This window comes from Robertkochia marina (assembly GCF_004799345.1).
Taxonomy (GTDB): domain Bacteria; phylum Bacteroidota; class Bacteroidia; order Flavobacteriales; family Flavobacteriaceae; genus Robertkochia; species Robertkochia marina.
The window spans coordinates 115344-173014 of record NZ_SSMC01000002.1; the positions used below are offsets into that span (position 1 = coordinate 115344).

The 57671-nt window shown below is 40.3% G+C and carries 59 protein-coding genes (2 of these 59 cut by a window edge); 5 read left to right on the plus strand and 54 right to left on the minus strand.

Annotated elements, in window-relative coordinates; genetic code table 11:
- Positions 1-845, plus strand: the 3' portion of a protein-coding gene (locus tag E7Z59_RS06985) for a TonB-dependent receptor (protein ID WP_242015667.1). 523 nt of this gene lie to the left of the window's left edge; only the last 845 of its 1368 coding nucleotides appear in the window; its start codon lies beyond the left edge, outside the window; it ends in the stop codon at positions 843-845.
- Between the two features lie 301 nt (positions 846-1146).
- Here the strand turns inward: E7Z59_RS06985 and E7Z59_RS06990 are convergent, their stop codons facing one another.
- From E7Z59_RS06990 to E7Z59_RS07035, 10 genes are all read right to left on the minus strand, one after another.
- A complete protein-coding gene (locus E7Z59_RS06990; RefSeq protein WP_136335606.1) occupies positions 1147-1434 on the minus strand; it encodes a type II toxin-antitoxin system RelE/ParE family toxin in 288 nt (95 codons plus the stop codon).
- The gene (locus E7Z59_RS06995; RefSeq protein WP_136335607.1) at positions 1427-1666 is read right to left on the minus strand and encodes a ribbon-helix-helix domain-containing protein; all 240 of its coding nucleotides are present in this window, start codon (positions 1664-1666) and stop codon (positions 1427-1429) included. The genes E7Z59_RS06990 and E7Z59_RS06995 overlap by 8 nt, the downstream gene beginning before the upstream one ends.
- A gap of 288 nt (positions 1667-1954) precedes the next feature.
- On the minus strand, positions 1955-2479 hold the full coding sequence (locus E7Z59_RS07000) for a nuclear transport factor 2 family protein (protein WP_136335608.1): 525 nt from the start codon (positions 2477-2479) through the stop codon (positions 1955-1957).
- A 312-nt stretch (positions 2480-2791) separates the two neighbouring features.
- Complete coding sequence (locus tag E7Z59_RS07005; RefSeq protein ID WP_136335609.1) at positions 2792-3352, minus strand: hypothetical protein; 561 nt, start codon at positions 3350-3352, stop codon at positions 2792-2794.
- A 258-nt stretch (positions 3353-3610) separates the two neighbouring features.
- Complete coding sequence (locus E7Z59_RS07010; protein ID WP_136335610.1) at positions 3611-3928, minus strand: type II toxin-antitoxin system RelE/ParE family toxin; 318 nt, start codon at positions 3926-3928, stop codon at positions 3611-3613.
- Positions 3919-4161, minus strand: coding sequence for a hypothetical protein (locus E7Z59_RS07015; protein ID WP_136335611.1), 243 nt, complete (start codon positions 4159-4161; stop codon positions 3919-3921). Before E7Z59_RS07015 ends, E7Z59_RS07010 begins: the two co-directional genes overlap by 10 nt.
- A gap of 862 nt (positions 4162-5023) precedes the next feature.
- Positions 5024-5620: a hypothetical protein gene (locus E7Z59_RS07020; RefSeq protein ID WP_136335612.1), complete on the minus strand. Its 597-nt coding sequence runs from the start codon at positions 5618-5620 to the stop codon at positions 5024-5026.
- Positions 5621-6165: 545 nt separating this feature from the next.
- The gene (locus tag E7Z59_RS07025; RefSeq protein ID WP_136335613.1) at positions 6166-6723 is read right to left on the minus strand and encodes a hypothetical protein; all 558 of its coding nucleotides are present in this window, start codon (positions 6721-6723) and stop codon (positions 6166-6168) included.
- A 280-nt stretch (positions 6724-7003) separates the two neighbouring features.
- Positions 7004-7711 (minus strand): hypothetical protein, encoded by a 708-nt coding sequence (locus E7Z59_RS07030; protein WP_136335614.1) that lies wholly within the window; start codon positions 7709-7711, stop codon positions 7004-7006.
- Positions 7712-7918: 207 nt separating this feature from the next.
- On the minus strand, positions 7919-8794 hold the full coding sequence (locus E7Z59_RS07035) for a carboxypeptidase-like regulatory domain-containing protein (RefSeq protein ID WP_168731253.1): 876 nt from the start codon (positions 8792-8794) through the stop codon (positions 7919-7921).
- Between the two features lie 658 nt (positions 8795-9452).
- On the opposite strand from E7Z59_RS07035, the gene E7Z59_RS07040 reads away from it, so the two are divergent.
- Positions 9453-10757, plus strand: a complete 1305-nt coding sequence (locus tag E7Z59_RS07040) for an amidohydrolase family protein (RefSeq protein WP_136335616.1) — start codon at positions 9453-9455, stop codon at positions 10755-10757.
- Between the two features lie 307 nt (positions 10758-11064).
- Here E7Z59_RS07040 and E7Z59_RS07045 read toward each other — a convergent pair whose 3' ends face one another.
- From E7Z59_RS07045 to E7Z59_RS07215, 37 genes are all read right to left on the minus strand, one after another.
- On the minus strand, positions 11065-11592 hold the full coding sequence (locus E7Z59_RS07045) for an STM3941 family protein (protein ID WP_136335617.1): 528 nt from the start codon (positions 11590-11592) through the stop codon (positions 11065-11067).
- A 262-nt stretch (positions 11593-11854) separates the two neighbouring features.
- Entirely contained in the window at positions 11855-12454 is a 600-nt protein-coding gene (locus E7Z59_RS07050) for a hypothetical protein (protein ID WP_136335618.1), read from the minus strand.
- 575 nt (positions 12455-13029) lie between these two features.
- Complete coding sequence (locus E7Z59_RS07055) at positions 13030-13419, minus strand: hypothetical protein (protein WP_136335619.1); 390 nt, start codon at positions 13417-13419, stop codon at positions 13030-13032.
- Between the two features lie 211 nt (positions 13420-13630).
- Positions 13631-13900, minus strand: a complete 270-nt coding sequence (locus E7Z59_RS07060; protein WP_136335620.1) for a hypothetical protein — start codon at positions 13898-13900, stop codon at positions 13631-13633.
- A 308-nt stretch (positions 13901-14208) separates the two neighbouring features.
- Complete coding sequence (locus E7Z59_RS07065) at positions 14209-14565, minus strand: hypothetical protein (protein ID WP_136335621.1); 357 nt, start codon at positions 14563-14565, stop codon at positions 14209-14211.
- Positions 14566-14783: 218 nt separating this feature from the next.
- Positions 14784-15146, minus strand: coding sequence for a hypothetical protein (locus tag E7Z59_RS07070; RefSeq protein ID WP_136335622.1), 363 nt, complete (start codon positions 15144-15146; stop codon positions 14784-14786).
- A gap of 105 nt (positions 15147-15251) precedes the next feature.
- Complete coding sequence (locus E7Z59_RS07075) at positions 15252-15590, minus strand: hypothetical protein (RefSeq protein WP_136335623.1); 339 nt, start codon at positions 15588-15590, stop codon at positions 15252-15254.
- 370 nt (positions 15591-15960) lie between these two features.
- A complete protein-coding gene (locus E7Z59_RS07080; RefSeq protein WP_136335624.1) occupies positions 15961-16482 on the minus strand; it encodes a hypothetical protein in 522 nt (173 codons plus the stop codon).
- Between the two features lie 549 nt (positions 16483-17031).
- Positions 17032-17190 (minus strand): hypothetical protein, encoded by a 159-nt coding sequence (locus E7Z59_RS15220; protein ID WP_168731254.1) that lies wholly within the window; start codon positions 17188-17190, stop codon positions 17032-17034.
- 602 nt (positions 17191-17792) lie between these two features.
- Positions 17793-18095, minus strand: coding sequence for a hypothetical protein (locus tag E7Z59_RS07085; protein WP_136335625.1), 303 nt, complete (start codon positions 18093-18095; stop codon positions 17793-17795).
- A gap of 1098 nt (positions 18096-19193) precedes the next feature.
- On the minus strand, positions 19194-20150 hold the full coding sequence (locus tag E7Z59_RS07090; RefSeq protein WP_136335626.1) for a Fic family protein: 957 nt from the start codon (positions 20148-20150) through the stop codon (positions 19194-19196).
- A gap of 642 nt (positions 20151-20792) precedes the next feature.
- Positions 20793-21395 (minus strand): helix-turn-helix domain-containing protein, encoded by a 603-nt coding sequence (locus E7Z59_RS07095; protein ID WP_136335627.1) that lies wholly within the window; start codon positions 21393-21395, stop codon positions 20793-20795.
- Positions 21396-21704: 309 nt separating this feature from the next.
- Positions 21705-22178 (minus strand): SRPBCC family protein, encoded by a 474-nt coding sequence (locus E7Z59_RS07100; RefSeq protein WP_136335628.1) that lies wholly within the window; start codon positions 22176-22178, stop codon positions 21705-21707.
- A 227-nt stretch (positions 22179-22405) separates the two neighbouring features.
- Entirely contained in the window at positions 22406-22942 is a 537-nt protein-coding gene (locus E7Z59_RS07105) for an RDD family protein (RefSeq protein ID WP_136335629.1), read from the minus strand.
- Positions 22943-23153: 211 nt separating this feature from the next.
- Positions 23154-23687: a carboxypeptidase-like regulatory domain-containing protein gene (locus E7Z59_RS07110; protein WP_136335630.1), complete on the minus strand. Its 534-nt coding sequence runs from the start codon at positions 23685-23687 to the stop codon at positions 23154-23156.
- A 95-nt stretch (positions 23688-23782) separates the two neighbouring features.
- A complete protein-coding gene (locus E7Z59_RS07115; RefSeq protein ID WP_242015700.1) occupies positions 23783-24478 on the minus strand; it encodes a hypothetical protein in 696 nt (231 codons plus the stop codon).
- A gap of 232 nt (positions 24479-24710) precedes the next feature.
- Complete coding sequence (locus tag E7Z59_RS07120; RefSeq protein ID WP_136335632.1) at positions 24711-25421, minus strand: hypothetical protein; 711 nt, start codon at positions 25419-25421, stop codon at positions 24711-24713.
- A 215-nt stretch (positions 25422-25636) separates the two neighbouring features.
- Positions 25637-25990, minus strand: coding sequence for a hypothetical protein (locus E7Z59_RS07125; protein ID WP_136335633.1), 354 nt, complete (start codon positions 25988-25990; stop codon positions 25637-25639).
- Positions 25991-26228: 238 nt separating this feature from the next.
- Entirely contained in the window at positions 26229-26810 is a 582-nt protein-coding gene (locus E7Z59_RS07130; RefSeq protein WP_136335634.1) for a hypothetical protein, read from the minus strand.
- Between the two features lie 258 nt (positions 26811-27068).
- On the minus strand, positions 27069-27248 hold the full coding sequence (locus E7Z59_RS07135; protein WP_136335635.1) for a hypothetical protein: 180 nt from the start codon (positions 27246-27248) through the stop codon (positions 27069-27071).
- A gap of 223 nt (positions 27249-27471) precedes the next feature.
- Positions 27472-28065: a hypothetical protein gene (locus E7Z59_RS07140; RefSeq protein ID WP_136335636.1), complete on the minus strand. Its 594-nt coding sequence runs from the start codon at positions 28063-28065 to the stop codon at positions 27472-27474.
- 223 nt (positions 28066-28288) lie between these two features.
- Entirely contained in the window at positions 28289-28867 is a 579-nt protein-coding gene (locus tag E7Z59_RS07145) for a hypothetical protein (RefSeq protein ID WP_136335637.1), read from the minus strand.
- A gap of 225 nt (positions 28868-29092) precedes the next feature.
- On the minus strand, positions 29093-29566 hold the full coding sequence (locus E7Z59_RS07150) for an SRPBCC family protein (RefSeq protein WP_136335628.1): 474 nt from the start codon (positions 29564-29566) through the stop codon (positions 29093-29095).
- A 646-nt stretch (positions 29567-30212) separates the two neighbouring features.
- A complete protein-coding gene (locus E7Z59_RS07155; RefSeq protein WP_136335638.1) occupies positions 30213-30797 on the minus strand; it encodes a hypothetical protein in 585 nt (194 codons plus the stop codon).
- Positions 30798-31034: 237 nt separating this feature from the next.
- Positions 31035-31670: a DUF6000 family protein gene (locus E7Z59_RS07160; RefSeq protein WP_136335639.1), complete on the minus strand. Its 636-nt coding sequence runs from the start codon at positions 31668-31670 to the stop codon at positions 31035-31037.
- 205 nt (positions 31671-31875) lie between these two features.
- Positions 31876-32232 carry a hypothetical protein gene (locus E7Z59_RS07165; protein WP_136335640.1) on the minus strand — a complete coding sequence of 119 codons (357 nt, stop codon included), beginning with the start codon at positions 32230-32232 and terminating at the stop codon, positions 31876-31878.
- 203 nt (positions 32233-32435) lie between these two features.
- The gene (locus tag E7Z59_RS07170; RefSeq protein ID WP_136335641.1) at positions 32436-32918 is read right to left on the minus strand and encodes a carboxypeptidase-like regulatory domain-containing protein; all 483 of its coding nucleotides are present in this window, start codon (positions 32916-32918) and stop codon (positions 32436-32438) included.
- 44 nt (positions 32919-32962) lie between these two features.
- Positions 32963-34090 carry a tyrosine-type recombinase/integrase gene (locus tag E7Z59_RS07175; RefSeq protein WP_242015642.1) on the minus strand — a complete coding sequence of 376 codons (1128 nt, stop codon included), beginning with the start codon at positions 34088-34090 and terminating at the stop codon, positions 32963-32965.
- A gap of 91 nt (positions 34091-34181) precedes the next feature.
- Positions 34182-34820, minus strand: coding sequence for an HD domain-containing protein (locus E7Z59_RS07180; RefSeq protein ID WP_136335642.1), 639 nt, complete (start codon positions 34818-34820; stop codon positions 34182-34184).
- Between the two features lie 293 nt (positions 34821-35113).
- Entirely contained in the window at positions 35114-36916 is a 1803-nt protein-coding gene (locus tag E7Z59_RS07185; protein WP_136335643.1) for an acyl-CoA dehydrogenase family protein, read from the minus strand.
- Between the two features lie 176 nt (positions 36917-37092).
- Positions 37093-38280: an acetyl-CoA C-acyltransferase gene (locus E7Z59_RS07190; protein ID WP_136335644.1), complete on the minus strand. Its 1188-nt coding sequence runs from the start codon at positions 38278-38280 to the stop codon at positions 37093-37095.
- Positions 38281-38353: 73 nt separating this feature from the next.
- Positions 38354-40759 carry a 3-hydroxyacyl-CoA dehydrogenase/enoyl-CoA hydratase family protein gene (locus E7Z59_RS07195; protein WP_136335645.1) on the minus strand — a complete coding sequence of 802 codons (2406 nt, stop codon included), beginning with the start codon at positions 40757-40759 and terminating at the stop codon, positions 38354-38356.
- A gap of 24 nt (positions 40760-40783) precedes the next feature.
- Positions 40784-41227, minus strand: a complete 444-nt coding sequence (locus tag E7Z59_RS07200) for a MarR family winged helix-turn-helix transcriptional regulator (RefSeq protein WP_136336302.1) — start codon at positions 41225-41227, stop codon at positions 40784-40786.
- A 147-nt stretch (positions 41228-41374) separates the two neighbouring features.
- On the minus strand, positions 41375-43153 hold the full coding sequence (locus E7Z59_RS07205) for an AMP-dependent synthetase/ligase (RefSeq protein WP_136335646.1): 1779 nt from the start codon (positions 43151-43153) through the stop codon (positions 41375-41377).
- Between the two features lie 116 nt (positions 43154-43269).
- Positions 43270-46935 carry a phosphoribosylformylglycinamidine synthase gene (gene purL / locus E7Z59_RS07210; protein WP_136335647.1) on the minus strand — a complete coding sequence of 1222 codons (3666 nt, stop codon included), beginning with the start codon at positions 46933-46935 and terminating at the stop codon, positions 43270-43272.
- A 260-nt stretch (positions 46936-47195) separates the two neighbouring features.
- Complete coding sequence (locus E7Z59_RS15480; RefSeq protein ID WP_262708821.1) at positions 47196-47324, minus strand: hypothetical protein; 129 nt, start codon at positions 47322-47324, stop codon at positions 47196-47198.
- A 107-nt stretch (positions 47325-47431) separates the two neighbouring features.
- Entirely contained in the window at positions 47432-48652 is a 1221-nt protein-coding gene (locus tag E7Z59_RS07215) for an RsmB/NOP family class I SAM-dependent RNA methyltransferase (protein ID WP_136335648.1), read from the minus strand.
- Positions 48653-48727: 75 nt separating this feature from the next.
- Here E7Z59_RS07215 and E7Z59_RS07220 point away from each other — a divergent pair, with 75 nt between their 5' ends.
- Positions 48728-49762, plus strand: a complete 1035-nt coding sequence (locus tag E7Z59_RS07220; RefSeq protein WP_136335649.1) for a WD40/YVTN/BNR-like repeat-containing protein — start codon at positions 48728-48730, stop codon at positions 49760-49762.
- A 10-nt stretch (positions 49763-49772) separates the two neighbouring features.
- Here E7Z59_RS07220 and E7Z59_RS07225 read toward each other — a convergent pair whose 3' ends face one another.
- The 7 genes from E7Z59_RS07225 to E7Z59_RS07255 all read right to left on the minus strand — a co-directional run bounded on the left by E7Z59_RS07225 (position 49773) and on the right by E7Z59_RS07255 (position 56541).
- Positions 49773-50219 (minus strand): hypothetical protein, encoded by a 447-nt coding sequence (locus E7Z59_RS07225; RefSeq protein ID WP_136335650.1) that lies wholly within the window; start codon positions 50217-50219, stop codon positions 49773-49775.
- A gap of 12 nt (positions 50220-50231) precedes the next feature.
- Positions 50232-50741, minus strand: a complete 510-nt coding sequence (locus tag E7Z59_RS07230) for a hypothetical protein (protein ID WP_136335651.1) — start codon at positions 50739-50741, stop codon at positions 50232-50234.
- A gap of 3 nt (positions 50742-50744) precedes the next feature.
- Positions 50745-51287, minus strand: coding sequence for an RNA polymerase sigma factor (locus E7Z59_RS07235; protein ID WP_136335652.1), 543 nt, complete (start codon positions 51285-51287; stop codon positions 50745-50747).
- An 87-nt stretch (positions 51288-51374) separates the two neighbouring features.
- Positions 51375-53198, minus strand: coding sequence for an ABC transporter ATP-binding protein (locus tag E7Z59_RS07240; protein WP_136335653.1), 1824 nt, complete (start codon positions 53196-53198; stop codon positions 51375-51377).
- 55 nt (positions 53199-53253) lie between these two features.
- Complete coding sequence (locus E7Z59_RS07245) at positions 53254-54978, minus strand: phospho-sugar mutase (protein WP_136335654.1); 1725 nt, start codon at positions 54976-54978, stop codon at positions 53254-53256.
- Between the two features lie 38 nt (positions 54979-55016).
- Complete coding sequence (locus E7Z59_RS07250; RefSeq protein ID WP_136335655.1) at positions 55017-55985, minus strand: glycosyltransferase family 2 protein; 969 nt, start codon at positions 55983-55985, stop codon at positions 55017-55019.
- 34 nt (positions 55986-56019) lie between these two features.
- Positions 56020-56541, minus strand: a complete 522-nt coding sequence (locus E7Z59_RS07255) for a DUF4199 domain-containing protein (protein WP_136335656.1) — start codon at positions 56539-56541, stop codon at positions 56020-56022.
- Positions 56542-56708: 167 nt separating this feature from the next.
- Here E7Z59_RS07255 and E7Z59_RS07260 point away from each other — a divergent pair, with 167 nt between their 5' ends.
- Both E7Z59_RS07260 and E7Z59_RS07265 read left to right on the plus strand, forming a co-directional pair.
- Complete coding sequence (locus tag E7Z59_RS07260) at positions 56709-56960, plus strand: type B 50S ribosomal protein L31 (protein WP_136335657.1); 252 nt, start codon at positions 56709-56711, stop codon at positions 56958-56960.
- 162 nt (positions 56961-57122) lie between these two features.
- Positions 57123-57671, plus strand: partial view of a GlmU family protein gene (locus E7Z59_RS07265; RefSeq protein ID WP_136335658.1) — the start only. It continues 627 nt past the right edge of the window; 549 of the gene's 1176 nt are visible here — the first part of the coding sequence; it begins with the start codon at positions 57123-57125; its stop codon lies beyond the right edge, outside the window.

Here is a 57671-nt window from a genome sequence, read left to right on the forward strand (position 1 = left end):
ATGCTAACATTGAATTAGAGGAATTAAGCAGTGAGATCAATTTTGGTGGAGATATCAATATTAACCGTATCACCGATAAATGGAAAATATCCTTATCCGGAAGAATAGATGAGAGACTTAGAAGAACGATTCAAAAAGAACCAAGAGTTGATGACAATGGCGATCCGGTTCTTGATGGAGACGGTAACCAGATCATCGATGAAGTTGTGAATAATTTTGATGTATCAGAATTTGGATTTAGTCACCAGTTGGTGAAAGCTATTTCACCCCAATGGTCTTATGGATATGATATTACAGGTCGTCAGAACACCCGCTTTAATTATAAATTTCAGGCCAGCTTCAGACCGGCTGTTGAGTACAATTTTTTTCCGGAAGCAGTGCAGAACTCCAGATTTCTGAGAGTGAACTATGGGGTTGAGGTCAGGAATAATAACTACGTAGAAGAAACGATTTACGGTGCTCTTGATGAAACCAGGGTGCTCCATAGTTTGAGAGCCAGTCTGGGGCTCAACCAACGTTGGGGAAACCTGGAGGTGGGCTATCGGTTCAGAAATTACCTGGACGATTTTAACTTTTGGTCCACAGGGTTGAATATTAGGGCAGAAGTCCGTATCACCGGGAATTTTTCGTTTTATGTAAGGGCAGAAGGCAACTATGTTAAGGACCAGATCTACCTGGCATCCGGAGATTTCACCGAACAGGATATTTTGAGCGGAAGGGTAACCCTGCCCTCGGCATATAACATCGATACCCGATTCGGATTTAATTATCGTTTTGGTTCTAACCTCAATAACTTCGTGAATCGGAGATTTTTTGGCAGGGCCAATTTTGTGGGGAATGATTAATAGATCATTCTTCCTGTTTTAGGATTACACGAACGGAAAGCCCTTACAAATAATGATTTTAGAATATTCATTCAAAGTTGTGGATCAGTTTGCCATGTAGTGCTTTTATTAACTCAATGTTCCTGTCAAAGGAAGGTATTGAGGAGTCACTAAGAATCTCTTCCGGACTAATTTATCTTTATTAATGTTTAATTGTTGCTAAAGGTCGGGTAATTCACTTTTGTGATCCCTGTTCTTGAGGATATCTCGTGGGCAGACAGGGCGGTATAGCATACAGTTAGCAAAAGTATCTTTTTATTTTTTACAAGGTTTGGTTTAGATCTTGTCTTCCTATTATTGCCATTATTTCAACACAGTCTTCATTGATTCTGTAGTAAATAGCGTCAACACCGCAAACACATCGGCGATAACCTTTTCTGATAGAATCAACGGATTCAAATGTGAACGGCTGTTCTGCTATCAATTCGAAATGTTCGAAGAGGGCGACAAAGTATTTATCAGCTTGGTTTACTCCAAATTTTTTTACGCCATATTGATGGATACGAATCAAATCTTCTTTAGCTTCATTACTTAATTTGTATTTACCCATTAAGTAAAGCCTTTGATTGTTTTAGAATATCATCTTTACTATCGGAGGTAAATCCACTTTTTTCTGCTTTCTCTAATTTGGCATTGATCCAGTCAATTTGCACTTGTTGTTTTCTTGCCTGACGAATTAAGTCGTTCACCAATTCGCTTTTACTCGAATACTCTTTTTTTTCAATTTGAGCTTTCAACCATTCATCATTTGGTTCGGTAAATGAAATGCTTTGTCTTGCCATGATGATCAATTTTGATGTAAATTTACACCAATTATGAATCAATCACAATTTTTGCAGATATTCTTGCTAACGGTCGGGTTATGCGCTGGCGTGTCCCGTCCCGAAGCGTCGGGATCGGGAGGTAGCAGCTGGCCGACATTTCTCAACCTCCGGAACTTTTGAAGGCGGTTTGGCCTTCCTGCCCCTTGAGCTCGCTTACGAGGTCATTTTAGGTGGCGCTCCTGCCATCCCTGTTCGGGTGGAAATCCTTCCGGCAAACAGGTGGGCATAGCCTCTTGTTGTAGCACGTTATTGATTTTTTTCTTCCTCCATATTCATTGGTGAAAAGTGTTCGTGTGTAATTCTCCAAACGCCTTCGTTTTTTACAAAGACCATGGTTCCTTGGCGCCATAATTGAACAATGTCTTCTCCTATTGTTGGGCGAAAATCAGCGTTGAAAGTCACAACGGCAACATCATTAAATACATCAATTTTCAAGTCTCCGAGATTATAATCAAAAGAAGAGATGTTGTTGATTAATTGTCTTTCATATTGCTCATTTTCAGATGAGCCAGTTCTATGAAGACCATCACGAAATTCTGTAAATTTATCTGAATACAAATGATAGGAAAGCAATTCATCGATGTCTTTGTTCTGAATGCTAAGAAATAAACTATCCAGTACTGCTTTTACTTCCTGTTTTTTCTCAGGAAACTCATCGTTAATGATGTCTACTTGAGTCTCTACTATTTCTATTTTTTCTTCTTGTTGTTTGCATCCTACAATGGTAATGCATAGTAAAATCAGAGATGCAGTAATCATTCTTAAGTTCATAATGAATTAGTTAATTGGTTAATAGTGGTTTATTGAATTAAATATTTTTTGCAACAGTTGGGTTTTCATAATGTGCTACAACGGTCGGGCTATGCGCTGGCGTGGTTGGCCGGCCTGGCTGACCTTTCTCAACCTCCGGAACTTGTGAAGGAGGTTTGGCCTTTGGCGTTCCTGCCTGCCGGCAGGCAGGGGAGGAGGCCAGCAACCTTAACGAGGTGCATTTATTCTTTTTTGTTCTGGAGATTAAGATAAAGAAAATAGTCTAATTCTTGTAGGATGCCGCGCTTGGGTATAGCCTCATGTTGTATCCCGTTAGTTTTTGTTTTTATACAGTTCCATAGCTCTTAGAAATTTCTTTCCTCCATTTTTTGTTTGATCATAAATGAATCCATTCAATTCCGGATGATTCTGATCAATCCAATTCAAGAGTTGATTTTTGTTAATTTCCCAGATGGAGTCATTGAAGTTTACATATTCAATTTCTACACTAGTGATTTTATTTTTATCAAACTTAATTGTCTGATTTGTTATAAATGGTTCCTTGTGAAGGAATTGAATCCTTTTATCAGATTTAGAGATTTTAGCCTTTATACCCTTTTCAATTTTCTCAATTTCAAGGATTTCATAGCTAGGGTTAAAAGTTGAATCCCATTTTAAAAATTCAATGTATTCCTCTTGAGAATAGACCTGTTCATATGCTTCTTCTTTTATTGCTAGACTATCTGAAAACCATAGATCTATTTCTGAGTAGTTGGATTTATCTAAAGCACTATAATATTCCGTTGCAATTGAAAGTTGATCAATCTTTTTCTCATCAAGATTGCAGGATGCTAAGAAGATTGAAATTAATATTAGGGTAATGATTTTATTCATCTGGGATTTTTCCTAATGGGCTACGGTCGGGCTATGCACCGGTGTGGTTGGCTGGTCTGGCTGACCTTTCTCAACCTCCGGAACTTGTGAAGGAGGTTTGGCCTTTGGCGTTCCTGCCTGCCGGCAGGCAGGGGAGGAGACCAGCAACCTTAACGAGGTGCATTTTTTCTTTTTTAGTCAGGAGATTAAGATAAAGAAAATAGTCTAATTCTTATAGGATCTAGCACTGGGGTATAGCCTCATGTTATGCACTGGCGATTATTTTTTTCTTTTCATTTTCACAGGATTTTGACGAGTATCGAAAACATCATTTATTTCAATTCTGTTTCTCGTGTGGTCAATCCTGTAAATAATTTTATAGTTTTTGTGAACTAGATATCTGAAGTTCAAATTCCGGTCTTTAAGTAGAGGTTCCTCAGGGCCAATTTCTGGTTGATCTTCTAATTTGGTAGTCTCTTCGAAAATGCCGTTCACAATTTTCCGTGCAACCTTAAGGCTTGCTTTTTCCTTATGATAGTCGAAAATTGATTTGAGTTCGTCTGTAGCGAAGGAAGTCCAATAAATTTCTAAGCCCATTTATTGATTTCAGATTTGAGTTCTTTACTTGATTTTACACGACCTTCTTTTGAGTCTTTTAAAGACTGGTCAATCCTGTTGTTGAACTCTTCGATGGACATTGGAGAAATTTCATTCTCTTCAGCTGAGTTCCTTTCTTTTTTCAAAAGTTTTTCCAGCTTAGAAATTGCTTCTTCACTTTGAAGTTTAAGGAACTCCTGAATAAATTCTAATTTTCGAGATTGAAGATCCATCAAATTGGGCTTTAGTCAAAGATAAGGAAATTATGTTTTTTGGTAAACGGGACTTTTTCTCGCTTGTGCATAACGGTCGGGCTATGCGCTGGCGTGGTTGGCTGGCCTGGGCGACCCTTTGGCCTTTGGCGTTGGAGGAGAACAGGGCAGCGAGCACATAGCTTTGGTTTTTTACTGGAGTTTAAGATAGAGAAAATAGTTAAAACTTGTAAGAAATGTAGCGCTTGCGTATAGCCTCATGTTACCATACGTTTTTATTTTTTCACACGTTTCAAATTCCGAGTTGCCCAAAATTCGTATCCGTTTATTGGTTTTATTTTCCGTTTTCTTATTCTGTAACTTATGTTCGAATTGATTTCAGTCCAATTTTTGTCCGATTTACTTTCTTTCTCCAGTTTTATATTCAGAATCAGAGTGTCATTTTTAATTTTCCATTCTCCTTTTAATTCCGAATAAATTATTTCGTGATAATGATAGAATTTAGTCCGATGAAAAGTTCCGTTTTCGTAAAGTACTAAACTGTCAGAGTCGATATAATTCCATTTTATTCCGCCGCCAATTTTTGATTTAGTTCTTTCTTTTTCGAAAACGTATTCAGAGTGAATTTCCTGTGAAATCACAAAGTTTGTCAAAAGACTAAAAAATAATATTAGAACTGTTTTTCTCAAATGTATGGTAACGGTCGGGCTATGCACCGGTGCGGTATGGGGCAGCTGGGCGACCTTTTGGCCTTTGGCGTTGGAGGAGTGCAGCAACCTTAACGAGGTGCATTCTTTTTTTTGTTCTGGAGATTAAGATAAAGAAAATAGTCTAATTCTTGTAGGATCTAGCACTGGGGTATAGCCTCTTGTTGTAGCACGTTTTATTTTTGTTCTGATGTTAGTCTTAATTCAGTCAATACTTTATTCGCTTCTTCGAACAGTTTTAGCCAATCTGAATTTTCGTTTTCAATGTTTTTCAAGGTCTCTTGAGCGTAATAGGTTCCATTATTGGTTAGAAAATAAAACCTTACGCAGCCCTTGTCAGGTAAAGGAGTAGATTTAGTTTGTTCTGATTTAGATAGAAATTCTTGTCCGAGTTGAATATAAGGGGAAACTGCTTGTCTTACATTTTCGTGTTGTCCACCTCCAATCACTCCGCCTCCTGAACTTAAATACATACTTGCATCACCTGTTTCATAGGCAGATACAGTTGCGATTCTATCCCCTAAATCCCAATCCATGACAATTCCATAAACTTTCGTTTCTCCTTCAGGTGTTTCAATTCCAAGTTGTTCAGCTGTTACGTATAGAGCCATTTCTCTAAGTCCGTCAAATGGATTTTCTTTTTGTTCCGTTTTCTCTTCAGATTGTGCAACTGTTGTATTTTCCTTTGATTCACTTTTCGGATTACAAGCAACAAAAATTCCAGAAGCGATAAGTATTGCTGCTCCAATAATTATATATGTGGTCATTTTCATTTAATTTCTTTTTAATGTGCTACAACGGCAGGGCTATGCACTGGCGCGGGTGGAGGCAGCTGGCCGAGCTTTGGGCCTTTGGCGTTGGCGGAGACCAGCAACCTTAACGAGGTGCATTTTTTCTTTTTTGTTCTGGAGATTAAGATAAAGAAAATAGTCTAATTCTTGTAGGAGTGATAGCGCTTGGGTATAGCCTCATGTTGTGCCTCGTATTTTTTTACCTCATTTTATAATTTTTCCACACCATAAATAATGTGATTCCAATTTCTGGGCTAAGGAAAGTAACTGAAATTAATAGCCAATCAATTAGTCTTTTTGATTTGATATCCACAATCATAAAAACTACCACAATTAAATTAATCAGGAACCCAACTAGGGAAGTTATTGACTGTATTAATTCAATCGTGTTCGGATTGTCAATCGGATTGTTGATTGCAGTATAGTATAACTTCAATCCATATGGTTGAATAAACCTTACTACTAACAAATAGGCTAGTAATAAAATGACGTACTTTTTAAAAAATCCTTTAAACTCCATATTAATTTCACCAAACTATAACCCATTTTTGGAGGGTCATATTAGTTTTATTTATTGTTATTCCTTTTGAAAACCCAGTTGATAATTCCTCTGGTAAATCCTTTCTTTTTTTTGAATCAGGTCGTTTCAATAAATCTGTAAATCGATAATCAACTATAATTATCTCCAAGTCTTTAATCCTTTCCCATAAATGAGTCGATTCATTTGGTTCACAAATCGCATACTGCGGCACTGGTATGGGGGCCTCGCTGTTATAATTGCCTTGAACACTATTTTCCAGTTTTCCATACGTGTTTATTACAATTAAACTACTGTCCAAAGAATGTTTTATTGATTTTGCCTCTTTGGAATATTTAGCCCTTATTAAGTTTAGTTCATCCACATTTGTAATTCTTGTTGTTATGTACATTCCAGCATAATCATCTATCCCATTGAAATAATCAAGAGAAGCATATCCTAAACTTAAATAACTGTTTGGAATTTTTTTTGGTATAAGATTTACCAATGAAGAATCAAATGAGTTGTAACAGCTGATGTATTTTGCTTGATCTTTTGGTTCATTCATATTCAAACAACCTGTTAGAATCCCCATAACAAGAGTTAGATATATGATATTTTTAATTCGCATAATTTCTTTCCGTCCAGTTTTCAATATGAGGCACAACGGTTGGGCTATGCACAGGCGTGGGTGGCTGGCCTGGGCGACCTTTTGGCCTTTGGCGTTGGAGGAGAACAGGACAGCAAGCACATAGCTTTGGTTTAGTTGTGGATTTGAAGATAATGAATATAGTCGAAACTTGTAGGAATGATAGCGCTTGGGTATAGCCTCATGTTAGCGGTAGTATTTATGAAACCCAAAGCTGGATTGTATCGGCAATCTTCCATTTTCCATTTGATTTAACGCAAAATATTAATTCTCCTGAACCACATAATCGTCCACAAGGCATAGAATAGTAAAAAATCGCCTTATCATTGTTTTTATTAATCTTAAAGTCTGAAAAGCGAATTGAGCCAATGTATCGGTAATCAGGGCTTTTCCAATATTCTGGATCTTGACTGGCAAGTATTGCTAAATCTTTAATAATATATCTTCCTTTATTCTTTAAAGCATTCAATTCTATTTTTCCTGGATTAAAATCTGTACTATCAACCATCTTGGTAAGAAGTTGATCAAATTCTTTCGAGTGTAATTCTGGCGAATAGTGAATCCGCGGAAATGATTCCTGTTTCGGATTCCAATATTCAAATGCCTGTTTTGGGTTAATGAATGAAGGTAGTATTCCTATTACCAATTTTGAACTGTCTAACTTAGGATTATCATATGCCTCATCGAATTGTTCTTTTTGAATCTTGTACCTTAAAGAATCCTGTTTATTTTCGGCATATTCTAATGGTAAGGGAGGAATAGGGAGTTCTTCATAATAATATTGGGTTCCAATTAAGTCTAAGAAAACATCATTCAGTATCTCAATTTCAGAAAATGTTTTCCGAGTATTGGATGTACAGCTACAAAGGACACTAATAATGAATATATAGAATATGACTTTTTTCATATTACCGCTAACGGTCGGGCTATGCACCGGTGTGGTATGGGGCCGCTGGGCGACCTTTTGGCCTTTGACGTTGGCGGAGACCAGCAACCTTAACGAGGTGCATTTTTTCTTTTTTGTTCTGGAGATTAAGATAAAGAAAATAGTCTAATTCTTGTAGGATCTAGCACTGGGGTATAGCCTCATGTTGTGCTGCGTTTACACTTAGAACTAATAATTTAAGTTATATCCTATTCCAAGACTTAACTCATTAAAGGAACTTAATTTATAATATTTTAGAAATATTAAGAATCGTTTGTATGCACCTTGAATTTTACCGAAGTACTCGATATTATTATTGTAAATCGAAATTTTTCCAACTACTTCTGGATAAAGTGGTCTCCCAATATTAGTGCTTAAGCCAATTAAAAATCCAGAAGAATTATTTTTTTTACCAGTATCTAAATCATTAAAATCTAAATGACTATAACCTGCAATAAAACTAATTCTTGAAAGATTAAGGTCGGTTTCAAAAGAATAGGATTTACTATTTAACTTCCGGTCATATTCGAATTCTCTATAATTAGCTCGGAAATCAAAATCAAAATCACAGGTCGATATTGGGTGTTTAAATTCTAAGCTACCTTCTTGGAAAATGTTTTCTTTAGTATTTGTCTGATAGCTGTAACTAACTTCTAATACTCCTCCGAAAAATATGTAAGGTGAGGATAATTCAATTTTGCCACCAATTGGATTATTTATTAAGCCACTCTGTCCGTAAATACTAATTTGATTCGCATCAAAGAAATCTTTGTTACAATCCCATTTTGTCTTTACTGTGATATTATTTTCTCCTTCAAGTTTATATTCTTTCGATAACATTCCTACATAAGAGAAAACTAAGGTTACGTACGGATCTGATACTTCAAATTTAAAGTGGCCCTCCAAATCCGTTTGGGTGCCATTTTTTGTTCCTTTTTCGAGAATTATTACACCTGGTATCGGAGTATTTTCGTTTTTTGATATTACTACCCCAGAAATTTGATGCTGACTCCAACTTAAAATTGGAATTAAAAGAAAGGCTAATATCAGATTGTATTTAGTCAAATTTTTCTGGTAAATGCTGCACAACGGCTAGTGTATGAACCGTTGTGGCTGGGCGTGCTCAAGCTCTTTTTGGCCTTTTGCGGCTGGGGAGCTTGAGCCGCCGAGTAGTGGCGGTTCATTTTAGTTCTGGTGTTGAATATAAGAAAATAGTCGAAACTTGTAGGAAGTAGCAATGGCTTTATACACCTAAGTTATGCGGCGTTGATTTAAGCTGGAATCCCCGGATCCTGGCAAGTACACCCCGCGAGGCGTGCAATTAGCTGTGGGCGAGGGTGGGGGCACGGCTTGCGGCTATTCTCTGGGAGGTGAGCGCGAAAAAAGTCAAAAATTTTTCGAGTCTTATCAGACTCCCCCACTTAAAAATCGACTATAAAAAAGTGCCTTCGGCACTTAGAATGACGCATAACGGTCGGGCTATGCACTGGCGCGGGTGGGGGCAGCTGGCCGAGCTTTGGGCCTTTGGCGTTGGAGGAGGCCAGCAACCAAGACGTGGTGCATTTTTTTCTTTTTGTTCTGGATTTGAAGATAGAAAAAATAGTCTAATTCTTACAGAAAAGCAGCGCTTGGGTATAGCCTCATGTTGTACAAAGTTTTCCTATCTTTATTTTTATTTATAGCGATTAATCTTACACTTTACTTCTTAATTTCAAATTTTTAAATGATTCGTATTACATCTACTTTTATTTTTCTTCTACTATTTCTGTCTCCCACAATTAAAGCCCAAGAAGCCGAAACATTTATTATAGCTGGTTTATTTTATGATAGCCAAGAAAATAAATTATTGAAAGATAGGATGATTCATATTGAAGGAAATAAAATCACCAAAGTTGGACATAGAATTAATATACCAAAGGGGTCTAAAGTTATAGACCTAAGCGATTATACAGTTCTTCCAGGATTAATTGATTCTCATACTCATGTTTTATTCGACCAGGAACCGTTGGAAGATTTTGCAGAACATAGTATTAGTACCTTGGTTTTAGAAAGCCCAGCCTTAAGAACCTTGAGAGGTGTCGAAAGAGCCAAATCATATCTTGATGTTGGAATTACTACTATAAAGGATCTGGGAAATTCTGGTGAGTTTTTAGATGTGGCATTACGAGACGCAATTAATGAAGGCTCTATAGAAGGTCCTCGTATTTTTGCTGCGGGCCAAATTATGTCTGGACAAGGTGGGCAGATCTATGGTGTTCGAAAGAAGTACCAGGAAATCGTGGAAGAGGAATACCGAATAATTAAAGGTCCCGCAGACGCTATAAACGCAGTTAGTGAGCATATTAATCAAGGTGTTGATTTGATAAAAATTTGTGCTGATAACCTTCCAAATAATACTAAACTAACTATTCCTGAAATGGAATCTATTGTAAAAACTGCGCATAGATCTGGGTTAACTGTTACAGCTCATTCAGTCACCAACCAGTCTGCTTGGGATGCAATAAAAGCAGGCGTTGACGGAATTGAGCATGGATTTTTTATTGCTGATTCCACACTCAGTCTTATGGCGGATAAAAATGTATTTTTGGTTCCAACCGAGAACAGCCTACATTATATGAGAACCTATTATGAGCTACAAGGAAAAGACCCTGATAAACTTTCCTGGTTAGATAGATATATGAAGGATATGCGAGAAAGATTGATGAAAGCGATAGATAAGAAAGTTATGATCGTTGCCGGTTCTGATAATTATACTGATATTCAGGTTCCTCGTGGAGTTTCTTCACGGGACATGTTTAAAGCCTATTATGAATCTGGAATGAAACCGCTAAATATTCTACAGTCGGCAACTTATTTGGCTGCTAAAAGTTTTAATAAAGAAAATGAAATAGGGTCTTTAAGTCCAGAATCTTATGCTGATATTATCGCCATAAATGGAGATTTGCAAAATGATTTTTTAAATTCAATTGAAGATGTTGTTTTTGTAATGAAAGATGGTAAAATCTATTTTGATAACTCAATCGAATAACATCTTAGACTCAAAATTCTGAGTCGTAAATTTTAATGAAAATTTTGTACAACGGTCGGGCTATGCACCGGTGCGGTATGGGGCAGCTGGGCGACCTTTTGGCCTTCCTGCCCCTTGAGCTCGCTTGCGAGGTCATTTGGGGTGGCGTTGGAGGAGGCCAGCAACCTGGACGTGGTGCATTTTTTTCTTTTTGTTCTGGATTTGAAGATAGAAAAAATAGTCTAATTCTTACGAAAAGCTAGGGCTTGGGTATAGCCTCATGTTGTACGCTGTTATTGCATATTAAGCTCTTATTTATTGGTTTAATTTATTTTTTCTGTTGTTCGAATCTTTTTGAAATTTCATTGAATAATTCATCATATGTGCAATTCAATATACTAGTGATCATTATATGGCTTGTTCCAAATGTTGAAATATTTATTTTGCTTGCCAGATAGTTTAATCCTGTATTTTCAATCAAATTTTGATTCTTTAAATAGATCGCTAAGTACTGATTATGGTTATGATTAATGGTATCAATTTTCTCAATTTCATTCCAATTAATCTGTTTCTTATTGGATAAGAAAAAGTCATTGTAAATACCGTGACTGTCTATTTTTACATGTCCTTTTTTAGTTAAAAGTTTAAAAAGGACCCAAATTGTAAACAGTAAAATAATTAACCCAATTATTGAGAAAGTAATTACTGAATTTTTAGTAGGCAGTAACCACCATGTATGTGAATCAGGATTTTTCAAAAATGTCCAAAGGAGATAGGTTATTACCACCAAGGAAGTAATACAGCCAAGTACGTACCATTTGTAATTAGTGTTTTTATGATAATACGTTACTTCCATTAATTTTTAGGATAATTGTTTAGCCCAATAATTGCGTACAACGGTCGGGCTATGCACCGGTGTGGTATGGGGCAGCTGGGCGACCTTTTGGCCTTCCTGCCCCTTGAGCTCGCTTGCGAGGTCATTTGGGGTGGCGTTGGAGGAGACCAGCAACCTTAACGAGGTGCATTTTTTCTTTTTTGTTCAGGAGATTAAGATAAAGAAAATAGTCTAATTCTTGTAGGATCTAGCACTGGGGTATAGCCTCATGTTACCTGCAGTATTATTTGTCATTATAAAGACCTAAGTATAAGTAATTCAAGAGATATGCCTTGTAAACCATTATATTAAATTTATTGTCAGGAATTGTATTGATAATCTTATGTTGAGTCTCAATATACTTTGATTTAATTCCTGGAGAATCTCCGTCCATAGCAAGTATAAGATTGTACCTCCATGACCCTTTTTTATATAAATCATATTTTAAATAAGCATTTGCAATGCAAACTTTCGGTATTTGGGTTCCACCGCCTTCGAATATGGGATCAGGATAAAATTTCAGTTTTTCAATAAAGTTAGTCTTGATTTCTTCCATGTTGATTTTCTGATTTTCTAAATCCTCAAATAACTTTTTGTATGAATTTTTTGAATCGTCATTTAGAACTTTTTCATTAATTAAAAAGGTTTCAAAATGAGTATGCATATTAATCAGAGAGTCAACGAAATGTTTAGGAACTTCCTCATTAAAAAGATTTACTCTTTTAAATAACTCATTTTCGAAACATAGAGTTATATATTCATCGATATAAATGTCTTCAACTTTTTGAGCTGACTTACACGATAGAAAGGCAAATGTTATTATGAAGTAAAATGTGTTTTTCAATATTGCAGGTAACGGTCAGTGTATGAACCGTTGTGGTTGGGCGGCTCAAGCCATTTTTGGCCTTTTGCGGCTGGGGAGCTTGAGGCGCCTAGTTGTGGAGGTTCATTTTAGTTCTGGTGATCAATATAAGAAAATAGTCGAAACTTGTAGGATGTAGCAATGGCTTTATACACCTAAGTTATGCGGCGTTGATTTAAGCTGGAATCCCCGGATCCTGGCAAGTACACCCCGCGAGCCGTGCAATTAGCTATGGGCGGGGGTGGGGGCACGGCTTGTGGCTATTCTCTGGGAGGTGAGCGCGAAAAAAGTCAAAAATTTTTCGAGTCTTATCAGACTCCCCCTCTTAAAAATCGACTATAAAAAAGTGCCTTCGGCACTTAGAATGACGCATAACGGTCGGGCTATGCACTGGCGTGGTTGGCTGGCCTGGCTGACCTTTGGGCCTTTTGCTTTGGAGGAGGCCAGGGCAGCGAGCACATAGCGTTTGGTTTGTTTTAAATTTGAAGATAAGTAATATAGTCGAAACTTGTAAGAATGTTAGCGCTTGTGTATAGCCGAAGTTGTGTGTAGTTTTTTTAGTCAATTAAGTCCGAGGGAGTAAAAAAGCCAAGCTTTTTCCATGGAGGTTTTCCTAGAAAATAATATCGAATACCACCTTTGAACTCGATGTAACTGGCAGAAAGAAAATTGTTTTCAATTTTTATAAGATCAGATTTAAGATGCCAAGTACTTTTTGAATTGATATAATATTTTTCTTCATCAAAGAAAATGGTCTGGATTTTTTGAATTTTGGTTACGTACTTTCCAACAAGGAACAGGGAAATAAATACTAATCCGAACAATATTGCCTGAGGATATTTTTCATCCAGAACAAAGGAGATTATCATGAAACCTAAGATCAAAATATTTATCGTGATGATAAAATATAACTTTGTTTTTCCTCCTTTTTCAGATAAATACTCCATAGGCTTTTTTTTAAAAATTACACACAACGGTGTGGCTATGGCTCGTGGCGGGCGGGTTGGTTGATGCGTCCGATGGAAACTAGTAGCCTGGTTGAGTTCATGAATATTTTTTTCTTTTTTAGAAGTAATACACTAGCCATGAGATATAGCCGATGTTGTAGCCCGTTATTTTATTATTTCAGTCAAACGACAAAATTAATTTAAAGAGGGGTCATGGGTTTTTGATAAATTTTTTATGCTCGAAAATACTATCCCAATCTGCTAAAAGTTGTTTAGGGTTATCCTTATTAATGGTAATTTCAAACTTTAACCCTTTGCATTTATTTCTTTTTTCACACCACCCTCTAAAGGATAGGGGAATTCTTGAATATGATTTGTAAACGCTGTCTTTGTATGTATATGAAAAAGTTATTCGTTTACTACCTCTTACGCCATTTTTGATTCCCGAAATTGTGGCAATTACATTTTGAGGATTATTCATTACCTGCTTTTTTGTCTTAAAGTGGTCAACTGTTACATAGACGAATATCCCAATTACAAAAAGCCAAAAAATTGTCCTTATTATATTTTCTTTCATAATGGGCTACAACGGCAGGGCTATGCACAGGCGCGGTCTGGGTTAGCTGGCCGACCTTTTGGCCTTTGGCGTTGGCGGAGGCCAGCAACCAGGATGCAAAGCCGATTTTCTTTTTTTTGGTTGTGGATATCAAGATACAGAAAATAGTCTAATTCTTACAGAAAAGCAGCGCTTGGGTATAGCCGATGTTAGGCGGAGGTCATTCTTTTTTCTTATTTGAACATGTCAAAAGATTCCCCATCACTTGTTTTGAAAAATCCTTGTTTTTCTTCAGTTAAAAATTGTACTTGTCCATTTTCAAGTTCTATTTCTAGGTTAGAAACCATTTGACCTATTTCGTAGGATAAGTTTCTTTTTTCATCAGTACTATAATCTTGAAATTTAGAATCTTTTAGTACTACCACAAGTTCCTCATTGTTAATTAATTCTAAATCGACATCTTCAGTTTCTAAATTACTTGAAATACTTTCTTTTAAAGTATCTAATAATTGAAGCTTTTCTGTGATGTTCATACAACTAAAGATGGTTGAAGCTAAAATTGTAAGAAGTAGTAGATTGATTTTTTTCATTGTATTGGTGTTTTATTGGACTTACGCCTAACGGTCGGGCTATGCACCGGTGCGGTATGGGGCGGCTGGGCGACCTTTTGGCCTTTGGCGTTGGCGGAGACCAGCAACCTTAACGAGGTGCATTTTTTCTTTTTTGTTCTGGAGATTAAGATAAAGAAAATAGTCTAATTCTTGTAGGATCTAGCACTGGGGTATAGCCTTATGTTACCCACTGTATGTTATTTTTTTATTTCAATTAAGAGTTCAATTGAGAACAGTAGAACAATAAATAATTCTGTGAGATTTAAAGTTATTTTGTTTTTAATCACTTTGGTAAGAACGAAATCTAAAACTAATCCAATTATTCCAATTGAAATTAAACCAATCATTCCAACCATACCCCAGCCTTCTTCTTTTACTAGATTTGAGTAATTAAGAATTGTGAAGATGATACAACCTATTAGATATAATGAAGAGTATATTTTTAATACGGTTGGTTTTTTCATATTGTGGGTAACGGTCGGGCTATGCGCTGGCGTGGTTGGCTGGCCTGGCCCGTGGCGTTGGCCTTTACCTCTGGCCGGGGCCAGGGCAGCAAGCACATAGTATTGTTTTTAGTTTGGATGATCAAGATATGTAAAATAGTCTAAACTTGTAGGAAGTAGCGCTTGCGTATAGCCTCTTGTTGTGTGCTGTACTGTTTATTTTTAGTTCATTATTAGGCTTAAAAGAATTATTAGAAATATTATTCCAGTTAAAACCCATATGAACATTTTCAGGACTTTGCTTTGATCATTATAGTCATATCCAGGGATGGATTCAGTTGAAGCAACAATTTTATTTTCAATTAAAATTGAATCAATAATTTCCCTGTCTTTATCTGCCAAAAAGTATCTGATTCCTTTATCAATATATGGTTGCTCTTTTGAGTCCTGATAGAATTTTATACCATTTTTCTCCAGTTCATTTTCAAAGATGATTTTGTCTTTGAGTAAGACATAGAGTTTAAAATGTTCTTGATGTTTTATGCTAAAATTTTGACTCAATTTTTTCAGTATTGCACACAACGGTCGGGCTATGCACAGGCGCGGTTGGGGCCGCTGGCCGACCTTTTGGCCTTTGGCGTTGGCGGAGGCCAGCAACCTGGACGGGGTGCATTTTTTTCTTTTTTTGTTCTGGAGATTAAGATAAAGAAAATAGTCTAATTCTTGTAGGATCCCGCGCTTGGGTATAGCCTCATGTTGGCTGTAGTTTTATTTTTTTATAATATTTAGTATATCCGCTAATAGATAAGCCCCTGTAATTTCAAGTAGAAAAAGTGCATGATATATTTTACCTTCTGGTAGGACGGTTGTGTAGCAGAAATACAATATTAGGACACAAAGTGGATAAGAAAATATTCTAAGAATTATTTTGCTAATTGTCCATTGATTTTCTTTTTCCTTTTTCCTTTTTCTTTTTGGGAGTGTTTTTAAATCGTTCTGGATAATACTTTCTTTCTAAATCTTCAAGGGTTTCTTTTAATTCTTCTATAAGATTCCTTTTCTCCATGATTTCAAGCTTTCTTAGAATCAAGAATGGTATTACAAATAAAAGGGGGATAATTAAGGATGCTTTCCAACCTTCTTGGAATCCCCTTCCGATGATTGGAAATGACATAAAAATTATAAGAAGAATTAAAGTTATTTTTCCAAAGATTGTGTGGTAAGGATTCTTCTCAATGGAAATCCCACTAAACTGATCATTCGAATTGAATTTTATGTGGAATACAGGGTACGCTCCCCTCAACCAAGAAGAACTTCTCCAAAGGAGTATTTCTTTTGAACGAATTTCTCCACTGTATTTAAGGGTGTTGACAAATAAAGCATCAAAAAAATGATTCTTTAGAGAGCTTTTCTTTTGCTCTAATACCAGTTCTTCAATGATGTTTTTATTCAAAGTTTAATGTTCTAAAATTACAGCCAACGACGGGGCTATGGCTCGTGGCGGGCGGTTTGATTTATGCGTACGATGGAAACGAATAGCCTGGTTGGTTCATGAATATTTTTTCTTTTTTAGAAGTACGACACTAGCCTATGAGCTATAGCCGATGTTGCCATTTCGTTGTTTACAGTTAATATCTTATTCGACTTAATTCAGTTCCTGCTTTTGAGATTAAGAAGATTAACTCACACTTTTCTATAGAGCCGGACTAACGAACGATCGAATAATTAATTAGTGGGTTGCTTCTTTTCGCTGAAAATTTTAAAAATCAACGAAACATTAATCACGAATGCAGGAATTATAAAGACATCTTTAACGGTGCTTACTTCGAACACATCATATTGTAATAAAATAAATGAAAGGAAAATTATAATTGTAGATATTATTAATCCAGTTTTTATATAGTTCATAAGCTTATTGTTTTGTTTTTGGATTTATGGTTTTTTTATTCTTAGATTTTCATTTAATGGCCTTTTCGTTGGTTTATTCAAATTCTAGATTGAACTATTTGGCTGTCTTTCTAATTTTACCGGTTAGAAATAATCCAATTCCAACACCAACTAAAATACCAGAGATAAAATCAGCGGCATCGTTTTCCAATGTGAACTGAATTATAATTCCGATAACTAATGTTGCTAATCCGATAAGTCTTATTTTATTCATATTATTTTTTGGTTTAGAGTGGATTCTACAATGAATGGCAACGGCTAGTGTATGAACCGTTGTGGCTGGGCGTGCTCAAGCTCTTTTTGGCCTTTTGCGGCTGGGGAGCTTGAGCACGTCGAGTAGTGGCGGTTCATTTTAGTTCTGGTGTTGAATATAAGAAAATAGTCGAAACTTGTAGGATGTAGCAATGGCTTTATACACCTAAGTTATGCGGCGTTGATTTAAGCTGGAATCCCCGGATCCTGGCAAGTACACCCCGCGAGCCGTGCAATTAGCTATGGGCGGGGGTGGGGGCACGGCTTGTGGCTATTCTCTGGATGGTAAGCGCGAAAAATCCATTTTTTTTCGAGTCTTATCAGACTCCAACCCATAAAAATCGACTAAAAAAAAGAGCCTTCGGCTCTTAGAATGACGCATAACGGTCGGGCTATGCACAGGCGTGGTTGGCTGGCCTGGCCCGTGGCGTTGGCCTTTACCTCTGGCCGGGGCCAGGGCAGCGAGTCACATAGCTTTTGGTTTGTTTTGATTTTCAATATATGAATATATTCGAAACTTGGTAGGATGTAGCGCTTGTGTATAGCCTCATGTTGTGCGCTGGATTATTTATTTAACCATTTAAAAAAGGCTAGAATTAGAATTGTGATGACTGTTAAAGCGATTCCGTAGATGAAATTTTGCTTTTTTCTTTCTTTAGCAGCGTTTTGCTGAATTTGAGTTTTGACTTTTTCTAGTTCTTTAGGAGGAAGAATTTTAAACTTAGGTATCTTGAAATTCTTTCCTTTTTTTGAATATATAGATTCTCTGTTGTCACCTTTGAATTTTGATCTGTTAGAAGGTTTTAAAGCCCGGTTTTGTTTCATCCGGTTAATCATATCCATTACATGACCAGCTCCAAAACTCATTAGGTGTTTCTTTAGTGTTTTTTAAATCTTGCGCACAACGGCTAGTGTATGAACCGTTGTGGCTGGGCGGGACAAGCTGCGCGTTGGCCTTTACCTCTGGCAGAGCTTGGCCCGCCGTGACGGTCAGGTTCATTCTTATTCTGAAGCCTAATCTAAGAAAATATTCTGTACTTGGTAGGATGAAGCAATGGCTTTATACACATATGTTATGCGGCGTTGATTTTTCTGTTCCCAAGCCTAGGCAAGTACGCCCCCCAAGGCGAGCGGTTTTCCGAGGGCATGAGTGAGGCTCGCCTTGGGAATTATCTAAACAAGACATTCCCGAGCCAAAAAATTAAGCTGGAATCCACGGATCCTGGCAAGTACACCCCGCGAGCCGTGCAATTAGCTTGGGTGAAGGGGTGGGGCACGGCTTGCGGTTTTCTCTGGATGGTAAGCCCGAAAAACCAAAAATTTTTCGAGTCTTATCAGACTTCCCCACTTAAAAATCGACTAAAAAAAAAGAGCCTTCGGCTCTTAGAATGACGCATAACGGCTGGTGTATGAACCGTTGTGGCTGGGCGGGTCAAGCTATGTTTTGGCCTTTTGCGGCTGGAGAGCTTGAGCCGCCAAGTTGTGGTGGTTCATTTTGGTTCTGGTGATCAATATAAGAAAATAGTCGAAACTTGTAGGATGAAGCAATGGCTTTATACACATATGTTATGCGGCGTTGTTTTTGCTGGAATCCCCGGATCCTGGCAAATACACCCCGCAAGGCGGGCAATTAGCCAGGGGAGAGGAGTGGGGCACGGCTTGCGGCTATTCTCTGGGAGGTAAGCGCGAAAAAAGTCAAAAATTTTTCGAGTCTTATCAGACTCCCCCACTTAAAAATCGACTATAAAAAAGTGCCTTCGGCACTTAGAATGACGCATAACGGTCGGGCTATGCGCTGGCGTGGTTGGCTGGCCTGGCCCGTGGCGTTGGCCTTTACCTCTGGCCGGGGCCAGGGCAGCGAGCACATAGTATTGTTTTTAGTTTGGATGATTAAGATATGTAAAATAGTCTAAACTTGTCAGAATGTAGCGCTTGCGTATAGCCTCATGTTGTGCCCAGTATTTTTTATTTTTCTATGGTGTAATAGGTTTTATTTTTTGTCCCATGCTTTTTTAGCAAGTTTAATTCTACCCCTAAAGCTAAATCTCTACTGGCTGTAGCCGACGAAATATTTTTAAATGTAAGTAGGTAATCTTTTCGTGTAAACTTTCCTTTTTGTTTCGATATGAAGTATTCTAATCGATCCGCTTGAGACATTGTTTTTTCTGAATCTTCTAGTAAAACCATTAAGGCTTGATCAATGATGCTAAGCATGAACTCCAAGAATGGAGTGGATTTACCGATCTTGTCACTCAGTCCAAGACATTTGTAATATTCCTTTTGATTTTGACTAATAAGTGTCTCAAGAGGAATGAATTCAAATAATGGAAATTCGTTCATTAAGATAAGCGTTTGCCATAGCCTGCCCATTCTTCCATTTCCATCAATAAATGGATGGATGAATTCCAATTCGTAATGAAAAACACAGCTTTTGATAAGTGTAAGTTCGTTTGGATCTTTAATATAATTGAAAAGATCTTTCATGAGAAAAGGCACATTTTCATGAGGAGGTGCCATATGCTCCAATTTTGACCCTTTGGCAATGCCGACAGATTGCTTTCTATAGGAGCCGGCTTCAGAAACAAGATTGTTCATCAGTAATCGGTGAGCCTTGAGAAAAGATTCTTCTGATTTGAAGTCAAATTCATTTAGGCGGTCATATACGTCAATGGCATTGATTACTTCGTTGATGTCTCTTGGTGGGCCTAACACCTTTTTGTTTTCGATTAAAGCAGTTATTTGCTCTTCTGTTAGTGTATTTCCTTCAATTTTAAGGGAATGATGAATGGTCTTCACCTTATTTTCTTTTCTTAATTGAGGTGAAGGTTTATCTAAAAAGGATGCATTGATACGGCCTATTTTTTGAGAGATAGAAGCAATCAGTTCTAGTACTTTTGGGGTAATGTCATAAGGTGGTTTCACGTGATAGTATCATTTGATAGTATCAAAGGTAATGTTTTTTTAATATTGGGCACAACGGCTAGTGTATGAACCGTTGTGGCTGGGCGTGCTCAAGCTCTTTTTGGCCTTTTGCGGCTGGGGAGCTTGAGCCGCCGAGTAGTGGCGGTTCATTTTAGTTCTGGTGTTGAATATAAGAAAATAGTCGAAACTTGTAGGGTGTAGCAATGGCTTTATACACCTAAGTTATGCGGCGTTGATTTAAGCTGGAATCCCCGGATCCTGGCAAGTACACCCCGCGAGGCGTGCAATTAGCTATGGGCGAGGGTGGGGGCACGGCTTGCGGCTATTCTCTGGGAGGTGAGCGCGAAAAAAGTCAAAAATTTTTCGAGTCTTATCAGACTCCCCCACTTAAAAATCGACTATAAAAAAGTGCCTTCGGCACTTAGAATGACGCATAACGGTCGGGCTATGCACCGGTGCGGTATGGGGCAGCTGGGCGACCTTTTGGCCTTTGGCGTTCCTGCCTGCCGGCAGGCAGGGGAGGAGACCAGCAACCTTAACGAGGTGCATTTTTTCTTTTTTGTTCAGGAGATTAAGATAAAGAAAATAGTCTAATTCTTGTAGGATCTAGCACTGGGGTATAGCCTCATGTTATATGGCGTTTTATTTCAAAAAAGGTATGGAGGGTGCGTATTTATTTTTTAATCCTTTTTGACTTTTTTTAATGTTTATAATTATTGAGATTAGGTTATAGATATATAAAAAGATTATAAATATTCCTATTGAAGAGAACTCCGTGATCAATACAGTAAATGAATTAAGCAAACTGAAATTAATAGGCAGATAGGATCCTTTGGAAGCGATCATTAAAACTAAATAGAGGGTTAATGCCCAAGTAATTTGAAAGCTGATTAGTTTTTTTCCAGTGTCGTCGACATATTTTATTTTTTCTCTTTTTAGAATCCACATAACTAAGGGAATAATTATACCTAACATTGGTTGGATCATTACTGTTAAGGCGCCAAGATTTAAAAGCGTTAAATATCCTTTATCTTCAATATCTGTCCATTCTAGGAGGTCATCTGGTGTAACCCCAAGTGTTTGGGTCAATTTTATAAGGGTATCTCCTCTTGGAATTGATTCTCCTTTTTCAATTCGTTGAATTGTTCTTAGGCTTAATTTTGATTCTTCAGCCAATTGTTCTTGAGAATATCCTTTTCGATTTCGTAAGTCTTTGATTTTGATTGCTAAGTTTTGGTTATTCATTTCGATATAATTTTATTGGTACTCAGCAAAGATATTTAGGAGTAGATTTATTGGTTACGTCATTACTATGTCAATCTTATGACAATTTCGCGTTTGTTTGGCAAAAATGCCATATAACGGTCGGGCTATGCACCGGTGCGGTATGGGGCCGCTGGGCGACCTTTTGGCCTTTGGCGTTGGAGGAGACCAGCAACCTTAACGAGGTGCATTTTTTCTTTTTTGTTCTGGAGATTAAGATAAAGAAAATAGTCTAATTCTTGTAGGATCTAGCACTGGGGTATAGCCTAATGTTAGCATACGTACCTTTTTTTATTTTAAAACTGATTTCCATTTTTCAGTTTCAGCAAATTCTTTGATTATCTTATTTCTTTTCTCCAATAAGTTTTTCATGTATGTCTTTAAAAATAAGGAGTTAGCCAATTGTCCCAGAAAACCCATAGGGGCTTGAAATTCAAATTTATCAATCATTAGGACTCCATCTTCTTTATTTTCAAAAATATGCTGATGCTTAAAAGACTTAAAAGCCCCTTCAACCATTTCGTCTGTAAAGTAATGTGGTGAACTGAATTCGGTGATTTTAGAGGTTAGTTTTTGTGTTATACCAAAATGTTTGGCTTTCCAGGTTACCCATTCATTTAAGTTTATTAACCCTTTAGTTTTTCCAGCAATTGCTTCCTCTTTTGTATGTTCAGTAGAAATTTTATGAAGATCAATACTTCGAGCTAAATCGAAGACAATTTTTCTTTCAGATTTGATGTAGGTTGTTAATTCTATTATGGGCATTCTTCGGTATGTATGCTAACGGTCGGGCTATGCACCGGTGCGGTATGGGGCAGCTGGGCGACCTTTGGGCCTTTGGCGTTCCTGCCTGCCGGCAGGCAGGGGCGGAGGCCAGCAACCTTAACGAGGTGCATTTTTTCTTTTTTGTTCTGGAGATTAAGATAAAGAAAATAGTCTAATTCTTGTAGGATCTAGCACTGGGGTATAGCCTAATGTTAGCAACTGTTTACTTAATTTTTAATTACGAATGTCTTTGCCATACGATCTTTTAAGCTTCTTTTTTTAACACTATCTGAAGCCATCATTATTCCATCGACAATAAACACGATGGAGAAAAGATTAGTAAACAAAGACATGGTAGGGTAAGTAAATGCAACTCGATTGGAAAATTCAAAGAATCCGTCAGCGCTTAAAATATATGAATTTTGAAACGCGAGGTAATGAGTAGGGATATAAAGAAGTGCAGGTGTAATAACAATTAAACTTCTAAGTAATGATTTTTCAAAATCTATGTTACTTCCGTTTTCGTCAATAACTCGGAGATTTAAAAGCATTTTACCTACAGTAGCACCATATTTATACTCCATTACGGGTTTATACAATATACCTATTATTGCTATTGGTAAATAGATAAGGAAGCTCTTAAATTGGGTGATATTTAAATAGTTTAAGGCAAACGAAATAAAGCCAACTATTATTCCATCTAATATGTAGGCGCCTACTCTATCCCAGAATTTTGCATAAGTTTTTTCTAAAATTTGTTCCATAAGGTTTGGTTTTATATTGTTGCTAACGGTCGGGCTATGCGCTGGCGTGGTTGGCTGGCCTGGGCGACCTTTTGGCCTTTGGCGTTGGAGGAGAACAGGGCAGCGACCGCATAGCTTTGGTTTGGTTGTGGATTTGAAGATAAGTAATATAGTCGAAACTTGTCAGAAATGTAGCGCTTGCGTATAGCCTCATGTTGTGGTCTGTGCTTTTTTATTTCAAGTTAATCTCAACTGTTCTATAAGCTATGTATGTCGCTTTTATTTTTTTTAATTCATCTTTAAAACGCTTTTCAAACTCTCCCTTATTATTAGATCGGGTTAGTATTGTATCAGATTCAAATATTAATTGAATTTCAGCATTAATAAGGGGTTCTGTAGAATCAACATCACTGATTTTTCCACTAATGTAATTCTCGTTTATATTGTCTAAGTTTATCTTTATCTGATTTTCTACAATACAGCCATCTTCTCCAGTAAGCCCATAATCTGGAATCCTATTTACTATTAATTCATTAAAGCTTTTTCCTTGAATTGAAAATTCTGGTAAAATTTTGGTATTACTTTCTTTTAAGACTTTACAAGAGAAAAGACCTAAAGCCAATATTAAGTATGTGAATTTAATTTTAGGATTCATTTTTTTAGCATTGACCACAACGGTCGGGCTATGCACAGGCGCGGTTGGGTCCGCTGGCCGACCTTTTGGCCTTTGGCGTTGGCGGAGGTCAGCAACCGTGACGAGGTGCATTTTTTCTTTTTTGTTCTGGAGATTAAGATAAAGAAAATAGTCTAATTCTTGTAGGATCCCGCGCTTGGGTATAGCCTCATGTTGTATGCCGTTTTTTATTTATAGTAATAGAACCAGTTGGCTTCATAATTCGTATCAAAATTCTCTTTGCTATCTAAAAAAAAATAGAAATAATCACTCTTGAAATAACCAAATTCATCATACTCTTTAAGTAATTCATAATATTGATTTTTCCATTTTTTAAGAGTCTCAGAATCTTGATATTTTTTTAATTGTTCGTCAGTATACAAAAAGAAAGTAACGCCAGAAAAAGCTCTAGAAATTGTCCAAAGCTCCTTGTTATCTATTTTCGCTTTTAAATTTTTAATTTCCTTTTCCGTAATCTTTTCATTAGCCTCAATTTTAGCGATAGATTCAAAGTCAGTGAAATAAACAAATAGATTATTTGATTCGTAAGTCAGTCCGAATATTCTTTTAATCCAATTCGATTTGGTTTTTAATTCATAATCTGAAGTTATTTCTGCGAACTTTTCTGCAATTTCGTTCTGTTTTCTTTTGTCAAAGTTATAAGTCTTGTTGTCCATAAACTTTCCTTTGTCCCTTGCATACTCTAGACAAACTTGCAGTCGAGGATGAGCTTTGTCATTACCTATATAATCGAAAATGAGGTTTAATGTTTTGACATCATATTTGTCGTCAATCCATTTAGCAAGTGGCCCGAATTCTTCTTTTATATTCGAGATATTTTGCTTTATTTTTTTGGTTGACTTATAGTCTTTGTCAGAAGGCATTATCATATTTCAGGTAGAAGTCTTTTCAAATGGCATACAACGGTCAGGCTATGAAGCGTTGTGGTGTGTGGGTCTGAGCCCGTGGCGTTGGCCTTTACCTCTGGCGGGGGCTCAGAGCCACGTTGGAAACGTGACGCTTCATTTTTGTTCTTGGTGCTCAATATAAGAAAATAGTCTAAATCGTGTAAGACTGCAGCAATGCTTTATAGCCCTTGTTACCACACGTATGTTTTCATGAAATCCATGTGTGCTCCATTTTTTCGATAACCCAATGCCCTTCCTTATTTATCTTAATAATTATTCGTACTCCAATGCCATTCAGTCTTCCCATAACGTAACCCACATTTAAAATGCCATACGATTTTGATTTATCAAATAGTATTCTACTAAACCCAATGGACGCGGCGATGTGAAAATCATATTTCATACGCCATATTGTACTGTTGGAAGGGAACTGAGAAGCATATTGAAATATTAAGTTCTTCTTGTTGATTTTTAACTTTTTGAGGTTAATTTGATATTCGCTTTCATTAAGAAACTCTGAGCTATCAATTTGTATTGAATTGTTATCAAATGCTTCCTTTAGGTATTTTATATCATCCAGTTTAAGTTTATTTATTGTGTCTTGAATTATTAAGTAGACGGAAGTTGTATCTTTTTTTAATGAATCTTTTTTCTTCGTCCATTGATCCATCTGCGTTTTGTATTCAGAAGTTTTTTTCCACTTCTTATATGCGGCACTGTATCCATCCTTAAGATCATATCCTTTTTCTCTTAAAGTTTCTGGAGCTGGGGGTGGAGGAGGTGGAAGTAATCGATTGTCATAATACAAGGAATCGATGATTGTAGGAAATATTTCATAAAACACGGTCTGTTCTAATTCAACGTAGGAATTGTTCTTTTTTTCTTGACCTCGAATACAGTGGGAAGAAATTATAGTCAAGACTAATATGAAAATATGATTCCGTTTCATATGTGTGGTAACGGTCGGGCTATGCACAGGCGTGGTTGGCTGGCCTGGCTGACCATTGGGCCTTTTGCTTTGGAGGAGGCCAGGACAGCGAGCACATAGCTTTGGGTTTGTTCTAAATTTGAAGATAAGTAATATAGTCGAAACTTGTAGGAATGCTAGCGCTTGGGTATAGCCTCATGTTGTGTTTAGTTTTGATATTCTGTTCGTTCTGGCGGCCATTCCATTTTTATTCTTTCAATTATTTGATTTCTATTTTGAGCCCATTCTGGATATCTTTTCCATTCTTTTTCGGAATTGAAATAGAGAACTTTACTTTTTCTGCCTACAAGCATTTCTCCTTGAATTTCAATGCCTTTCCATTCATTTTCAATTTTCTCCTGATAAATAATATTGTCTCTTCCGGAAGACTTTGTTCGCCATCCTCTTTTATTTTCTTTTGGGCGTTGAAACAGGAACCATTTAATGTTGTAGAACAATATTATTCCAATGATTATTAGAACAATTAAGGCTAAAACATTTATTATCAGTTTATAGATCATTGGTCTTGAGGTGGTTTCCCAAAATTAAACACAACGGTCGGGCTATGCACCGGTGCGGTATGGGGCAGCTGGGCGACCTTTTGGCCTTCCTGCCCCTTGAGCTCGCTTGCGAGGTCATTTGGGGTGACGTTGGCGGAGGCCAGCAACCGAAACGAGGTGCATTTTTTCTTTTTTGTTCTGGAGATTTAGATAAAGAAAATAGGCTAATTCTTGTAGGATCTAGCACTGGGGTATAGCCTCATGTTGTGTGTAGTTTGGTTTTTTTAAGGGCATACCATAGCAAAATTAACCCGATGGATGCTAGTAATATTCCTCCGGCAAGAAAGGCCATTTTTAATTCATTAGAAAAATAGTAGCCTAATGAATTTAATGTTTGTGAAAGCCTGGTATGCCCCATTATTCCAGATGGAAATAATGCAAATACAATTGAGGAGCTAATTAAGGTGTTTCCAATAGATTGCTTTGTAATTAGTTTTATTAGGAGAGTCAATATGGTTAAGAATACTAGGGTATAAGTACTCCAAATTGAAATTTCGAAAAAGAATTGACTAACATCCGAAATGCCTCCAATTTTCTCTTGATCGAATTGAATTACGTTTTCCCATTTTTCTGAATTATATGAGATATTCAGACGACGGGAACCTTGAATGACGAAAAAGAACCCAATAGATTCTATTAAAATTAATTTCGGATTTAGTGTTAGATTTTTTTTCATCAAATTACACACAACGGTCGGGCTATGCACCGGTGCGGTATGGGGCAGCTGGGCGACCTTTTGGCTTTGGGGTTGGCGGAGACCAGCAACCTTAACGAGGTGCATTTTTTCTTTTTTGTTCAGGAGATTAAGATAAAGAAAATAGTCTAATTCTTGTAGGATCTAGCACTGGGGTATAGCCTCATGTTGGGCATATGTGCGTATTTAATGGTTAATATTTTAATTTCTTCAGTTTTCCTTTCATCAGTTCAATATGAAATTGAGTTTAGTCACTTTAATATAATTTTTTGGCAATTACTTTATCGTAAAGATTCCAATGTTACCACTGCTAATTTATTGTTTAAAGTGCGAATTCTTTACCAATTAAGTTTTGGACCTTTTTTCTTTTTTGAGAATCTCATATGTAAATCCATTTTGTAATGTGAAACCAACAACTAGTACACCAAGAATATATTTATAGTATTCAGATTCTTTTGCCCAAAAAGAAATTGCAACTATTACGATAGCCCAAATAATGGCATTGATAATTAATATTTTTTTCATTTTACTTGTGATTAAAATTTTTATTAAATTCTTGGATTATGCCCAACGGTCGGGCTATGCGCTGGCGTGGTTGGCTGGCCTGGCCCGTGGCGTTGGCCTTTACCTCTGGCCGGGGCCAGGGCAGCGAGCACATAGCTTTGGTTTTGTTTGGATGATCAAGATATGTAAAATAGTCTAAACTTGTAGGAAGTAGCGCTTGCGTATAGCCTCATGTTGTAACGCGTTATTTTTTTATTCTTCCGGGTCTTCCCTTTAAGTGGTCATCGATTGCCAGGTATGCAGATTCTGGTATTCTGTTTAAAGATTTTTCGTTTTCAATTAAGTCTCTTATCTGATTAAAATAGTTTGGTGGGGCATGACGGAACATTGTGGTAATTTTTATTACCTCTGATTTACAATTGTAATCATCTAATTTTGGCCAACCATACTCCCCAATTATCTTTAAAAGTTTAGTTGTGTTTTTAATGTCAATTTCAATTTGTAGCTGTCGTATTGAATCATTTGACTCTAGGATGTACCTAGGTTTAATTTCGCGTTTGAATAATGTATAAGCCAATAGCTTTAAGCTATCATTTTGTTTGTTGGATAAATTGGCCGAATTTTTTTTTGATTCCTGTTCTTTTTTAAGGGAATCTAGTATTCTATTATATACTTCTGCTGGACTTCCACCATCTAATTTGGCGCCACGATATTTTTGGTCTTCCAAATACATTTCTTTTAGCATTTGACAGGAAATGGGCTGTTCCTTTAGATCTTGGGCAAGAGCTGATTTATTTGATATTGTTAGGAAGATAAATATGAAAACGATGTTTTTCATAATGCGTTACAACGGTCGGGCTATGCACCGGTGCGGTATGGGGCAGCTGGGCGACCTTTTGGCTCCCGAACCGATAACTCGGTGAGGGATCTGTTTGGAGGAGACCAGCAACCTTAACGAGGTGCATTTTTTCTTTTTTGTTCAGGTGATTAAGATAAAGAAAATAGTCTAATTCTTGTAGGATCTAGCACTGGGGTATAGCCTCTTGTTGTAGGGCGTTTTATTATTCGTTAATTTCTTTAAATGTCAGTTCATTTCTTGATTTACTTATTTCAATTTTTCTGAATGTAGGGGCATATCCTTTTTGTCCGCTAGGTTCGAAAAACTCTCGAATAAAAGCATTTTCGGTTTCATAGTTTTGAGTCACCTTTGGGCCAAAATATCTGTTGCCTGATAAATAAAGTAAAGTGTCAACCGAACTTTTTTCGGATTGAAAATTTTCTGACTTTTTTATTTCGTTTATAGCTTTCCTTTTGTCACTTCCTGATATTTCTATAGTGAAAGTATGATAGTAGTCTCCTATGGCTGAACTAGATTCATTATGTACAACTTTAAATTCATCCATTAATTCTATCCCTTGTTCTTCTACAAAAAATCTAGCATCTTCCTTGGTGAAAAACTCATCCTCAAAATAGATAAAAACTCCTGATATTAGAACTATTAGACCATAAATGAGCGTTATGGATTTTGCTGCTTTGGGATGTCCACTTGATTTTATTGCCCAATGAATAAACCAACCAGCGCCAATTGGTATTCCAATGAATACAATTATTAATATGACTATGAAAAAGAATGTGCTCAATTTGATTTACTGGCTTTTACTAATGCCCTACAACGGTCGGGCTATGCACCGGTGCGGTATGGGGCAGCTGGGCGACCTTTTGGCCTTTGGCGTTGGCGGAGACCAGCAACCTTAACGAGGTGCATTTTTTCTTTTTTGTTCAGGAGATTAAGATAAAGAAAATAGTCTAATTCTTGTAGGATCTAGCACTGAGGTATAGCCTCATGTTAGCATACGTACCTTTTTTTATTTTAAAACTGATTTCCATTTTTCAGTTTCAGCAAATTCTTTGATTATCTTATTTCTTTTCTCCAATAAGTTTTTCATGTATGTCTTTAAAAACAAGGAGTTAGCCAATTGTCCCAGAAAACCCATAGGGGCTTGAAATTCAAATTTATCAATCATTAGGACTCCATCTTCTTTATTTTCAAAAATATGCTGATGCTTAAAAGACTTAAAAGCCCCTTCAACCATTTCGTCTGTAAAGTAATGTGGTGAACTGAATTCGGTGATTTTAGAGGTTAGTTTTTGTGTTATACCAAAATGTTTGGCTTTCCAGGTTACCCATTCATTTAAGTTTATTAACCCTTTAGTTTTTCCAGCAATTGCTTCCTCTTTTGTATGTTCAGTAGAAATTTTATGAAGATCAATACTTCGAGCTAAATCGAAGACAATTTTTCTTTCAGATTTGATGTAGGTTGTTAATTCTATTATGGGCATTCTTCGGTATGTATGCTAACGGTCGGGCTATGCACAGGCGTGGTTGGCTGGCCTGGCTGACCTTTGGGCCTTTTGCTTTGGAGGAGGCCAGGGCAGCGAGCACATAGCATTTGGTTTATTCTGAATTTGAAGATAATGAATATAGTCGAAACTTGTAGGAATGATAGCGCTTGGGTATAGCCTAATGTTATGTGCTGTCTGCTTTTATTTTTTCTTTTTAAAGCTAATTATGAAGCTGATTGTTATCGTTATTATTCCGATGGCAATTAAGACTATTGCTTCAATTATTTCACCAAGGCCTCCAAGACCAGAGTCATTTTTTCTTAAAAATTCAAGCCCATTGTGATATCCATATTTATAGACCCCGATCATTAAAATTACTAGCCCGATCGTTCTTACAGAATTTATTAATAGAGATCTAGTTTTTATCAATTGATTTCTTTAATAAGAATTAAGAGATGCTCCAGATTGCACATAACGGTCGGGCTATGCACAGGCGTGGTTGGCTGGCCTGGCTGACCTTTGGGCCTTTTGCTTTGGAGGAGGCCAGGGCAGCGAGCGCATAGCTTTGGGTTTGTTCTGGTTTTGAAGATAAGGAATATAGTCGAAACTTATCAGAATGATAGCGCTTGGGTATAGCCTCATGTTATGTGCTGTTAGCTTTCTTTTCAATTTTGGAAAGTAACTCTTGGTAAACTTTTTTAACCTCAGGAATATTATCTAAAGTATATCTGTAATCCAGATTAATCGACCTTTTTCGAAGAATTAATTTTCCCCATTCAAATTTATCTTTTGGATCTGACTCCCAGAATTTATCATATTCACCAAGAATGATGAATCCGGAATTATAGGCATTTTCTCTTAAAACCATTCTAGGGAAATCATTAAACGGAAAGCTTTTTAATATTTGATCTTTGGATTTGTTATATATAATTAATCTTTTGTTTGTTATTAGGTATTCTAATCTTTTAATTTTAATCCATCGAAGCACTAATGAGAAGCTAGACTTAATAATCATCAAGGAACTCACAATAACTAACCAGAAAAGATATTCGTTTCCGTTTAGATATGCTGGTAAAAATTGAGTTAATCCTAATATCCCCAAGGTGAATAACAGAAAGTGCAGAAAATCTTCATTTCGAAATTGTAATCCAGTAGTTTTATTGAGTTTTGCTTCCAATACTTCATCAGCTCTCAATTGATTCCAAATTGCATGTTCTTTCAATTTCATTACTTAATCATTTTAGCATGGAGTTTTGCTAATTGCACATAACGGTCGGGCTATGCACCGGTGCGGCATGGGGCAGCTGGGCGACCTTTGGGCCTTTGGCGTTCCTGCCTGCCGGCAGGCAGGGGAGGAGACCAGCAACCTTAACGAGGTGCATTTTTTCTTTTTTGTTCTGGAGATTAAGATAAAGAAAATAGTCTAATTCTTGTAGGATCTAGCACTGGGGTATAGCCTCAAGTTCTACGCAGTTTTTATTTTATTAATGTTTTTCATTTGGTTGTTAAACCTAGAAATTTCAATTTCTAAATTCTTTTGTCCATTCGACCATTCCGTGAACTTCGGTAAAAATTTTTCCATTTCGGAAGTCCCGTTGATCTTGTCAGTCCAGTTTAATGCAGCCATAGCGTCTTTCTGATCGTAGTCAAGGTCTTTTCGAGTAAGGTAGTAGTCCAAATATCTTTTTAAAAAGTCAATTCCGTTTTCTGAATTGAAACTAGCGAGAGCTAAACAATAACCTGTTCCTGCGTAACTAACTTGACTTTTAAGAAGATGAATTCCGATGATTGTTTCTAAATCGCGGTAATCATTAATTACTGAAAAATGGGCACCGACAATTCGAGTCCGCCAATTGAAATCTCCAAGTAATTTTTTGGCGATATCCAATGTCAGTTCAATTCGAATTGGATTGAAATTTTTGATGTATTCATCGGGATTGTTGATTGAAAACATATAAAATGGATGAACCCATTTTTTAATAAATTCCAATTCTAGTTTATGTCCGTTATCATGATGTTCAAGTATTTCAAATGGGCTTTTATGTTGAACCGTAGCTCCGGCAACATGTAATTCTAGTTGTTTTTTAATCTTTTCGTCCATTTGGTGCAAATTGCGTAGAACGGTCGGGCTATGCACCGGTGTGGTATGGGGCCGCTGGGCGACCTTTTGGCCTTTGGCGTTGGCGGAGACCAGCAACCTTAACGAGGTGCATTCTTTTTTTGTTCAGGAGATTAAGATAAAGAAAATAGTCTAATTCTTGTAGGATCTAGCACTGGGGTATAGCCTCATGTTGTGCACTGTTTTTTTATTTTCTGACTCCCATTTCCTTGAATGCATGGAACTCACATATTAGCATTTCGTTTAATGCGTTTTTATCACATCCTTCCCAAGTGCATTTTTTGCTACTAGTACCTCTGTGTTTTTTTAATAATTCAATTCTCAAGCTTTGGTCATCATATTCAGTCCAGTTTTCACTTGATTCAAGTCGGACAAAAAATTGTTCCTGGTACTTATCTACTTCGTCCAGTCGCCAAAAAGAATTATCTAATTTATTCCGGTATAATCTGTACCAGTTTCTACAATCAATTAATTCAAATTGTGATTCAATTAGTTTCAGGATATTCTGATCAGCGTAATATATTTTTTCGGTTAGTAAGGTCATTTTTTAAATAGTGCACAACGGTCGGGCTATGCACAGGCGTGGTTGGCTGGCCTGGGCGACCTTTTGGCCTTTGGCGTTGGAGGAGAACAGGGCAGCGACCGCATAGCTTTGGTTTGGTTGTGGATTTGAAGATAAGTAATATAGTCGAAACTTGTCAGAATTGTAGCGCTTGCGTATAGCCTCATGTTGTGGTCTGTGCTTTTTTATTTCAAGTTAATCTCAACTGTTCTATAAGCTATGTATGTCGCTTTTATTTTTTTTAATTCATCTTTAAAACGCTTTTCAAACTCTCCCTTATTATTAGATCGGGTTAGTATTGTATCAGATTCAAATATTAATTGAATTTCAGCATTAATTAGGGGTTCTGTAGAATCAACATCACTGATTTTTCCACTAATGTAATTCTCGTTTATATTGTCTAAGTTTATCTTTATCTGATTTTCTACAATACAGCCATCTTCTCCAGTAAGCCCATAATCTGGAATCCTATTTACTATTAATTCATTATAGCTTTTTCCTTGAATTGAAAATTCTGGTAAAATTTTGGTATTACTTTCTTTTAAGACTTTACAAGAGAAAAGACCTAATGCCAATATTAAGTATGTGAATTTAATTTTAGGATTCATTTTTTTAGCATTGACCACAACTTGTTTATATAAAAATCCCGGTGGTTTATATGCACCCATTGTGAATGGATAAACGTAGGGGAATTCTTTGTATCGAATATAAGCTATAGGTCCAGATCGTCAAAAGGATTTCTGATCTTTTGTAAACTGCTCGTGCTTACATGGGTGTAGATCATCGTGGTCTTGGGGTCACAATGGCCCAGTAACTCCTGTATGTACCTGATGTCTGTGCCGTTTTCCAGTAAATGCGTGGCATAACTGTGCCTTAAGGTGTGTAAGGTAACATGCTTGGTGATATTCGTGTGGGCCAATGCGCGAGATAATACCTGCCTGGCGCTCGATTGAGTGTAGGGGCCTCCATCCTGTCCTTCAAAAACATAGTCCTTCGGACGATAGGTTCTTAAATAGTCCCTTAGCTTCTCAAGGGTGCGGTCGCTTAGCGGAATAAAACGATCCTTGGCGCCCTTGGCATGCCTTACATGCATGAATTTTCGGGTCGTGTCCAGATCGGTTAATCGTAAATTTAAAGCCTCGCCTATGCGCAATCCGCAGGAATAGACCAGGCTCAATAAAAAACGGTGCTTCAGATTGCGTACTGCCGTGAGCAGATCGATCACCTCCTCCTTGGATAAAACCTCAGGAAGCTTTCGGGCTTTTCGCGGACGCTCCAAATGCATAATGTCTAACTCCTTGTTGTGATATCGCATATAATACAATTTCAGGGCGCTGATAAGCTGATTCTGAAATACCCTGCTGTACCCATTGCCTAAGATGTATTCCTGATTAAAACGGTCAATATCCCTTAGGTTGATCTCCGTTGGGATCTTTTCCCTGAAAAAATCAAAAAAAACATGCAGTAGCCCTATGTAGGTCTTGATCGTGTTCTTGCTGTACCGCATCTGATGCATCCAATACATGAAATCTTCCATGTCCGTACGATGACTTTTGTCGTCGGTATGATCTTCTTCAGGATTTCGGGGAGGAGGGAGGTCAATCTTATTGGTTTCCTTGAATTCTGAGTAATCCACATACCACCCTTCAGAAACCAGGTATTTAAATAGCCGATTCAGGTTCCCCTTGGTATACAACGCGAAATAACAACCTGATTCCTTGTCCCAGGATAACGTATCAATTGAACTTAACACCAAGTCCAGGTCCGGATCCGTAGTCAGATCGATCCTGATGTATACACTGCTACCTGCTGCCCAACGCTTGAGTTTGATTATTTTCATTGTAATGATATTACTCGTAAAAATAGAAAATAATCTACAAATATCAGAAGATCAGGAGGTTAATTGTTTTAATAAACGTGTTTTTATGGAGCTATGATTTTTTTTGTGCAGATCTCAGGAGGTTGGTAAGATTAGTTCTTGCCTGGGCTTCTCTTTCCTTATAGAAACGATCCGTTTGATAAATTCGCCTGCGCCCGAGGAATTCCTTTAGAAAGAACATTCTCCCGGCCTTAAACAATGGAGAGGGTAGCTTTGAAAATTCCTTCCCGATCTGTTTGGTGTAAGCTTCGAACTTTACCGGTGTTTCTCCGATGATGGCCAGGTCGATATCTAAAAGGTACTGGGTGTCACTATCTTCAGCCCCTTTATGAGATCTTGTGGCAAGGATTTGCTCACAGCACCTGTTGACCTTCTCTTTCGGCACCTGTAATGCTGTAAGACGCAGCCTGGCAAGCTCAGCACTTTTCTCCTCATTTTGAGTACTTCCCGGTTGATAAATAATATCGTGATAGAATATTGAAAACAGTAAGACGTTCGGGTCCTCAATGTGTTCCTGATGTTCTAAAGCCAGGGTGATCATGTACCCAATATGCTCGAGGTTATGATAATAGCGCCCTGATGCCATATAGCATTGCTCCAACTCTGACCAGAGGTTTTCGATAAGCTCCTTATCGTCAGAATATTTAGAAGTGAGTTGGTGCCAGATGTTTTTTAGTTCTGCAGCTTTCATTCTTATTTTACTGTGATTGAAATTACAGAATTTTAGGGATGTTGGCGTGTTTTCTATTATTTGCATTATAGTAGAATAGAGAGGTCTTTCACTGGCGGTCAGGATCTTCTTTTTTTTTGGATTATTTAATTTTATTAGCCCATTAGCCCATTAGCCCATTAGCCCATTAGCCCATTAGCCCTTAACCCGTACCCTGTAACCCATCACATCAAAAAAAGAAACCGCCCGGTTTCCCGGACGGCTACTCAACAAACAACTAAATTCTAAAACCCTCTCAAGAGTAAGTAAGGGAATTAAAAGCAATACTTATTTTCAGCCGTTACCTTCTCGGCAATGATGTTTCTCAACTCGATGGCATTCGGCAGGTTGGTGTACTTGGTGAAACGCTTCAGTCCCATAAGCATCATACGCTGCTCGTCACCTTCGCTGATGGCGGCAATACCTTCCTTGGCACTGGTGTTGATCTTCTCAACAGCATTGTAGAGGTATAACTTAGCCATAGCGATCTGCTCTTTCTGGCTTTCTTCACCAAAACGCTTGGCGTTCTTCTCGGTTCTCAGAATTCCTGATTCTGCCATATAGATCTCTATCAGAATATCAGCTGCCGCAAGCAGCAATTGCTGGTGTTCTTCCAGTTGCGGACCGTACTTTTGTACCCCGGCTCCGGCAACCATCAGGAATACCTTTTTCAGCTTACCGATCATTTCTTTCTCTTCGGTGAACAGCTCAGAATAATCAGGTGTATCGAATGAAGGAATTCCCATCAGCTCATCTTTCACAGCCATCGCAGGACCTAAAAGGTCTACATGCCCTTTCATGGCCTTTTTGATCAGCATACCCACAGAAAGCATTCTGTTGATCTCGTTGGTACCTTCATAAATTCTGGAGATACGCGCATCTCTCCAGGCCGATTCCATAGGAGTGTCAGCAGAGAATCCCATACCTCCGAAGATCTGAATACCTTCATCAGTAGTGTTCTGGCAATCTTCTGATACAGCAACCTTAAGAATAGAACACTCAATGGCGTATTCTTCAACTCCCTTAAGCTCTGCCTCAGAATGCGATTTACCTTCTGCCTTTCTGGCCGCAATACGATCTTCGATATCCTTGGCAGCACGGTAGGCAGCACTTTCATCGATATATGCGCTGGTAGCCATTTCAGCCAGCTTCAACTTGATAGCACCAAACTGGGCGATAGGCGTCTTGAACTGGATGCGCTCATTGGCATATTTTACAGCTTCTGTGATCACCCTTCGCTGAGCGTCAAGACAGGCAGCAGCCAGTTTGATACGGCCCACGTTCAGGGCGTTCATAGCGATCTTGAATCCATTACCTCTTTCAGATAGCATGTTCTCTACCGGCACCTTGGTCTCGTTAAAGAATACCTGGCGGGTAGAAGAGGAGTGGATACCCAGCTTTTTCTCTTCATCTCCAAGTGTGATTCCGTTTTCCGGATCATTCTCTACAATGAACCCGGTGATGTTCTTATCGTCTTCAATTCGAGCAAAAACAATAAATAGGTTGGCAAATCCCGCATTCGAGATCCACATTTTTTGTCCGCTGATCAGGTAATGCTTTCCGTCTTCAGTTAAGACAGCCTTGGTTTTACCGCTGTTGGCATCAGAACCTGCTCCCGGCTCTGTAAGACAGTAAGCACCGAACCATTCTCCTGTAGCCAGCTTTGGTACGTATTTTTTCTTTTGCTCTTCACTTCCGTAAAGGGTAATAGGCATGGTTCCGATCCCGGTGTGGGCACCAAAAGCGGTCGCCAAACTTCCGGTAGCTCCGGAAATATAATCACATACCAGCATGGTGGTTACAAAGTCCATTCCCAGTCCGTCGTATTCTTCAGGTACGGCAATTCCAAGAAGTCCCAGCTCACCGGCCTTTCTCATGATCTCTTCGGTCAGGGCATAGTCTTTCTTTTCAAATTGCTCCTTGTGAGGCCATACCTCACGGTCAACAAATTCTCTTACCGACTCCAACATCATCTTCTGCTCTTCGGTAAAATCTTCCGGGGTGAAAACATCTTCAGCCCTGGTCTCCTTTACCAGAAACTGACCTCCCCGTGTTACATCTTTTTTTAACGTTTCCATATCTCTATTTGTAATCTTTGGTTTTTTATTTCTTTCAGTAAGCAGTTTAAAGTTTGCAGTATACAGTTTGCAGACTCGTTCCTCAAACCTGTCTGCCGACAGGCAGGCTCGTACCTCAAACTCGTAGCTCAAACCTGTCTGCCGACAGGCAGGCTCGTACCTCAAACTGTCTCCTTTTAACTCAAAAACTCATACACCCCGGCAGCACCTTGTCCGGTTCCCACACACATGGTTACCATTCCGTATTTGCTGTCGCGACGTCTCATCTCGTCAAAGAGTTGTACAGAAAGCTTTGCTCCGGTACATCCCAGCGGGTGCCCTAATGCAATGGCTCCTCCGTTCACGTTCACGATATCAGGGTTTAATCCCAGTTCGCGGATAACCGCCAGCGATTGCGATGCAAAAGCCTCGTTCAGTTCAATAAGGTCAATCTGATCCTGCTTCATTCCGGCTTGCTGCAAAGCTTTCGGAATAGCTTTCACCGGACCGATACCCATGATTCTTGGTTCTACCCCAACAGCAGCATATGATACCAGGCGGGCAATAGGCTCCAGGTTCAGTTCTTTCACCATTTCCTCGCTCATTACCAGGGCAAACGCAGCTCCATCACTCATCTGAGAAGAGTTTCCGGCGGTAACACTACCTCCCTGGGCAAAAACGGGTCTTAGACGTGCCAGTGCAGCCTGATTGGTGTCTGCACGCGGACCTTCATCCTGTTTTACGGTATAGTTTCGTGTTTCTTTTTTGTTGTTGTTCACAAAGGTTTCTTCGATACTAATCGGTACGATCTGGTCGTTGAATTTCCCTTCCTCCAAAGCCTTCAGGGCTTTCATGTGAGAATTATAGGCAAATTCATCCTGGTCGTCACGAGATACCTTGTACTGGTTGGCAACGGCCTCTGCTGTGAGCCCCATGCCCCAGTAATAATCTTCGTTTCCTTCCTTGGCTACCTTGTAGTCAGGTACGGGTTTGTACCCTCCCATAGGAATATAGCTCATGCTTTCTGCACCTCCGGCAATGATACAATCGGCCATTCCCGATTGGATCTTGGCAGTGGCCATGGCAATGGTTTCCAGTCCTGAAGCACAGTAACGGTTAACGGTTACTCCGGGAACCTCTTCGGTCTTTAATCCCATAAGGGAGATCAATCGTCCCATGTTAAGACCCTGCTCAGCCTCAGGCATGGCATTACCCACGATCACATCGTCTATGCGACTTTTATCAAATTCCGGCAGCTGTTGCATCATGTACTCGATGGTCTCTGCAGCCAGCTCGTCAGGTCTTTTAAATCTGAACAGTCCTCTGGGGGCTTTCCCTACCGCAGTACGGTAGGCTTTCACTATATATGCAGTCTTGGTTTTCATTTTCTTTGATTTTGTTTTTAGTCGAGTCTACTCTCTACTCTCCACTCTCTACTCTCTACTCTCTATTTGTTGATTAGTTACGCAAAGGCTTACCAGTTTTCAACATATGCTGAATCCTTTCCAGGGTCTTACGCTCTGTACAAAGTGACAAGAACGCTTCTCTTTCGATATCCAACAGATATTGCTCGCTGACATAATTCGGTTCAGAAAGATCTCCACCGGCCATCACATAAGCCAGTTTATTGGCGATCTTCTTGTCGTGCTCCGAGATGTATTTTCCGGCTTCCATAGAGTCGGTTCCCACGAGGAACATTCCCAGGGCCTGCTTTCCGAGTACCTTAATATCTTTTCGCTGTGGCGGCTGTGTATACCCGGCTTCGGCCATGAGCAGTGCATGCTTCTTGGCTTCGGCTAGTTGACGGTCTTTATTGACTACCACCACATCTTTTCCTTGCTGTAATAATCCAAGATCAAAGGCTTCATACGCTGAGGTTGATACCTTGGCCATACCAATGGTCAGGAAGTATTCCTGCAGCACATTGAGCTCTACATCATTCTTTCTGAAGGTATCGGCTGCTCTTAGGGTCATTTCCTTAGAACCACCTCCTCCGGGAATCACTCCAACACCGAATTCCACCAGTCCCATATAGGTTTCTGCTGCGGCAACCACCTTGTCGGCATGCAGAGAAAGCTCGCAACCACCACCCAGCGTCATCCCATGAGGTGCAGAGATGGTCGGGATAGAAGAGTAGCGCATGCGCATCATGGTGTCCTGGAACATTTTGATAGCCATGTTCAGCTCATCGTATTCCTGTTCTACTGCCATCATAAAGATCATCCCGATATTGGCCCCTACAGAGAAGTTGGGTCCCTGGTTCCCGACAATAAGTCCCTGGAAATCCTTTTCAGCCAGGTCGATCCCTTTGTTGATACCGGCAAGAACGTCACCACCAATGGTGTTCATCTTACTGCGGAACTCCACATTAAGAATACCATCACCAAGATCTTCGATCACTACGCCGCTGTTCTTAAAGACTTCCTTAGATTTTCTGATGTTATCCAGAATAATAAAGGCATCCTGTCCGGGCTTCTTGATATGTTTCTTTTGAGGAATATCGTAGTAATAGGTAGCTCCGTCTTTCACGCTGTAGAAAGAAGTGATACCCGCACCGAGCATTTCTGTAACCCAGGCTGCAGGCTCGTGCCCTTCGGCCTTCATGATCTCTACGGCTTTTTCAGCACCAATAGCATCCCAGATCTCGAACGGTCCGTTCTCCCAGCCAAATCCGGCTTTCATGGCATCATCTATACGATACAGCTCATCTGAGATCTCAGGGATCCTGTTTTGTACATAGGCAAAAAGCGCTGCAAAATTCTTACGGTAGAATTCTCCGGCCTTGTCTTTACCACCAACCAGTACCGGAAATCTGTCGATCACATTGTCGATGGTTTTGGTAAGCTCCAGGGTAGCGAAGTTGGCTCTTTTCTTGGAGCGGTATTCCATGGTGTCCAGGTCAAGAGAAAGGATCTCGCTGTTCCCGTCATCACCTTTTACTTTTTTATAGAATCCTTGCCCGGTCTTGCTTCCCAACCATTTGTTCTCCATCATGGTGTTGATGAAATCAGGAAGTTTAAAAAGCTCATGGGCCTCATCTTCCGGACAATTCTCGTAGATACCGTTGGCCACATGCACCAGGGTGTCAAGCCCAACAACATCAACCGTACGGAAGGTAGCCGACTTAGGACGACCGATCACCGGACCGGTTAATTTATCTACTTCTTCAACTGTAAGTCCCAGGTCTTTTACCTGGTGAAACAGGCTTTGAATCCCGAAGATCCCGATCCTGTTCCCGATAAATGCCGGGGTGTCTTTGGCCATTACGGAGGTCTTTCCAAGGAATTTGTCTCCGTACTCCATAAGGAAATCGGTTACCTCCTGCTTGCAATCCGGTCCGGGCACCACCTCGAATAATTTGAGGTAACGCGGCGGATTAAAGAAGTGCGTTATGGCAAAATGCTGACGGAAATCCTCGCTTCGGCCTTCATTCATAAAGGCGATCGGAATTCCGGAAGTATTTGAGGTGATCAGTGTTCCCGGTTTACGGTACTTTTCTATTTGTTCGAAAACCTGTTTTTTGATGTCCAGGCGTTCAACAACAACCTCAATGATCCAATCTACTTCAGCAACCTTTGAAAGATCGTCGGTAAGATTACCGGTGCTGATGCGATTGGCGAATTTTTGATTGTATATAGGTGAAGGTTTCGATTTTAAGGCCGCTTTCAGATTGTCGTTAACGATCCTGTTTCTTACAGCCTTGCTTTCAAGAGTTAATCCTTTAGCCTTCTCAGCATCGGTCAGGTCTTTTGGTGCGATATCCAGTAATAGTACCTCGGCACCAATATTGGCAAAATGACAAGCAATTCCACTTCCCATGATCCCCGATCCGATAACTGCTACTTTTCTAATGCGTCGTTTCATGTGGTTGTTAATGTGATTTTATTTTTAGTCTTTGTTTTGATAAATTTTCTTTTCTGTGATCAGCTCGTGTATGGTCTGAGAAACATTGTAGAACCCTTGAAGATCCCGTTCACTGACCTGTGATCTTACCATATCATTAAAACGCAAAACCACCTCGCGGGAGATGTCGCGCTTTTCTTTTCCCAGAGGAGTCAGCCTGATAATAACCCCACGGCCATCCTCCGGATTCGGCGTTCGGTAGATCAGCCCTTTGGTTTCCATATTTTTTAAGATCCTTGACAGGCTGGTAGCCTCCATGCCCATACGCGGACCCAGGGTAGTGCTGGGGGAACCGTGTTCCGGATCTACGCTCAACAGGGTAAATCCTGTTGCCATGGTGCTGTCAAACTTCTGAGCCTCTTCATTATACATACGTGTAACGGCCTGCCAAGTAGATCTTAAAACGTAATCTATGGTTTTATCCTTCATTATTTTCCAAGCTGATGTGATCAAATATACAAATATTTTATTATGCATGCATAATAAATAAAATGAATTACCAATATTTTAAGACCTGGTAAATCGCATAAAAAAAGCCTCCCGGTAAGGAGGCTTTTAAGTTGTTAATGCTAATCTTTATGACTCGCGATCGTAGATACGATTGTATAATGATATATACTTCTCTTTGATCACTTTTCGTTTTAATTTCATGGTAGGGGTCAGGTGCCCGCCATCAATGGTCCATACATCGGGGGTAAGTTCAAACTTCTTGATCTTTTCCCATTTCCCGAAACGCTCATTGTAGTGGTCTACCTCTTCCTGTATACGGTCAATTACGCGTTGATCTTTGATCATGCTCTCATGATCGCCGTTGAATTGATAATTATGACGGCGTGCCCATTCTTCAACAAATTCAAAGGCCGGTTGAATAAGTGCAGCCGGCATTTTTTCGCCTTCACCCACCACCATGATCTGTTCAATAAAGCGCGATTGCTTCATGTCATTTTCAATGAGCTGAGGGGCAACATATTTTCCGCCGGAGGTTTTAAACATTTCTTTTTTACGGTCGGTGATCTTCAGGAACCCATCTTGATCGATCTCTCCGATGTCTCCCGTATGAAAGTAATCGCCTGTCATGACATCAGCGGTGCGCTCAGGGTCTTTATAGTACCCCATCATCACATTAGGGCCTTTACATAAGATCTCTCCGTCTTCTGCGATCTTCACTTCGACTCCGGAAACGATACGCCCTACACTTCCTATCTTCCATCCGCGGTTGTTCTGATCATTCACGGCAATTACCGGCGAAGTTTCAGTAAGACCATAACCTTCCATAACAGGCATGCCTGCAGCTCCGAAAACACGGGCCAGGGTAGGTTGCAGGGCTGCACTTCCGGAAACAAGAATCTTCAGGTTGCCTCCAAGCCCTTCCTGCCATTTGCTGAAGATCAGTTTCCTGGCAATGCTCAGTTTGAACTCGTACCATGCGCCATTGGCATTGTAAGGCTCATATTGTTTTCCGAGCTCGATGGCCCAGAAGAATAAATTTCTTTTGATACCTGTAAGCTCAGCTCCCTTGGCATAGATCTTATCGTATACTTTTTCAAGTAGTCTTGGAACTACCGTCATCACTTCCGGACGAACCTCTTTAAGGTTGTCGCTTATTTTTTCGATCGATTCGGCAAAATAAATGCTGATACCACAGTATTGATACAAATAGGTAACCATGCGTTCAAAAATGTGGCAGATAGGTAAAAAGCTTAATGCTTTATCACCTTCAGATAAGGGTACACGTTCGTCACTTGCTTTTACGTTAGAAACGATGTTGTTATGAGAAAGCATTACACCCTTAGGCTTTCCGGTGGTTCCTGAGGTATAGATAATGGTGGCCAGGTCTTCCGGTTTAACAGCAGCCTTAATCGCGTCTAGCTCTTTCTGGTTGGCTTCGTTCTTGCCGGTTTCCAGGATCTCTTTGTAATTTTTGGCCCCTTCGATCTCATCAAAAGTATATACTTCCTTGAGTGAAGCTACCTGGTCTTTTATACTGTTCACCTTTGTTAGTAACTCCTGGTCTGAAACGATACAGTAGGTAGATTCAGAGTGGTTCAGGATGTAGGCGTAATCTTCTTCAGAAATGGTTGGGTAAATAGGAACGTTCACTGCTCCGGCCTGCAGGATCCCATAATCGGCTATATGCCATTCAGTGCGGTTGGTAGAAGAGATCACTGCGATCTTATCTCCCGCCTTAACACCCATGTTAAGGAGTCCGCGACTAAACTGGTCAATAAGACGTATAAATTCTTTGGTAGAGGTCTCTACCCATTTTTCATTGTATTTTGTGCAAAAAGCAACCTTCAGCTCATGATTTTTCAGCTGATATTGAGGGAAATCAAATATCCGGGTAACGTTGGTCATTCTTAATCATTTTTCGGTGTTGCAAAATATAAAAATTTAGCCACAAAAAATCATATCCATAAAAAAAGGAGTTGCCGGTTAGCAACTCCTTAATTATTAGGGGGTAATATTGTGAATTATTTCTTTTCAAGCCATTTTCTCGCATTCACAAAGGCTTCGATCCAGGGCGAAACTTCATCTTTCCTGTCTTCCGGGTAATACGCCCAGTTCCATGGGAAAGTAGATCGTTCCAGGTGTGGCATCATAACCAGGTGCCTTCCGGACTCATCGGTCATCATAGCTGTATTATAGTCAGATCCGTTAGGATTCGCAGGATAACCTTCATATCCATACTTCCCGACAATATTATAACGGTCTTCCGCATAAGGGAAGCTAAACTTACCCTCTCCGTGAGCAGCCCAGATACCCAGGGTGCTTCCTGCCAGGCTGGATAGCATTACCGAATTGTTCTCTTCGATCTTAACTGAGGTGAAATTACACTCAAACTTGTGCGAATCATTGTGGAGCATTTTAGGCTTCTCTTCATGATCAGGGTTAATAAGTCCCAGTTCTACGAACAGCTGACATCCGTTACAGACTCCAAGCGACAAGGTATCTTCACGCTCAAAGAATTTATTCAGGGCACTATTGGCCTTTTCGTTATACAAAAATGCACCGGCCCATCCTTTGGCGCTTCCCAATACATCAGAATTGGAGAACCCACCTACGGCAGCGATGAACTGAATATCTTCAAGGGTTTCTCTTCCGCTGATGAGGTCGGTCATGTGAACGTCTTTCACATCAAACCCGGCCAGGTACATGGCGTTAGCCATTTCCCTTTCTGAGTTACTTCCTTTTTCGCGAATAATAGCTGCTTTAATTCGTTTTTCCGGTGCAACAGCCTCCGGGCGGGTTCCGGTAAAATTCGCCGGGAATTCGTATTTCAGAGGTTGATTTTTATAATTTACAAAGCGCTCTTCAGCTTTTACAGGACCACTTTGTTTACGGTCTAACAAATAAGAGGTTTTATACCATATGTCTCTCATTCGGGTAATGCTGAATGAAAAAGCATCATCGTTGTTTTTAAGCTGCAGTCGGTCACCTTCTACAACACTTCCTATCTTTTGGTAGCTTAGCCCGTTTTCATTCAGAACAGCTTCGAGAGCCTGGTCATCCTTTGCCTGGAAGACCACAGAAATATTTTCATTGAAGAGAGTCTTAACTGAGTCGCCTTCACCAAGGGAGCTCAGATCGATCTGTGCGCCAAGATGGTCGGTGGCAAAACACATCTCAAGCAGGGTTGTAATTAAACCTCCGCTGGCAACATCATGACCTGCGATCACCTGTTCGTCTCTGATCAGGCTTTGAAGCGTATCAAATGCCTTGGCCAGGTAGGCAGCGTCTTCTACTCCGGCTCCTTTCGTACCGATGGTGTTCATTACCTGGGCAAAAGAAGTACCTCCTATTTCAAGACCGGTACCGGAAAGGTTCATATAGTACAGGCTGCCTCCGTCTTTTTGGAGAACCGGGGTAACCACCTTGTTAATGTCATTGCAATTACCCGCTGCAGAAATAATTACCGTTCCCGGTGCTATTACCTCTTCATTCGGGTATTTCTGTTTCATCGACAGGGAGTCTTTTCCTGTCGGGATATTAATGCCCAGTTGGATGGCAAAATCAGAACATCCTTCTACAGCCTCATAAAGTCGTGCGTCTTCTCCCTCATTCTTACAGGGCCACATCCAGTTGGCAGAGAGTGAGACAGACTTCAAACCGTTTTTCATCGGTGCCCAGACAATATTGGTCAGGGCTTCAGCGATGGCTACACGGCTACCTGCTACTGGATCGATCAGGGCCAGTACAGGGGCATGGCCAATAGAGGTGGCTATACCTTCTTTCCCCTGATAATCAAGGGCCATAACCCCGCAATTACTTAGTGGCAACTGAAGCGGACCTACACATTGTTGTTGGGCTACGCGTCCGCTTACACAGCGGTCAACCTTATTGGTAAGCCAGTCTTTACATGCTACGGCCTCTAATTGCAATACCTGCTCCAGGTAGTTCGGAATATCGTTTGTATTGTATTCAGGGGCTTTGTAGTTTCTTTCTATCTTCCGGTCGTTCATGATGGTTTTAGGAGAACTGCCGAACATATCTGCCATTTCCAGATCCATGGGTTTATCACCGGTAGTGCCTGAAGCAAAAGTAAAGCGGTGGTCTCCGGTTACTTCTCCTACCTCATACATGGGCGATCGTTCTCTTTCTGCGATCTTGCGAAGTTTTTCGGTGTGTTCCTGGCTGATGACCAGTCCCATACGTTCCTGGCTTTCGTTTCCTATCAGTTCTTTGAGGGAAAGGGTAGGGTCTCCTACCGGGAGTTTGTCGGTGTTGATGGTTCCTCCTGTTTCCTCTACCAATTCAGAAAGACAGTTCAGGTGACCACCGGCCCCGTGATCGTGAATAGAGATGATCTCATTGGTATCGCTTTCCACCATTCCTCTAACAGCATTGGCGACCCGCTTTTGCATTTCAGGATTAGAACGCTGTATAGCGTTCAGTTCGATCCCGCTGCTGAATTCGCCGGTATCGGCAGAAGAAACAGCGGCACCTCCCATTCCAATGCGATAATTATCGCCTCCCATCACTACGATCTTGTCGTTCTTTTTAGGAGTGGCTTTTTGAGCCTGGCTTGCCTTTCCGTAACCGATTCCCCCGGCGAGCATGATTACTTTGTCGAAACCTAATTTACGGGCTTCTTCTTCATGTTCAAAGGTCAGTACCGATCCGGCGATCAGGGGTTGTCCAAATTTGTTTCCAAAATCGGAAGCTCCGTTAGATGCCTTTATGAGAATGTCCATGGGCGTCTGATAAAGCCAGTCGCGTTCGGCCATTTTTTGCTCCCACGGACGGTTTTCTTCAAGCCTGGAATAAGAGGTCATGTATACGGCAGTACCTGCCATGGGTATAGAACCCTGCCCGCCTGCAAGTCGATCGCGAATCTCACCACCCGAACCGGTAGCAGCTCCGTTAAATGGTTCTACCGTGGTAGGGAAATTGTGAGTTTCTGCCTTGAGAGATATCACGGAATCAAATTCCTTGATCTCATAAAAATCCGGTTTTTCTGGACTCTTGGGGGCAAACTGTTGTACTCGCGGACCTTTTACAAAGGCCACATTATCTTTATAAGCAGAAACGATATCGTTAGGATGGGCCTCAGAGGTCTTGCGGATCATCTTGAAGAGCGATACCGGCTTTTCTTCACCATCAATCACGAAGGTGCCATTGAAGATCTTATGGCGGCAATGCTCAGAATTGATCTGGGCAAATCCGTATACCTCGGCATCGGTGAGTTGGCGGTTTAGTCGTTTTGAAAGATCTTCCAGGTAAGCGATCTCTTCTTCGCTGAGTGCCAGTCCTTCTTGTTGGTTATAGGCGGCAATGTCAGTGATCTTTTCTATAGGCTTAGGATCCATGTGAATGTCAAAAATATCCTGGCCTAAACTGGAGAATTTCTGGCTTAACATGGGGTCGTAATCCTTGTCGTCGGCGGTGGTAGCTATAAACTCCTCAATACGAATGAGCCCGGTGATCCCCATATTCTGGGTGATCTCTACCGCGTTGGTACTCCATGGGGTTACCATGGCTGCTCTTGGCCCAATAAAGTATTGGTCAATAGTCTCAAGCCCGGTCTCGGGTTGGTCGCCAAATAGCCATGTAAGTTTTGAAATATCTTCTTTAGTGAGTTCTCGGGAGGTTTGAACTGCAAAAACCTTCTCTGTTGGGTTTCCGAAGAAAACGATCATAAAACGCTAAATTTGGGTCCTTTTCAGTGTTGGACCGATGAATGATTTTGAAAGCGCAAAAATACAATTTTCCTTTCAATAACGCTGATTATTTTCCTGATTACTTATGTCTGAGTGAACCCTGCCTCAGGGGAATTATGTTCGTCAGGTTGCTCTTTCCGGAGGGCGCTTCAAGCAGATCAAACACCGTCCGGGTGCGGTCGGAAAAAAGCCGGATAGCGTGTATTATAAAAAAGATGGGGGGTGTGATATTGAGCAGATCACTCTTCAGGTGCAACTACTTCGGTTTGGGTTTCCTGAATTTCATTTTCTTCCCCGTCACAGTCGATCATAAACAGGGCCAGAATAAAACCAAGGAGTATAGCCAGGTAAATGGTTCTTTTTTTCATTTGTAGTGGTATTATTCGCTAAAGGTTCGCCTGAAACATTTTCAGGTGAATACCTAATGTAAGTATAAACCACTAAATATCAATAAGATAATTGTTTTTATGCACTTTTATTTGGTGGGCTTCTTTTTTAGTAAGGCCATATAAAACCCATCAAATCCGGATTGAGAAGCAAGTATCTTTTTATCTTTTACCAATTCGAACTGTTTTCCCTGGTCGGTGTTGAGAAATGTTTTAACCTGTTCGTGGTTTTCTGAAGGCAGAATAGAGCAGGTGGCGTAGACCAAAAGCCCGTCGTCTTTGACCATTTTAGAATAGTCCTGTAGGATCTCTTGCTGGGTTTGTCTGATCTGTTGTAAAAATTCCGGCTGTAGTTTCCATTTGGCATCAGGATTTCTTCGAAGTACCCCTAAACCGCTGCAGGGAGCGTCGATAAGCACCCTGTCGGCCTTGCCGTGAAGTTTTTTAATGGTTTTAGAATTTTCTATAACCCTGGTCTCAATATTATGGGCGCCGTTTCTTCTGCTTCTTCTTTTGAGTTCATGAAGTTTGTTGCCGTAAATATCCATGGCAACGATCTGCCCTTTATTCTCCATCAGGCTTGCCAGGTGGAGCGTTTTTCCGCCGGCACCTGCACAGGTATCAATCACTCTCATGCCTGGTTCCGGTTGAAGGAAGGGAGCTACCAGTTGAGACGAGGCGTCCTGAACTTCGAACCATCCATTTTTGAAGGCTTCTGTTTTAAAAACATTGGCGCGCTCTTCCAATACAAGAGCATCAGGGAGTCCTTTGAGCTCCTGGGTGTGAATGTGCTCTTCTGCCAGCGACTTCTTCAAAGTTTTTTTATCCGTTTTTAAGGTATTTACCCGAAGTATAACATTTGCTTGTTCATTGAGGGCGTGGATCTCTTTTTCCCAGAGTTCTTCTCCCAGTTCCTGTACGCCCAGCTCATCAAGCCAGTCTGGTATTGATTCTCTATACTTTCGGGTCTGGCTTAACTCATCAAATTTCCCTTTAATTCGGCGTACGGGAGTTCCTTCAAGCTGTTTCCAGTCAGGCAGACGATGGCCGCGTAGCACAGCCCAAACGGCAAATACCCGCCAGAGGTTATCCCTGTTATAAGGCGGATTTACCGCCGCGATCACGGTGTACAGTCGTTTCCAACGTACGATCTCATAAATGGTTTCAGCTATAAAAGCCCGGTCACGGGCCCCCCAGCGCTTGTCGCGCTTTAAAAGTTTTTCAACCACCTTGTCGGCGTATTCCTTTTCATTAAAGATCTTATCTAATCCGTCGATAACCGCGTAAACAAGGTTTCTGTGTAGTCTCATTGCCGTAAAATAATTGTTTGCAAAGGTATTGCTTTGTTCACTATTAAACTTAATTTTAGCCTCAAAATCCATCCTATGTTTCGTTATTTATTCCTGTTGATCCTGTTGGTGTCTTGTGCTTCAGAGCCTGAATTTGTACCCCGGAATTTTACGGAGGTTCAGGTTGAAGAGATCTTTTCTGATTCTGTAAGCATTCGGGCTATTACCCTGATGGGAAGAAACCTGGCCTTTGCAGGTTCAGAGAATACCTATGGCATTTATAATTACAACGAAGACGCCGTAAGAACATCCCAACTGAGAATAGATAGTGTGCATACTGAATTTCGTGCTGTAGCGGCTACCAGTGAAGATTTCTTTATGTTGAGCGTAGGTAATCCGGCCCTGCTGTTCAAAACCGGGGAAGGCGGTAAAATGTTACCGGTATACCTGGAAGAACACGAGAAGGTATTTTATGATTCCATGGATTTTTGGAATGATATGGAAGGGATCGCCATGGGAGATCCTACTGATGGCTGTATCTCTGTGATCATTACCCGCGATGGTGGCCGAACCTGGAAGAAGCTGCCCTGCAGTGCCTTGCCTGCTGCTGAAGAAGGAGAGGCGGCCTTTGCCGCCAGTAACACCAATATAGCTATTGTTGGCGATCATACCTGGATAGCTACAGGAGGTTCGCGTTCAGGAATACTGTATTCTCCTGATAAAGGGCAAACGTGGCAGCTCTTTGATACTCCTGTAGTTCAGGGAGAGGCTACTCAGGGAATCTACTCTATCGACTTTTATGATGAGAATAATGGATTTGCCATAGGAGGCGATTATACCAAGCCGGAACAAAATGCCGCAAACAAGGCGGTGACCACAGATGGGGGTAAAACCTGGAAACTGGTGGGAGCGGACGTAGACCCTGGTTACCTTTCCTGTGTACAGTACATCCCCGGCAGGGAAGGGAAGGAGCTGGTAGCTCTTGGCTTTCAGGGCATATACTTTTCCAACGATGCCGGTTCTACCTTTAATAAGATATCTGAGGAGGCCTTTTATACCCTTAGATTCAATAGTGATTCAACCGCATTTGCCGCCGGAAAGAACCGGATAGCCAAATTGACCTTCAAATAATTAGATCGGGTTACCTTTTTTGACCCTGACGTCTGTCCTGAAGCTTTTTTAGAAGTTCTCTTTTGAATCTCTCTTCATAGATGTCGAGGTAGAGTGCTTTTTTGGCACCCAGCAGTTCAGGAGAGTACTCCCTGAAACTTATCTCGGTTTGGGCAATTTCTTTTCGGAGGGCAACAACTCTCTTCTGTGTCTCAATTGCTTCCTTTTCAGAGACCTTCTCAGGGTCTTTCCGGGATATTTCTCTAAGGGTTTGCCCTAGTGATGCTTTTAGATCAAAGACCAGGTTTTCGTATTCATTATAAGCCGGCCAGAATTCGGCAGCTTCCTCAGGGGTGAGCTCCAGCTTTTCGGTGAGATAGGCTACTTTGAGCGATTTGATGCGTTCTCTTCTGTTTTCCTGGGCCTCAACCTGGAATCCCAGTAGAAGTACTAAAGTGGTTATGAGTATGTTTTTCATTATAAATGGATTTTAATTTTGTGATTCATCCAGGACCTCGTATACATCCATCTCTTCGAGAAGGTATTCTTCCAGGGTACTGGTCTTGATCGGTTCTGTATACATAGTAATATCGTTCAGGTTCATGTTTTCAGCCTGCTCCATCAAAAAGATCTCGGGCACTTCCAGGGCACCCTGTTCCATTAACCATTCAATGTCAGAAGTGCTTACCTGGTCAAAGCTAAAGTCTCCCTCTGTATTAAGGAAAATGGTGCTTAGAAAGAATAGTCCCAAAATGGTGGCGGCAACCCCCAGACCTCTTTTCAGATAAGAGAGATGACGAACCTTGCCTGGGCCCGGAGAAATTTTATTTCGCAATTCAGCTTCGAAATTCTCAAAATATCCTTCAGGGATTAAGAATCCTTCCTGTTTCGGTATATGATCCTGCAAGGCTGCACGGTCGCGAAGTTTTTCTTCGAGACCCTCGAAATAGTTTTCCGGAATTCGGAAACCATCCTCCTTATGTTCTTTGTTCAGATCCATACCTTAAGCGTTTTCCTTTAGATAGTGTTGCAGCTTTTTTACTGCGTGATGATAAGAGGCTTTAAGTGCCCCCACCGAGGTGTCTAAAATTTCAGACATGTCTTCATATTTCATGTCCTGGTAATACCGCATATTAAAAACCAGTAATTGTTTTTCGGGTAGAGTGGCAAGCGCTTTTTGCAATTGTAACTCGATCTCGCCTCCCTCGAAATAAGTGTCGGCCACCAGGTTATTTACCATGCGTTCCCGTAATTCTTCATTTGTTACCCGGTACCTGTTAGCCTGTTTTTTAAGAAAATTCAAAGCTTCATTGGTTGCTATGCGATACATCCATGAATAGACAGCGCTGTCTCCCCTGAAATTTTCGATATTCCTGTAAACCTTTATGAAGGTGTTCTGCAGTACATCGTCAGCATCGTCATGGTTGAGTACCATCCGTCTGATATGCCAGTACAATCGTTGCTGGTACTCCTGAACCAAATGCGAAAAAGCACGATCGCGGGTAGCCTTGTCTTTTAGTTCTGTAAAAAGCGTCTCGTTTTTCAATCAGGGCGGTTTTACTTCTAAGACCAAAGTAATTGAAAAAGGTTTAATGGGGGAGCAAAAAAAATCCCGGAAACCCGGGATTTTATTTTAGTCAAAAGATTGCATGTCCACCAGCTTTTTATACATGTTCTTTGCCTGCAGTAATTCATCATGGGTGCCTTGTTCCACGATCTTTCCTTTTTGCATGACCACGATCTTGTCGGCATTTTGTATGGTTGATAACCGGTGAGCGATCACGATGGAAGTTCGGTTTTTCATCATGTTTTCCAGGGCAGTCTGCACCAGTTTCTCACTTTCGGTGTCGAGGGCAGAAGTAGCCTCATCCAGGATCATGATAGGTGGATTTTTCAGAACGGCACGGGCTATAGAGAGGCGTTGCTTTTGACCTCCGCTTAATTTCCCGCCGGCATCTCCGATATTGGTTTCAAACTGTTGAGGAAGGTCCATGATAAAATCATAGGCATTCGCGATCTTGGCGGCCTCTATGATCTCCTCCATAGTGGCGTCTTGTTTTCCGAGTTTGATGTTGTTAGCCACGGTGTCATTGAACAAAATGCTGTCTTGGGTAACGATACCCATTAAGGAGCGCAGGCTTTTTAAACTAAGATTTCTAATGTCGGTGCCGTCAATGCGAATGGCGCCATGGTTTACATCGTAGAAGCGGGTTACCAGGTTGGCGATGGTGCTTTTTCCGCTTCCCGACTGCCCAACCAAGGCTACCGAAGTTCCCTTTGGAATATCTAAAGTGAAATGGGCGAGAACCGGGTCTTCTGCATAGCCGAAGCTTACATTTTCCAGGGTGATGCCTTTTTCGAAAGTGTCTTTGTGAATGGCGTTTGCCGCATCACTAATGGTGTTCTCTGTTTCCAGGATCTCCAATACCCGTTCTGCTGCAGCATTACCTTTCTTAACTCCGTAAGAGGCTTTACTTATCGACTTGGCAGGGGTTAAAATATTATAAGCCAACCCCATATAAGCGATAAAGGAAGAAGCATCGAGGGTTCGGTCAACCAATACCATTTTACCTCCAAACCATAACAGGATCCCTATGACCAGAATTCCGAGAAATTCGCTGGTAGGTGAGGCCAGGTTTTGTCGGTTAAGTAAGGTGTTGGAAAAATTGAAAAACCGGTGGGTAGAATCATTAAACCGCTCATTAAACCGGCTTTCCGCATTGAAAGCCTTGATCACCCTGAGTCCGCCAAGGGTTTCTTCAATGATCGACAGAAAATGCCCTTGTTCTTCCTGAACGCGGTCAGATTGCTTTTTCAAGGATTTACCTATTCGGGAGATCAGCATTCCGGAAATGGGAATGAAAATAAAAACGAACAGGGTGAGCTTGGTGCTTATCCCGAACATTACAATAATGGTAAACAGTATGGTAAGAGGTTCTCTTACGATAAGCTCCAGGATGGAGAGGAAGGAGTGTTGTATCTCTAATACATCAGAAGTGATCCTTGCAATAACATCTCCTTTTCTCTTTTCTGTAAAAAACGACACCGGCAATTCGGTGATCTTTTTATACATGGCATCCCGCACGTCTCTCAAAACTCCATTTCTGAGGTAAGTTATGAAATACATGGCGGCATAATTAAAAAAGTTCTTCAGCAGAAAGAGTATGATCACCAGAGAGATCACCAGGACCAAAGCGATCATCTGGTCGTCTCCGGCTACCTGGGTTACCTGGTAATTCAGGGTGTCCTGAAGATAATCTTTGGCACTGCTTATCCCGGTATATTCCGGTTTTTCATACATCCTGTCGCTTTCTTTAAAGAGGACATCAAGCATGGGGATAAGTGCCACGAACGACAAGGCACTGAAAAGCGCATAAAGAATGTTGAAAAAGATGTTCAGGTACCCGTACTTGCTGTAGGGCTTTGCAAAACGCAGTATTTTTTTGAAATAATCCATTCGTTGATAGGTCCTGTAAATAAAAAAGACCCGCCATAAAGGCGGGTTGTGCAGTTTAGTTCAGCTCCAGTTGCTGTACCATTTGATCCAGTTTGTCATCGAGACGGGCTTCGGTTGCATTGAAGTTGTCAATCGAATCAAGGCTGGTGTTCACACTGAAATAAAACTTGATCTTAGGTTCAGTACCACTGGGTCTGGCGGCCATTTTAGTGCCTTTATCTGTATAGTAGATAAGAACGTTAGAGGCAGGAATGTCCATTTTTTCTTCCTTACCATGCTCAAGATCCCTGGCTATCCCTGATGCATAGTCTTCAATGCGCACCACCTTTTCGCCGGCAAGTTCTTTGATCGGGTTTTCTCTGAGATCGATCATCATCTGTTTGATCTGAGCGGCACCACTGATCCCTTTTTTGGTCATGGAAACCAGCTTTTCCTTATAAAGTCCGAATTCTTCGTAGCACTTCAGCAGTTCTTCGTAGAAAGAGCTTCCTGATGCTTTGGCTTCTGCTGCGATCTCGCAGGCCAGGAGAGATGCGGTGACGGCGTCCTTGTCACGCACAAATTCGCCTACCATGTATCCGAAGCTTTCTTCACCTCCCCCGATGAATTCCTGCTCGGGGAAATCTTTGATCATTTTAGCGATCCATTTAAAGCCTGTAAGACCTTCCTTGTATTCCACCCCGTAAGCCTCGGCCATTTTGGCCATCATGGGGGTAGAGACAATGGTGGAGGCAATGAATTGATTTCCGGTAAGACGGTCGTTCTTTTTCCATAGGTCAAGCAGGAACCTGGTCATTAAAACCATGGTTTGGTTTCCGTTAAGCAGGATCATTTTTCCTTCTGAATTTCGCACTGCAATACCCAGGCGATCACTGTCAGGATCTGTTCCTATGACCATGTCGGCCTGGATCTCATCGGCCTTTTCCAATGCCATGGCAAGGGCTTCAGGTTCCTCAGGATTGGGCGATTTAACCGTTGGAAAATCACCATCAGGGGTGGCCTGTTCTTCTACGATATGAACCTTGGTGTATCCTGCTCTGCGCAATACCTCCGGAATGGCTTTAATGGATGTTCCGTGGAGGGCAGTGAAAACAATGCTTAATTCATCACGCCCTTTCGCGTTGATGGAGCCATTCTTCACTGAAGCTTCAAAGAAGGCCTCGTCAACCTCCTTGTCTATAAGTTCTATCAGTGCCGGTTCTGCATTGAACTGAATATCTTTAAAGTCCAGGTCGTTGATCTCCTGTATGATCTCCTTGTCTTGCGGTGGAACGATCTGTCCTCCGTCAGTCCAGTATACTTTGTAACCATTGTATTCCGGCGGATTGTGGGAGGCTGTTAATACAACTCCACAATGGCAATTCAGGTGTTTTACGGCAAATGAGAGTTCCGGTGTTGGACGAAGTTCTGAAAACAGAAATACCTTGATCCCGTTAGCTGCAAAAACCTCTGCCACGATTCTGGCCAGGGTATCACTATTATGACGGCAGTCATAGGCAATAGCTACCCTCAGGTCTTGCCCCGGGTATGTTTTCTTAAGGTAATTACTGAGCCCCTGGGTATTTTTTCCAAGGGTGTATTTGTTAATGCGGTTGGTGCCAACCCCCATGGTGCCGCGCATACCTCCGGTACCGAATTCGAGGTCTTTATAAAAAGATTCTTTTAACTCCTCAATATTTGATTCCAACAAGGTTTGTACCTCGTTGCGGGTGGTCGTGTCAAAGAAGGCATCTGTCCATGCTAGCGCCTTGTCTTTGATCGCTTCAATGGTGATCTCCATGAATTAAATTTTTTCCAAAGGTAGTAAGATTGGAAGCACTACGCCATTTTTTTTGCCTTTTCAAGGTTGAGGCTTTGCAGGACCTTATAGCGTTTTTCCTCTCTCCGGTTTCTCATGATCAATTCTCCCAAAAATCCGGCAATAAATAACTGGGTTCCGATGATCATGGCCGTCAGGGCAATGAAGAATTCCGGACGCTGGGTGATGAGCCTACCATAAGGGTTAATGAATAGTTTATCGATACCCAGGTAGGCGGCAAAGCCGAAACCTATAAAGAACATAAGTACACCCAGGGCTCCGAACAGGTGCATGGGGCGCCGGCCGAATCTGGAAATAAACCAAATGGTGATCAGGTCAAGGAAACCGTTGATAAAACGATCCATGCCAAACTTCGTTTTCCCGTATTTTCTGGCCTGGTGCTGCACCACCTTTTCGGTGATGTTCGGGAATCCTGCGTTCTTGGCCAGTACCGGTATGTAACGGTGCATTTCGCCGTGAACGTCAATGTTTTTGATCACCTCATTACGGTAAGCCTTGAGTCCGCAGTTAAAATCGTGAAGTTTTACTCCCGAGGTTTTTCTGGCCGCCCAGTTAAATAATTTACTAGGAAGATTTTTGGCGATCACAGAGTCGTACCGCTTCTTTTTCCAACCGGACACCAGGTCGAATTTTTCTTTGGTGATCATCTCGTGTAATTCCGGAATTTCTTCCGGGTTGTCCTGCAGGTCGGCATCCATGGTAATGACCACCATTCCCCGGGCGGCTTCAAAGCCTGCATGAAGTGCCTGAGACTTTCCGTAGTTGCGCAAAAACCGAATACCCTTCACTTCGGGGTGTTCCTTCGATAAGGCTTCGATGATGCTCCAGGAGCTGTCGGTACTGCCGTCGTCAATAAAAAGGACCTCGTATGAAAAATGATTGGACCGCATAACACCTGCGATCCAATCGTATAATTCTTTTAATGATTCCTGCTCGTTAAGTAGTGGTATAACTACTGATATGTCCATATATGGTTGAGATGTGTAGGCTCAAATATAGGAATTAGAAATCATTTTCTTCCTTCTTCATGGCCAGGCCGGCGATCAGGGAAATAATAAATCCAACAAAGAGGTTGAAAATGATGATAATAGGATAGCTGATCCAGAAAAACTTTGCCTGGTTGCTTACAGCATTTTCAATTTGTTCTTCAGTAAGATTAGGATTGGATGTTCTCAGGTTCTCTGCCATGAACTCACCACTTTTCTGAATGAAGTCAGGCTCAATGAGGTTGATGTACACTGCGTTGAAAAGCACGCTTATAATGCCTCCCACAAGGGCGGTGCCGATACCGACTTTCAGGGCCTCCGAGAGGGTGAGGTAGCTTCCGTTTGCTTTTTTGTATTGGTAAATAGCAGCCACAATAACCCCCAGCAGAACAGTGATACCCACTATCGTGGTCATCATGCTTTGTTGGTATTGAAGATCCATAAAGTGGAGCATAAGGGCAAATACGATACCTATAGCACCGAGAATGATCCCGAAGTTTAAGGCAATTTTGCCGGTTTTAGGTTTTTGTTGTTCCATGATAGATAATTAGTTAATTTTGCATCGTTAGTAGTGGTAACAGCAGAATTGTTACATTACGAACATAGAAAAATCTTTTTAGAAAATTACATTAATATAGTTGGTAATCTAAAAAGAATCTATAAATTTGCACCTCGAAAAAATTCTGAAGTTTAAAGTACACGACGATGAAAAAAGATATACATCCGGAAAATTATAGATTGGTAGCATTCAAAGATATGTCTAACGAAGACGTATTTATTACTAAGTCTACTGCTGAAACCAGAGAAACGATCGAGGTTGATGGGGTTGAGTATCCTTTGGTTAAATTGGAGATCTCAAGATCGTCGCATCCTTACTACACCGGTAAATCTAAATTGGTTGATACTGCCGGTCGTATTGACAAGTTCAAGAACAAATACGCCAAGTACAAAAAATAATTCCGGTTATTATCGGATCATGAAACCTCTGAAATTCATTTCAGAGGTTTTTTTATGGATATAATCCTCGGGCGATTCATCGTTCAGAATGATAACTACATCTTTTTCAAAATCTTAGCTGTGTTAAAAAGGCTATATTTAATCTGCTAAAATCTACTGTAAATGAATTACATTCTCTTTGACGGACCGGTACGAAACAGCCTTCTTCCATTTACGTATACAAGGCCTGTAGCTGATATACGTGTGGGAATCCTTACGATTCGTGAGAAGTGGGAACGATACCTGGGGTATACCACCACCACGGTAACCGAGGAGTACCTCACCGATCTCTACCCCATGGTGGAGCTGGAGGAAAATATCCTGATCAATAGTTCATTTCTTCCCAATGAGGCGTTGGTGACCCTTATTCAGAACCTTAAAGAAAATGAAGCTGTTTTTTACGGGGAGGATGTGGTGGCCTTTTATACCAGGGAAAATCAGGAAGACGTTGATCTTGGAGCTTATGAGCCCATCATGTATGAAGGAGAGTGTATTCAGATAAAAAATACCTGGGATATATTTTCCAAAAATAAAGAAGCCCTGGAAGCAGACTTTCAACTGATCACCGCAGATCGTGAAAGCGCTCCCATCTCATCAACGAACCAGGTGATGGCTCCTGAAAATATCTTTATTGAAGAAGGGGCCAGTGTTGAGTGCGCTATTTTAAATGCT

Bases quoted from the DNA above. Each gene is read 5' to 3' on its own strand.
- E7Z59_RS07125 (WP_136335633.1), bottom strand. From the start codon at position 25,990: ATGATCTATAAACTGATAATAAATGTTTTAGCCTTAATTGTTCTAATA.
- E7Z59_RS07140 (WP_136335636.1), bottom strand. From the start codon at position 28,065: ATGAAAAACATCGTTTTCATATTTATCTTCCTAACAATATCAAATAAA.
- E7Z59_RS07005 (WP_136335609.1), bottom strand. From the start codon at position 3,352: ATGAATAAAATCATTACCCTAATATTAATTTCAATCTTCTTAGCATCC.
- E7Z59_RS06995 (WP_136335607.1), bottom strand. From the start codon at position 1,666: ATGGCAAGACAAAGCATTTCATTTACCGAACCAAATGATGAATGGTTG.
- E7Z59_RS07220 (WP_136335649.1), top strand. From the start codon at position 48,728: ATGTTTCGTTATTTATTCCTGTTGATCCTGTTGGTGTCTTGTGCTTCA.
- E7Z59_RS07195 (WP_136335645.1), bottom strand. From the start codon at position 40,759: ATGAAACGACGCATTAGAAAAGTAGCAGTTATCGGATCGGGGATCATG.
- E7Z59_RS07030 (WP_136335614.1), bottom strand. From the start codon at position 7,711: ATGAAAAAAGTCATATTCTATATATTCATTATTAGTGTCCTTTGTAGC.
- E7Z59_RS07060 (WP_136335620.1), bottom strand. From the start codon at position 13,900: ATGAATAATCCTCAAAATGTAATTGCCACAATTTCGGGAATCAAAAAT.
- purL (WP_136335647.1), bottom strand. From the start codon at position 46,935: ATGATCGTTTTCTTCGGAAACCCAACAGAGAAGGTTTTTGCAGTTCAA.
- E7Z59_RS07240 (WP_136335653.1), bottom strand. From the start codon at position 53,198: ATGGATTATTTCAAAAAAATACTGCGTTTTGCAAAGCCCTACAGCAAG.
- E7Z59_RS07245 (WP_136335654.1), bottom strand. From the start codon at position 54,978: ATGGAGATCACCATTGAAGCGATCAAAGACAAGGCGCTAGCATGGACA.
- E7Z59_RS07215 (WP_136335648.1), bottom strand. From the start codon at position 48,652: ATGAGACTACACAGAAACCTTGTTTACGCGGTTATCGACGGATTAGAT.
- E7Z59_RS07100 (WP_136335628.1), bottom strand. From the start codon at position 22,178: ATGCCCATAATAGAATTAACAACCTACATCAAATCTGAAAGAAAAATT.
- E7Z59_RS07040 (WP_136335616.1), top strand. From the start codon at position 9,453: ATGATTCGTATTACATCTACTTTTATTTTTCTTCTACTATTTCTGTCT.
- E7Z59_RS07025 (WP_136335613.1), bottom strand. From the start codon at position 6,723: ATGAATGAACCAAAAGATCAAGCAAAATACATCAGCTGTTACAACTCA.
- E7Z59_RS07230 (WP_136335651.1), bottom strand. From the start codon at position 50,741: ATGGATCTGAACAAAGAACATAAGGAGGATGGTTTCCGAATTCCGGAA.
- E7Z59_RS07000 (WP_136335608.1), bottom strand. From the start codon at position 2,479: ATGAACTTAAGAATGATTACTGCATCTCTGATTTTACTATGCATTACC.
- E7Z59_RS07085 (WP_136335625.1), bottom strand. From the start codon at position 18,095: ATGAGTTTTGGAGCTGGTCATGTAATGGATATGATTAACCGGATGAAA.
- E7Z59_RS07135 (WP_136335635.1), bottom strand. From the start codon at position 27,248: ATGAAAAAAATATTAATTATCAATGCCATTATTTGGGCTATCGTAATA.
- E7Z59_RS07020 (WP_136335612.1), bottom strand. From the start codon at position 5,620: ATGAAAATGACCACATATATAATTATTGGAGCAGCAATACTTATCGCT.
- E7Z59_RS15220 (WP_168731254.1), bottom strand. From the start codon at position 17,190: ATGAATAAAATAAGACTTATCGGATTAGCAACATTAGTTATCGGAATT.
- E7Z59_RS07160 (WP_136335639.1), bottom strand. From the start codon at position 31,670: ATGGACGAAAAGATTAAAAAACAACTAGAATTACATGTTGCCGGAGCT.
- E7Z59_RS07250 (WP_136335655.1), bottom strand. From the start codon at position 55,985: ATGGACATATCAGTAGTTATACCACTACTTAACGAGCAGGAATCATTA.
- E7Z59_RS07175 (WP_242015642.1), bottom strand. From the start codon at position 34,090: ATGAAAATAATCAAACTCAAGCGTTGGGCAGCAGGTAGCAGTGTATAC.
- E7Z59_RS07045 (WP_136335617.1), bottom strand. From the start codon at position 11,592: ATGGAAGTAACGTATTATCATAAAAACACTAATTACAAATGGTACGTA.
- E7Z59_RS07170 (WP_136335641.1), bottom strand. From the start codon at position 32,918: ATGGGTGCATATAAACCACCGGGATTTTTATATAAACAAGTTGTGGTC.
- E7Z59_RS07255 (WP_136335656.1), bottom strand. From the start codon at position 56,541: ATGGAACAACAAAAACCTAAAACCGGCAAAATTGCCTTAAACTTCGGG.
- E7Z59_RS07110 (WP_136335630.1), bottom strand. From the start codon at position 23,687: ATGCACCTCGTCACGGTTGCTGACCTCCGCCAACGCCAAAGGCCAAAA.
- E7Z59_RS06990 (WP_136335606.1), bottom strand. From the start codon at position 1,434: ATGGGTAAATACAAATTAAGTAATGAAGCTAAAGAAGATTTGATTCGT.
- E7Z59_RS07105 (WP_136335629.1), bottom strand. From the start codon at position 22,942: ATGGAACAAATTTTAGAAAAAACTTATGCAAAATTCTGGGATAGAGTA.
- E7Z59_RS15480 (WP_262708821.1), bottom strand. From the start codon at position 47,324: ATGAAAAAAAGAACCATTTACCTGGCTATACTCCTTGGTTTTATTCTG.
- E7Z59_RS07015 (WP_136335611.1), bottom strand. From the start codon at position 4,161: ATGGATCTTCAATCTCGAAAATTAGAATTTATTCAGGAGTTCCTTAAA.
- E7Z59_RS07200 (WP_136336302.1), bottom strand. From the start codon at position 41,227: ATGAAGGATAAAACCATAGATTACGTTTTAAGATCTACTTGGCAGGCC.
- E7Z59_RS07165 (WP_136335640.1), bottom strand. From the start codon at position 32,232: ATGACCTTACTAACCGAAAAAATATATTACGCTGATCAGAATATCCTG.
- E7Z59_RS07150 (WP_136335628.1), bottom strand. From the start codon at position 29,566: ATGCCCATAATAGAATTAACAACCTACATCAAATCTGAAAGAAAAATT.
- E7Z59_RS07065 (WP_136335621.1), bottom strand. From the start codon at position 14,565: ATGAAAAAAATCAATCTACTACTTCTTACAATTTTAGCTTCAACCATC.
- E7Z59_RS07115 (WP_242015700.1), bottom strand. From the start codon at position 24,478: ATGCCTTCTGACAAAGACTATAAGTCAACCAAAAAAATAAAGCAAAAT.
- E7Z59_RS07055 (WP_136335619.1), bottom strand. From the start codon at position 13,419: ATGGAGTATTTATCTGAAAAAGGAGGAAAAACAAAGTTATATTTTATC.
- E7Z59_RS07095 (WP_136335627.1), bottom strand. From the start codon at position 21,395: ATGAATAACCAAAACTTAGCAATCAAAATCAAAGACTTACGAAATCGA.
- E7Z59_RS07225 (WP_136335650.1), bottom strand. From the start codon at position 50,219: ATGAAAAACATACTCATAACCACTTTAGTACTTCTACTGGGATTCCAG.
- E7Z59_RS07155 (WP_136335638.1), bottom strand. From the start codon at position 30,797: ATGAAATTGAAAGAACATGCAATTTGGAATCAATTGAGAGCTGATGAA.
- E7Z59_RS07180 (WP_136335642.1), bottom strand. From the start codon at position 34,820: ATGAAAGCTGCAGAACTAAAAAACATCTGGCACCAACTCACTTCTAAA.
- E7Z59_RS07010 (WP_136335610.1), bottom strand. From the start codon at position 3,928: ATGGGCTTAGAAATTTATTGGACTTCCTTCGCTACAGACGAACTCAAA.
- E7Z59_RS07260 (WP_136335657.1), top strand. From the start codon at position 56,709: ATGAAAAAAGATATACATCCGGAAAATTATAGATTGGTAGCATTCAAA.
- E7Z59_RS07205 (WP_136335646.1), bottom strand. From the start codon at position 43,153: ATGACCAACGTTACCCGGATATTTGATTTCCCTCAATATCAGCTGAAA.
- E7Z59_RS07185 (WP_136335643.1), bottom strand. From the start codon at position 36,916: ATGGAAACGTTAAAAAAAGATGTAACACGGGGAGGTCAGTTTCTGGTA.
- E7Z59_RS07190 (WP_136335644.1), bottom strand. From the start codon at position 38,280: ATGAAAACCAAGACTGCATATATAGTGAAAGCCTACCGTACTGCGGTA.
- E7Z59_RS07130 (WP_136335634.1), bottom strand. From the start codon at position 26,810: ATGCACCTCGTTAAGGTTGCTGGTCTCCGCCAACCCCAAAGCCAAAAG.